The sequence below is a fragment of the Pseudomonas sp. B21-031 genome (assembly GCF_024748985.1).
GTDB lineage: Bacteria > Pseudomonadota > Gammaproteobacteria > Pseudomonadales > Pseudomonadaceae > Aquipseudomonas > Aquipseudomonas kermanshahensis.
Genome location: NZ_CP087181.1, coordinates 5,142,501 through 5,200,171 on the forward strand (window position 1 = coordinate 5,142,501; position 57,671 = coordinate 5,200,171).

Consider the following 57,671-nt stretch of genomic DNA (forward strand, 5'->3'; position numbering starts at 1 on the left):
CGTTTGCCGTACATTGGGGCTGAACAGGCCACTTGGCAGGCGCCGCTCACGCGCTTGGGTCCACCGCGGGTGATCGACCTCGGGGTTCACGTTGGCATAGAAGCCATACTCATCTGGCGCCAGCCCCTCCCAGGTCGTCTGCGGGCGCTCGGCCACCAGGCTGATCCGCACGATCGACTTGATGCTCTTGAACCCGTACTTCCATGGCACCACCAAGCGCAACGGCGCGCCATTCTGGTTGGCCAGCTCGCGGCCATACATACCCACCGCCAGAATCGCCAACGGGTGCATGGCCTCATCCAGGCGCAGCCCCTCTCTATAGGGCCAGTCGATCAAGGCGAAACCTGAGCGTTGCCCCGGCATATGCTGTGGGTCTTTCAATGTTTCGAAGCGCACGTAGCGCGCGTTGGATGTCGGTTCCACTTGCTTGAGTACTTGCGCCAGCGGGAAGCCAAGCCAGGGGATGACCATCGACCACGCCTCGACACAACGCAGCCGGTAGATGCGCTCTTCGAGTTGATAAGGTTTGACGAAGTCTTCCAGGGCATAGCGCCCGGGCTTGCCGACCTCGCCATCGATCACCACAGACCAAGGCTCGGTCTGCAAGCTGCCGCCATTGGCAGCCGGGTCACCCTTATCGGGCCCGAACTCATAGAAGTTGTTGTAGTGGGTCGCATCCTTGAAGGGGGTAATCGCCTCATCCTTGACCGTTACCGCCTGCCACCGCGTCGCCGCAAGCTTGTCACTGAACCAGGCGGGTGCAGCCCCCGCCTCGACATCGGCGTAGCGGCTGGCCTCGGCGGCATGCCCCAGCCTCGGTAGCGCGCCCAGGGCAAGGCCCGCCAGCGAGCCACCGAGCACGGTGCGACGAGAAAGATAGAGACCTTCGGGCGTGATCTCCGACGCCTTGCACTCGGATGACCTGGGAAGCTTGATGAGCATGGACGGCTCCATAGCACTGGATAACGGATGTACCAGTAAGACTATGGAGCCGGAGGGTTATTCCATCATTAAATCATTGTCACGACTTGCGACGGCGAGACCGCAGCAAGAACTGGATCGGCCCCGAAGCCGCGTAGGCAAGGAAGATCAGCAGCAGGATGCGGGGCGGGTCGCTGAATACCACCGCGAACACCAGTACCACCGCCAGGATGGCCACGAACGGCACACGCCCTTTGAGGTCGAGTTCCTTGAAGCTGTTGTACTTGATGTTGCTGACCATCAACATGCCTGCCGCCGCTACCAGCAGCGCCACCAGGAACGACAGCTTGGAGCCCTGGATACCGTAGTCACTGAAGGCCCACACGGTGCCCGCAACAACGCCAGCCGCCGCTGGGCTGGCCAGGCCGATGAAGTAACGCTTGTCAGCGGTCCCCACCTGGGTATTGAAGCGTGCCAGGCGCAGGGCAGCGCCCGCCACATAGATGAAGGCGACCATCCAGCCGACCTTGCCCATGTCGCCCAACGCCCAACCGAAGGCCAGCAACGCCGGGGCAACACCAAAGGCGACCATGTCCGACAGCGAGTCGTACTCGGCCCCGAAGGCGCTTTGGGTATTGGTCATACGGGCCACACGGCCATCCAGGCCATCGAGCACCATGGCGACGAAGATGGCGATGGCGGCAAAGGCGAAGTACTTGCTCGCTTCGCGCGGGTCGCCAGCACTCAACGCGCTCTGCGCGCTCATCGAGTTGATGATGGAGTAGAAGCCGGCGAACAGGTTGGCAGTGGTGAACAGGTTAGGAAGCAGATAGATGCCGCGATGCCGGACCTTGCGCCCTTCGGCGTCATGGCCCTCTTCAATGTGCTCATCGACAGGTAGCAGGCTTTCGGCGTCGGAGGGCTTGTTCGGCTCTTCGGGACGTTCGCTCATGTAGGGTACCTTGCAACAGGGTGGAATATGTTCGACACGGGCCTGCGAAACAGGTTCTGACGGCAGGCCACTGGTCTGCTTTATACCAGATGCCGGCTGCCTAAACGAAAAAACGCGGCCGAAGCCGCGTTTTTCATGTTGCAAGAAACTTAGTTCTTGGCTTTGTCGACGATCTTGTTCGCCGAGATCCAAGGCATCATCGAACGCAGTTGCTCGCCGATGATTTCAATGCCGTGGGCAGCGTTGTTACGACGCTTGGCGGTCATCGATGGGTAGTTGGTAGCACCTTCGGAGATGAACATCTTCGCGTACTCGCCGTCTTGGATGCGCTTCAGAGCGTTGCGCATGGCCTTGCGGGATTCTTCGTTGATGACTTCTGGGCCGGTGACGTACTCACCGTACTCGGCGTTGTTGGAGATCGAGTAGTTCATGTTGGCGATACCGCCTTCGTACATGAGGTCAACGATCAACTTCAGCTCGTGCAGGCACTCGAAGTAGGCCATTTCTGGCGCGTAGCCGGCTTCAACCAGGGTTTCGAAACCGGCTTTGACCAGCTCGACGGTACCGCCGCACAGAACAGCCTGCTCGCCGAACAGGTCGGTTTCAGTCTCGTCCTTGAAGGTGGTTTCGATGATGCCGGTACGGCCGCCACCCACGCCTGCGGCGTAGGACAGTGCAACGTTCTTGGCGTTGCCCGAAGCGTCCTGGTAGATAGCGATCAGGTCAGGGATGCCGCCGCCTTTGACGAACTCGGAGCGAACGGTGTGGCCCGGGGCTTTCGGCGCGATCATGATCACGTCGAGGTCGGCACGTGGCACGACTTGGTTGTAGTGGATCGAGAAGCCGTGGGAGAAGGCCAGGGTTGCGCCTTTCTTGATGTTCGGCTCGATCTCGTTCTTGTACAGAGCGCCTTGGAACTCGTCCGGGGTCAGGATCATGACCAGGTCGGCAGCAGCGACAGCGGTAGCCACGTCGGCCACTTTCAGGCCGTGGGCTTCTGCCTTGGCAACGGTGGCCGAGCCTTTACGCAGACCGACGGTAACGTCTACACCGGAGTCTTTCAGGTTGCACGCCTGGGCGTGGCCTTGGGAACCGTAACCGATGATGGCGACTTTCTTACCCTGGATGATGGAAAGGTCGCAGTCTTTATCGTAGAAAACTTTCATGAAAATACCCCTGGTTATATCTCGGCCCCTGCGGAGCCATCGCTAATTTTTGAATTTAGATGCTGAGCACTTTGTCGCCACGGGCAATGCCGGTGACGCCACTGCGCACGGTTTCGAGAATCGATGCGGTGCCGATGGCCTGGATGAAGCTGTCCAGTTTGTCGCTGGTGCCGCTCAGTTGCACGGTGTACACACTGGCGGTCACATCGACGATCTGGCCACGGAAAATGTCCGTGGTGCGCTTGATCTCGGCGCGCTGGGCTCCGGTGGCCTTGACCTTGACCAACATCAGTTCGCGCTCGATGTGAGCACTTTCCGACAGGTCGACAAGCTTTACCACTTCGACAAGCTTGTTCAGGTTCTTGGTGATCTGTTCGATCACTTCGTCATGGCCAACGGTGGTCAGCGTCAGACGCGACAAGGTCGGGTCCTCGGTCGGCGCCACGGTCAGGCTTTCAATGTTGTAGTTACGCTGGGAGAACAGGCCAACGACGCGAGACAAGGCACCGGGTTCGTTTTCCAGCAGCAAGGAAATGATGTGCCGCATATCAGGTACGCTCCGTCTTGCTCAGCCACATGTCACGCATCGAGCCATCCTTGATCTGCATCGGATAGACGTGCTCGGTACGGTCAACCGCGATGTCGATGAACACCAGGCGGTCTTTCATCGCGAATGCCTCTTCCAGCTTCGGCTTGAGGTCTTTCAGGCTGGTGATGCGGATACCCACATGACCATAGGCCTCGGCCAGCTTGATGAAGTCAGGCAGCGACTCGACATAGGAGTGCGAGTGACGGCCGTTGTACGCCATGTCCTGCCACTGGCGGACCATGCCCAGCACGCCGTTGTTCAGGTTGACGATTTTCACCGGCAAGCCGTACTGCATGCAGGTGGACAGTTCCTGGATGTTCATCTGGATACTGCCTTCGCCGGTCACGCACGCCACGTCCTGGTCCGGGAAGTTGAGCTTGACGCCCATCGCCGCCGGGAAACCGAAGCCCATGGTGCCCAGGCCACCGGAGTTGATCCAGCGGTTCGGCTTGTTGAAGCGGTAGTACTGCGCCGCGAACATCTGGTGCTGGCCCACGTCGGAGGTAACAAAGGCATCGCCTTTGGTCACTTCGCACAGGGTTTCGATCACGGTCTGCGGCTTGATGACGCTGCCATCACCCTTGTTGTAAGGGAACAGGTCGCCGTCGCCACGCCATTCATCGATCTGCTTCCACCAGGCTTCTGCGGCGGCCTTGTCAGGCTGCTCGCCGATTTCCTTGAGGATGCCGAGCATCTCGGTCAAGACGCTGTCGACTGGGCCAACGATAGGCACGTCGGCCTTGATCATCTTGGAAATAGACGCCGGGTCGATGTCGATGTGGATGATCTTGGCATTCGGGCAGAACTTGGCCGGGCCGTTGACCACACGGTCATCGAAGCGCGCACCGACGGCAAAGATGACGTCTGCGTTGTGCATGGCCATGTTGGCCGTGAAGCTGCCGTGCATGCCGAGCATGCCGAGGAACTGACGGTCAGTACCCGGGAAGCCACCCAGACCCATGAGCGTATTGGTAACCGGCAGGTTCAGCGATTTGGCGATTTCGGTCAGGGCTTCGGAGCCGCCACCCAAAATAACGCCGCCGCCGGCGTAAACGATCGGGCGTTTGGCAGCCAGCAGCATCTCGGCGGCCTTGCGGATCTGGCCGGAGTGGCCACGGACCGCCGGGCTGTAGGAGCGCAGCTTGACCTTCTTCGGGTAGACGTATTCGAACTTCTCGGCCGGGTTGGTCATATCTTTTGGAATGTCGACCACGACCGGGCCAGGACGGCCGGATTGCGCCAGGTAGAAGGCTTTTTTCAGAACTTCTGGGATCTCGGTGGCGTTTTTGATCATGAAGCTGTGCTTCACGATCGGCCGCGAGATGCCAATCATGTCGGTTTCCTGGAAGGCATCCGTACCCACCATGGTGCTAGGCACCTGGCCGGACAGAATGACCATCGGAATCGAATCCATGTAGGCGGTGGCAATGCCGGTAATGGCATTGGTCGCACCCGGGCCGGAGGTTACCAGCACCACACCGGCCTTGCCGGTGGCACGGGCGTAGCCGTCCGCCATATGGGTCGCAGCCTGTTCGTGACGAACCAGGATGTGTTCGACTTCCGGTTCCTTGAACAGGGCATCGTAAACATGAAGAAGAGCACCGCCAGGGTACCCGTAGATGTGCTTAACGCCTTCGTCACGCAAGAAGCGGACGACCATCTCAGCGCCAGATAAAAGCTCCACGTTGTTCACCTCTAAAACGCCAGAATACCGTCCCTAGTGGACGGGTCTTAATAGGTTTACTGCCAAGCAGAGCATGAGCGAACGTCAGCACTGACTGAGCAAGTATTGGGAGCGCCCCAGAGTGTTGCGGGGTTTTCCCACCCAGCGCGAGGTAACGCGTTGCGGGGTGTAACAGGTCGGCGCGGGTGTGCGCCTCATGATCTGCTTAGCGGGTCTGCTTCTGGCAGTCCCTCTACAGCGGAAGTTGGATTCTTGTGATTTGGCGGCTACAAGTCAAGAAAAATTATTGCCAATTTTTCCTCAAGATGAATTCCTGCCACCACTAAAAAGGATACCAGCAGCAGAATTAAGAAGATTTCCATAAAAAAGGGCCACAATCTGCGGCCCTTGAAGGAAAAAGAGAAGAAATCAGGCTCCAGAAGCGATCAATTGATCGAACTCTGCTAGCAGGCGCCGTAGCTCGCGACTCTGCTCCGGGCGATCGGTGAATACCGTTTCAGCCATCACCAGGATGCCCGAGGCATTGGGCAGCGGGTGGCCGAGCTCGATGATGATCTTCATGCGGGGCAGGAAGATCCATTGCAGCCACTGCTCCAGGGTCATCGTATCGACCGCAAAGGGCACAGTGCTTTCCAGCGCTTCATCGCTGGGCGGCTCATCGTCCCACCAGCCTTGCACCTTCAACTCACGCTCGATCAGCAGCAGGTGGTCGGCGATGTCCAGAATGCGTTGCTCGATCATCAGGAATTCACTCGGGCCTTCTGCCGCGCCAGCGCCGCACCGGCACTGTCACCTTGTTTTTCACGGCACTGGGCAATGGTGTTCCACAGTTCGGCCTGCAGGTCGGGGCGGCCATTGGCGTAGGTCAGGGCGCGGCGGGCCAACTGCTCGGCCTGCGCTGCATCGCCCTGCGACAAACGCACCTGGGCCAGGCGGAACAGCACCTGCGGCTCGCGCGGGGCGATACGCTGGGCACGCTCCAGGCTTGACGAGGCACCGTTGAAATCACCACTGACCTGCTGTTGCTGGGCAGTCGTCAACAGCGCCAGTACAGGCCCATCAAGCTGCTCGTCGGCCGACAGGCCGCCAGATGCGGCACCGCTGCGCGGGATGCCGGTCGGCGCGCTGCTGGCTTTCGGCGTGCTGTTCATCGAGGCGATATCGAACGGCTCGTCGGCGATCGGGTTAGGGTTGGTGGTCATCGGCCCGGTCGAAATCGGGCCCGGGGTAATCGGTGCGGTGCTGATCGGCGCCGCGCCATTACCGGCCGGGAACGTCTGGATGCTCGAGGCACCGGCGCCCTGCGGGATCATCACCGTCACGCCCGAGTCCTCAGGCAGCGACTGCGCTTGTGAGGTGCCGCTGTTCATGCCAGCCGCCGAGCGGTTGGCCGTTACGCGTTCACTGTTGGACACGCGGGTGCTCGAGTCGACCACCGGGATATTGCCACGCTGGACGCTGGAGCAACCCTGGAGCACAACCAACGCCGTCAAGGCAGGAAACAGCCACTTATTCACTTCACACCTCATCAATGCAGCTCGTGCTTAATTCATCCAGCCTTTGACCCAGTCCATGACCGATTCTGCCGGATTCTGCTCACCGCCACAGGCTGCGCCGGCGGGCGGTTCGCTTCCGCGAATATACGGCATCTGCACGGCTCCCGGACAGCTACCGTCAGAGCCTTGGCCGCTGTACGGGTCGATCCAGGCTTGCACGACGTTGTCCGGTTGCGGCATGTCCAGCGGCAGCGGGTCGGCCTTCTTCATGAAGCTGGTCCAGACCTGCAGGGCGCCGGTGGCACCGGTGAACGGTGTTTTGCCGTTATCGTCGCGGCCCATCCACACCACAGCCAGCAGGTCCTGGCTGAAGCCGGAGAACCAGCTGTCGCGCGAGTCGTTACTGGTGCCGGTCTTGCCGGCCAGGGTCAGCGAACGCGGCAGCACGTTGTACACCGAACGACCGGTACCTTCACGCATCACCCGCTGCATGGCGTTCTGCACCAGGTAGATGGAACCTGGGTCGAAGGTCTGCTGGATCTGGAACGGGTAGCGTTTTAGCGGCTCACCCTCGGCGGTCAACACGCTGCGGATACCGCGCATCGGCGTGTTGAAGCCACCATTGGCAATGGTCTGGTACATGGTCGCGACCTGCATCGGCGACATGCCACCTGCCCCCAGCAGCATCGCCGGGAAGGCTGGCCAGTCGACATTCACCCCCAGCCGACCGATGGTCTTGATCACGTTGGGCACGCCCACTTCCAGGCCGAGCTTGGCGGTCGACAGGTTGTAGGAATTGGCCAGGCCCTGATACAGATAAATGGTGCCATGCGGACGACGGTCGTAGTTCTGCGGACGCCAGATCTGGCCGTTGGCGCCTTTGACCGAGAATGGCTCGTCCTGCACCCAACTGGTCAGGGTGTACTTGCTCGGCTGCTCCAGCGCGGTCAGGTACACCGCCGGCTTGACCAGCGAGCCAATCGGCCGCACCGCGTCGATGGCGCGGTTGAAGCCGGCAAAGCCCGACTGGCGGCTGCCGATCAGCGCCTGCACTTCGCCGGTTTCCGGGTTGGTCACGACCATCGCCGACTCGACCTCGTCAGCGCCCTTGCGCCCGGCCAGGCGCTTGAACGTCTCGTTCATGGAGGTTTCGGCCTTCATCTGCAGGATCGGGTCGAAACTGGTGAAGATACGCAGGCCTTCTTCGGTCAAGTCTTCGTCACGGTAGTCTTGGCGCAACTGGCGTTTGACCAGGTCGAGGAAGGCGGGGAACGAGCTGTCCGCCAGGCTGCCGCGCTTGGTCACACCCAATGGCATCTTCTTTGCCGCCTCGATCACGTCCTTGCTCGCCACGCCCTGCTCGGCCAGCAGGTCGAGTACCAGGTTACGGCGGGCCAGGGCGCGGTCAGGATAACGCCGCGGGTTGTAGTAGGACGGCCCCTTGACCATGCCCACCAGCAAGGCGATCTGGTGCAGCTTGAGCTCCGACAGCGGCTGGCTGAAGAAGAACTGGCTGGCCAGGCCGAAGCCATGCACCGCGCGTTGGCCGTCCTGGCCGACGAACACCTCGTTGAGGTAGGCCTCGAGGATTTCACGCTTGTCGTAATGCAGCTCCAGCAGCACGGCCATCATGGCCTCGGTCAGCTTGCGGCTGAGGCTGCGCTCGCTGGTGAGGTAGAAGTTCTTCACCAACTGCTGGGTCAGGGTACTGCCGCCTTGGCGCATGGAGCCGGCCGAGGTGTTGACCCATACGGCACGGGCGATGGACTTGGGCGACACGCCAAAGTGGCTATAGAAGTCGCGGTCTTCGGTCGCGACCAGGGTTTCGAGCAGGTACGGTGGCACCTGATCGATTTTGATCAGGATCCGGTCCTCGAGGTTTTTCGGGTAGATACCGCCGATCATCAGCGGCTCCAGGCGCACCACGTCGAGCTTGCCGCCGTTGGCACCGGCCAGCCCAGCCACGTAATCGCCAGAGAAGCGCACGCGGACGAACTGCGCGGGCTCCATCCCCTCGTAGAACTGGAAGCCACGGGTGTTGAGGTCGACGGTATTACCGTTGACCGCGGCCGCACCCGGGCCGTTGGCCGCGCTTTCACGGCGATAGCCCAGAGCATCGAGTTCGGTGAGGAAGTCGTTCTTGCTCAGCTTCTGGCCGACGAACAGCTCCAGTGGCCGAGCGTATACCTTGGCCGGGATGGTCCAACGCTTGCCAGAGAACTTCTCTTGGACGACAGCATCGAGGTAAACCGCGAAGCCGGCGAGGATCACCAGGCCGACGAGGCTGAGCTTCAAAGCCCAGCCCAGCCAGGCGCGAGAGCGGCCGGTCGGGCGTTTCTGAGGGGTACGAGCGTTTCGAGTTCGAGTCATGGCGGCGGATTATACGCACTTTGTAAAGGCTGGGCAGGCGCCCTCGGCGGTATGCAGGGACGGCACCATTGACCATAATGGCGCATTCGAATTCCCTGCCCCCGGAAGGATTTCCCGTGAGCCAAGCTCTTATCACTGCGTTGCAGAACCCAGCCCTCTACCCTCACCCCGTGGATGGGTTCCAACTCATCGAGACGCATATCTCCTGGGTCCTGCTCACTGGCGAGTACGCCTACAAGGTCAAGAAACCGATGAACTTCGGCTTCCTCGACTTCACCCAGTTGGATCAACGCGAGCATTTCTGTAACGAAGAATTGCGCCTGAACCAGCGCCTGACCGACGGCCTGTACCTCGACGTGTTGCCGATCACCGGGAGCGCCGAAGCGCCGCAGATCGGCGGTGAGGGTGTAGCAATCGAATACGCCCTGAAAATGCGCCAGTTCCCTCAGGGGCAGATGCTCAGCACCCTGCAAGCCAACGGCGAGCTCAACGCCGAGCACATCGACCAGATGGCCCGGCAGATCGCCGAATTCCATCTGCAGACCCCCAAGGTCCCGGCAGCGCAACCTTACGGCTCGCCTGAAAGCGTGATGTCCCCGGTCGAGCAGAACTTCGAGCAGATCCGTCCGTTCCTCAGCGACAAGGCCGACCTGCTGCAACTGGACAACCTCCAGGCATGGGCACGCAGCAGTTTCGAGCGCCTCAAAGGCCTGTTCGAAGCGCGCAAGGCCAACGGTTTCACCCGCGAATGCCACGGTGACATTCACCTGGGCAACGCCACCCTGATCGACGGCAAGGTGGTGATCTTCGACTGCATCGAGTTCAACGAGCCGTTCCGCATGACCGATGTCTGGGCCGATACCGGCTTCCTGGCCATGGACCTGGAAGACCGCGGCCTGAAGTGCCTGGCGCACCGCTTCGTCAGCCAGTACCTGGAACTGACTGGCGACTACGAGGGCCTGGAAGTGCTCAACTTCTACAAGGCCTACCGCGCCCTGGTGCGCGCCAAGGTCGCCCTGTTCAGCATGCCCGCCAATGCCGATGGCGTGCAGCGCGCCACCACCCTGCGCACCTACCGCAACTATGCCAACCTGGCGGAAAGCTACAGCGCCATCCCTTCGCGCCTGCTGGCCATCACCCACGGCGTCTCGGCGGTGGGCAAGAGCCACGTGGCGATGCGCCTGGTCGAAGCCCTGGGCGCCGTGCGTGTGCGTTCGGACGTAGAGCGCAAGCGCCTGTTCGGCGAGCAGCAGGCAACGCTATCTGGGCAGCAGGATGCCGGCATCTATGACCAAGATGCCAGCGCCGCGACCTATCAGCGCCTGCACGATCTGGCCGGCACCATCCTGCGCGCCGGTTTCCCGGTGGTGCTCGATGCCACCTACCTGAAACATGCTCAACGCCAAGCGGCGGCAGAGGTCGCCAGCGCGACCGGCGTGCCGTTCCTGGTCCTCGACTGCCAAGCCCCGGAGGCGGTGATCGCCAGCTGGCTGGCGCAGCGCCAGGCAGAAAAAACCGACCCGTCGGACGCTACCCTGGAGGTGGTCAAGGCTCAGCAGGCCAGCCGTGAGCCGTTGGATGGCACAGAACTGCAGCACGCCACCCGTGTCGATACGCAGGAAAGCGCCAGCATGAACCAGGTGATCGACCAGATCCGCCAGCGCTTGCCGGGCCTGTAAGGTCAGCATTGCAGCTTATCGCCGGCAAGCCGGCTCCCACAGGAGCTCCACAAGCCTCAAGGGCAGTGGTGTCCCTGTGGGAGCTGGCTTGTCGGCGATAGGGCCGTAAAAGGCGGCTCCCCTCCCCAATCGTCGCACCCGATGGCAAAAGGCCGCGCATTTTCCAACCCCCGCTACACTCCTCTCTGACCTGCTCGCGATTTATCCCCCAAGACCCGTTCAGCCATCGCAAGGAGGCTCGATGAACGATGAATTGCAGCATCTGAAGAATCTTGGCAAGACTTCTGCGCAGTGGTTGCATGCGGCCGGCATCCACAGCGCGTCGGATTTGCGCCGGCTCGGTGCGGTGGGTGCGTATCAAGCTGTGAAAACGCGAGGGTTCCGGGCCTCCAAAGTGCTGTTGTACGCCATTGAAGGCGCCTTGCTCGACATGCACTGGAACGATTTGCCGACCGAACGCAAGGAAGCGCTCAATCAACAGCTGGACGCGAAGAACCCTGTGCAAAAAAATGCGAAATAAACCGACGAAGGGGATTGACTCCGAAATGAGAATCGTTATGATTATCACAACTGGTCGCGAGACTGGTTGGATAAACTGAAAGCCCCTGGTTCGGACTCTCAGATTATCTCCTCATCAGGCTAATCACGGTTATTGACCCGGCTCTTTGCCGGGTCTTTTTTTGCCTGACGGTTTTGCACCGCATGCGGGTGACAACGCGTTACTTGCGCAGTTGAGCGCAATAATCCTGCTCAGGCGTCGCTGCCGTGTACCACACGTAATCGGCCATGCCCGCCTCGGCTTCCTCGCCGACCTCGGCCAACAATACGACCACGCTACGGCCCTGCGCGCCCAGGTCAGCCAAGTGCAACGGTACACCCAGGTCCTTGCGCACGTGGTATGCGCCAGCCAATAGCAGGGCTGGCTGCGGCGCCTTCAGCAACTGCTCTGCCATTTGCCGGTCGCGCTGCTGTTGAACGGCAAGCATGGCCGGCAACTGGCTTTCCGGCAGCAAGCCGCAGTGCCCGGCACGCACCTGTTCAAGCAACGCGGCCTTGACCCTAGGCGCATTGGACTGTGCGCCCGGTAACGAAGCCGGGTGCCGGTAGGCGTGGCGCATTTGCCCAGGTGAAAGGTTGGCGGCCAGCAGCGGGATGCCGTGCTGCAAGGCCTGCGTGACCAACGGGCCGTACAACTGCCAGTCCCAGCCTTCTTCCCACGCTAACGCCTTGGGCAAGTCCGCGGGCAACTGTGGCTGTGTTTCAAGTTTGTCGACCAGCGGCTGCTGCTCAGGCTGCAGCATCTCCATCAACAGGCTGCCCTGAGCGCGCCGGCCCTGCAGGGCCTGCAACAACCACAGCTGCAATGCGTGATGGTCGGGGTTGTCGTGCTTCTCCCCTACCAGCACACGCGGGGCATCGGCCAGCTGCGTGACCAGTTGTTCCGGGCTGATGAGCTGGCCGCTGGCCAGATCCTTGATGTGCCCCAACTGCGCGTGTTCGCGCCCTTCAGTACTCTGCCAGCCAGGTAACGGCGGTAGGCTGGCCTGGCACCCGCCCAGCGCCAGCACCAGGTACAGCGCTAAACCGGACAGCAGTGGATGGCGCATCGGCAATGCCTCCTAGCGGGTGATGATCAGCGGGTGGCCACGCTCCGGGTGAGCCTGTACCAGCACATCGATACCGAACACCGCCTTCAATGCCCCAGGCGTCAGCACTTCGTCGGGGGAGGCCAAGGCATGGCAGCGGCCCCGCTCAAGCAACAGGATACGGTCACAGTAGCGTGCCGCCAGGTTCAGGTCATGCAGGATCACCAGCACCGCAGCGCCTCGATCGGCAAAGCGCCGCACCGCTTGCAGGGTCGTGTGCTGATGCAGTGGGTCGAGCATCGACGTCGGCTCATCAAGCAACAGCGTAGTACCCTGCTCACCTGGCCACAGCTGGGCCAGCACGCGCGCCAGGTGCACCCGCTGCCGCTCACCGCCCGACAGCGCCAGGTAGCTGCGCCCCTGCAGGTGCCAGGCATCCGCGGCACGCAAGGCTGCTTCGACGATCTCGGCGTCGCGCACCTGGCCACTGCCATGCGGCATCCGCCCCATGCCCACCACCTCCTCGACCCTGAACGAGAAGCCCAGGCTGGACACTTGCGGCAACACCGCCAGGCGCCTGGCCCGCTCCTGCCCAGCCCAATCGGCCAACGGCCGGCCCTGCAAGGTCACATGCCCCTGGTCGGGCGCCAGCTCGCCACACAGCACCCCCAGCAAGCTGCTCTTGCCCGCGCCGTTGGGGCCGAGCACGCCCACCACCTGCCCCGGGGTCAATTGCAGGTGGATGTCGTGGAGTACCTCGTTGCTTCCCCGCCGCAGGTGCAGGCCCTCGACTTGCAACATCAGCTGCGCCCTCGAATCAGCAGAAATAGGAAAAACGGCGCACCGATAAACGCAGTGACAATGCCGATCGGCAGTTCGGCTGGCGCCAGCACCAGCCGGGCCGCCAGGTCGGCGAACAGCATCAGTACGCCGCCCGCCAACAGCGAGGCCGGCAACACCACACGGTGATCAGGCCCTGCCAGCAAGCGCACCAGGTGCGGCACCACCAGCCCGATGAAGCCGATCAGCCCCGCCGCCGCCACTGCCGCGCCGACACCCAGCGCGGTACAGAACACCAATTCGCGCTTGAGCCGCTCCACCTCAATACCCAGGTGACGCGCCTCCGACTCCCCCAACAGCAAGGCATTCAGCGCCCGCGCCCGCCGCGGCAACCAAAGCGCGACGCCGGTAGCCACCATCAACAGCGGCCACAGCCGCTCGTAACTGGCACCGTTGAGGCTGCCCAGGTTCCAGAACGTCAGGGTGCGCAAGGTGGCGTCATCGGCCAGGTAGGAGAACAGCCCCACCGCCGCGCCGCCCAGGGCGGTCATGGCCACGCCGGCCAACAGCATCGTGGCGACATTGGTCTGGCCATCGCGCCGCCCCAGGCGATAGACCAGCGCGGTCACCCCAAGCCCGCCAATGAAGGCGCACAGCGACAGCAGATAAGGCGCCAGCACCTCCGGCATTCCGCCAAACCAGCTGCCGCCGACAATGGCCACTGCAGCGCCCATGGCCGCCCCGGCGGCGACGCCTACCAACCCTGGGTCGGCCAACGGGTTGCGGAACAGCCCCTGCATGGCCACGCCGGACAGCGCCAGCACCGCCCCCACCGCCAGCCCCAGCAAGGTGCGCGGCAGGCGAATCTGGCCGAGGATCATTTCTGCCTGCTGCAGGCCATCACCGGCGATCGGCAGCCCCAACAAGCGCAGCCCAGCGCGCAAGGTATCGAACAGTGGCAGGCTGACCGGCCCCAGGGCCAGGGACAGCCACACCGCCAACAGGCACAGCAAGCTCAGGCAGATGATCAATGTGCGTGGCTGAACGCGTTGTCTCATTGAGCGAAACTGCCCTTGGCTGCCGGGTAGAAGGTGGCAGCCAGCGAGCGCAGGGTCGCTGGCAGGCGTGGCCCCAGGCCGCCAACCAGCAATGTCGGGTCAAGCGACACCAGGCGCTGTTCACGCACGGCGCGGGAGGCCGCCAGCGCCGGGTTTTCCTTCAGCAGCGCTTGCAGGGCCTGCTCGTCGGCCAACGCACGGTCGGAGAACACCACTACATCCGGGTCCAGCGCCGCCAGTGCCTCATTGGAGAAGTTCTTGTAGCCCTGATGCTCGGCCAGGTTGTGCGCTCCGGCCTGGCGTAGCAGCCAATCACCGGCAGTGCCTTGCCCAGCAATCAGCGGCTTGGCACCGGCATGGCCTACCAGCAGCAACACCCCGGGCGCCTTCTGGCCTGCCTGGGCGTGTTTGACCTGAGCCTGCAACGCGTCCAACTGCTGACGATAGCCCGCCGCCAACGCGGTGGCTTGTGGCTCGGCACCCAGCAACTGGCCCAGGTGCTTGAGGTTCTGATCGACCGCATCAAGTTCGGCCTTGCTGGAGAACAACTCTACCCGCACACCCGCCTTGCGAATCTGCGCCAACACCGGCGGCGGGCCCATTTCTTCGGTGCCCACCAACACGTCTGGGCGCAGGCTGAGAATACCTTCGGCAGACAACTGGCGCTGATAGCCGACGCTCGGCAGCGCCTTCAGCGATGCGGGGTGCTGGCTGGTGGTATCGACGCCGACCAGGCGTGATTCGCCGCCCAGCGCAGTGACCCACTCGCTCAGCGCACCACCGGCACTGACCCATCGCTGCGGCAGTTCGGCAGCCAGGGCTTGGGTGGACAGCACAAGGCCTGCGCACAGGGCGATCAGGGCAGCGGGACGGCGCATCATCGGATTTCCTTCTGAAGGCGGGCCGCGCGCCTTGTGGCGGGCGGCGGAACTGCGCACCATAGACAGCCGGGCGCATCGAATGCGGGCAATTTGATAATTATTCGCATTGAAGCGTCAAGCCATCACGTGTTTCACGAGTCGTCCTTGCCATGCACTTCCTTTGTACCTCCAGCTCATTGGCCGAGGGCCACAGCCGCGCCTTCAGCGTAGACGGCGTCGACCTGTTCGGCGTGCGCCGCCAGGGCCAGGTGTACCTCTATCGCAACCGCTGCCCACATCGCAGCATTCCACTGAACTGGGCTGCAGATGCCTTTCTCGATGACAGCGCCAGCCTGATTCACTGCGCCCATCATGGCGCTTTGTTCCTGATAGAAAGCGGCGAATGCGTGGCCGGGCCGTGCGAGGGCGACAGCCTGCAGGCCCTGGGCTGCCATGAAGACAGCCAGGGCATCTGGCTCAAGGGTTGAGCAGTACCGGCAAGGGGCGGTCGATGACGATGCGTTCGGCATCCAGGTAGGTGCCGTACGCCAGCACTTGCACACCTTCAGCCACGGCGGCGCGCAAGGCCTGGGCGTAGCCCGCGTCGATTTCCTCGGCCGGGCGCACGGCGTCGACGCCAGTCAGGTTCACGCAGTACAACTGCACCGCACGCACACCTTGACGAGCCAGCGTCGCCAGCTCACGCAGGTGCTTGGCACCGCGCTGGGTAACAGCGTCGGGGAAGGCCGCGACGGCGGTGTCGGGGTAGCCCAGGGTCACGCTCTTGACTTCGACATAGGCCGGGCCGGTGTCGAACTCCAGGCGAAAGTCGATGCGGCTGCCCTCTTCGCCATACGCCACTTCACGCCTGAGCGCCGTGAAACCGGCCAGCTCGCTGATAACCCCGGCACGCAGCGCCTCTTCAACCAATGCGTTGGCGCGCCCGGTGTTCACGCAGGCCAGGCGGCCTTGGGGTGTTTCACTGATCTCCCAGGTGCCTGGCAGCTTGCGCTTGGGGTCGTTGGAGCGGCTGAACCACACCTGCCCGCCTTCGCGCATGCAATTGAGCATGGACCCGGTGTTCGGGCAATGGATGGTCATTTGCTCGCCATTGGCCAGCTCGATGTCCGCCAAAAACCGTTTGTAGCGCCGCAGTAGGCGCCCCTGCTCGAGTGGAGGAAAAAACGCCATCAGCCTTGCCAGCTCCGTAGGCCGCGGGCAATACGCTGCACGGCCTGTTCCAGGCGCGGCAGGCTCTGGGTGTAGGCAAAACGCACATGATGCCCCGCCAGGTGGCGGCCAAAATCCAGGCCGGGGGTAAAGGCCACGTGCTCGGTTTCAAGGAAGTGCCGGCAGAACGCAAAGGCATCGCCGCCGAAGGCGCTGATGTCGGCGTACAAGTAGAAAGCCCCCTCGGGCTCGACGGCGATGCCAAAGCCCAGCTCGCGCAGGGCTGGCAACAGGTAGTCGCGGCGACGGGCGAATTCGGCGCGGCGCTCTTCCAGAATCGCCAGGGTTTGCGGCTGGAAGCACGCCAGCGCAGCATGCTGGGCCATGCTGGGGGCGCTGATGTACAGGTTCTGTGCAAGCTTTTCCAGGTCTGCCACCGCGCCGGGCGGCGCCACCAGCCAGCCCAGGCGCCAGCCGGTCATGCCGAAATACTTCGAAAAACTATTCAGGACAAACGCCCCATCGTCCACTTCCAGCACGCTGGGCGCGTCCATACCGTAGGTCAGCCCGTGGTAAATCTCGTCCACCACCAGGTGGCCATGGCGTTCACGGGTAGCGCGCGACAGGCTGGCCAGCTCGTCACGGTTCAGCACCGTGCCGGTCGGGTTGGCTGGCGAGGCGACCAGGGCCCCGACCGTGTCTTTGTCCCAATAGCGGTCAACCAGGTCGGCGGTGAGTTGGTAGTTGACCTCGGGGCCCACCGGCACCAGCTGCGCGCCGCCTTCGACCAGGCGCAGGAAGTGGCGATTGCAGGGGTAGCCCGGGTCGGCCAGCAGCCAGTGCTTGCCTGGGTCTACCAGCAGGCTGCTGGCCAACAACAGTGCGCCAGAACCGCCCGGCGTGATCAGAATGCGCTCAGGATCGACACTGACGCCGTACCGCTGCCCATAGAAGCCGGCGATCGCCTCGCGCAGCGCCGGCAGGCCACGGGCGGCGGTATAGCGGGTGTGGCCCGCGGCCAATGCGGCCTGGCCGGCCTCGACGATCGGCGCGGCCGTGGTGAAGTCCGGTTCGCCGATTTCCAGGTGGATCACATCATGGCCGGCCGCCTGCAGCTCATTGGCCCGCGCCAGCAACGCCATGACGTGAAAGGGTTCGATGGCGCGGCTGCGCGCACTGTAAGGGTGGGCCATGACCTTCTCTCAATTGGGTCTAAACTGGAGATTCTACCTCTGCACGCTACCGAACGTGTGGCTCGCGCCGCTGTCAATTAGCAGGATCGGGCGGGGTAGCGCACCCCCGATCTATCTGGTAAGTTCGGCGGCTCGCAGTCGCAGGGCCGGCGGGTGCCGGAGATGGAGCATCCTGCGCATTGGATCAGATGAGTGAGAGGCGGTCTATTCATGTCCACCGTAGAAAAGCAAAAAACCAGTCAGTCCATGTACGGTGTAGAGCCCTATAAAGAAAGCAAGGGCGAGGAGTACATGGGGGAGCCCATGCGCAAGCATTTCACCAAACTTCTGGGTGCCTGGAAGCTTGAGTTGATGACGAGCGTGGATCAGACCGTGACCCACATGAAGGACGAAGCGGCCAACTTCCCAGACCCGGCCGACCGTGCCAGCCAGGAAGAAGAATTCGCCCTGGAGCTGCGTAACCGCGATCGCGAGCGCAAGCTGATCAAGAAGATCGACAAGACCCTGCAGAAGATCCAGGACGAAGAGTACGGCTGGTGTGAGTCCTGCGGCATCGAGATCGGCCTGCGTCGCCTCGAAGCCCGCCCAACCGCCGACCTGTGCTTCGACTGCAAGGAAATCGCGGAGAAAAAGGAAAAAACAGTCGGCAAAGGCTGATCCTTTTCCTACCCAAACGGGGCGCATCTTGCGCCCCGTTTCATTTTCAGACGCACGACCGCCATGAACGACTCCAGCTACATCGGGCGCTTCGCCCCTACCCCCAGCGGCTTTTTGCATTTCGGCTCGCTGGTCGCCGCCCTCGCCTCCTGGCTCGACGCACGCGCCGTCAACGGCCGTTGGCTGCTGCGCATGGAAGACACCGACCCGCCCCGGGAAATGCCCGGCGCCCGCGACGCTATCTTGCAGACCCTGGAGCGTTACGGCCTGGAGTGGGATGGCGAGGTGGTGTTCCAGAGCCAGCGCCATGAGGCTTATGCAGCAGTGGTCGACCGCCTGTTCAACATGGGCCTGGCCTACGCTTGCACCTGCTCGCGCAAACAGCTGGAAGGGCACAACGGCATTTACCCAGGCTTGTGCCGCAACGCCGGGCATGCACGCGAGGGCGCGGCGATCCGTCTGCGGGTGCCAGAGTTGATCTACCGGTTCACCGACCGGGTCCAGGGTGAATTCCAGCAACACCTGGGGCGCGAGGTGGGTGATTTCGTCATCCAGCGCCGTGACGGGCTGTATGCGTATCAGCTGGCGGTGGTGCTGGATGATGCCTGGCAAGGGGTTACCGATATCGTGCGCGGGGCCGACCTGCTCGACAACACACCGCGCCAGCTGTACCTGCAAGAGCTACTGGGGTTCTCACAGCCGCGTTACCTGCATATTCCGCTGATCGTGCAGCCAGATGGGCACAAGCTGGGCAAGTCGTACCGCTCGCCGCCCTTACAGGCGGAGCATGCTACCCCCCTGCTGTTGCGGGCATTGCGGGCGCTGGGGCAAGAAGCAAACCCCGATTTGCTGCTGGCAACGCCGGCTGAAGTGTTGGCGGTAGCTCGCAAGCAGTGGCGGCCTGAGGCGATTGCGCAGCGGACTACCGTGCCAGAGGCTGATTTGCACTGAGCCCTCAACGGCCTCTTCACGGGCAAGCCCGCGAAGAGGCCCGCACAGGCAACCTACCGCTCAAAAACAAAAGCCCAATAATTTCAAACCCTTGGCTAACCCTACCGATTCCCGCTAGCATCCCCCCACTCTTTTGCGCCAATAATAAGTCCAAGCCCGCAGCGCCCAACCATCGAGGCCAGCATGTACATCTATCGTTTGGTCCTGCTTCTGGTCGTGGGGATCTACCTGTTCTCCCCGGCCATCATGGACTGGTGGATCGAACCGACCGGAGCCTGGTACCGCCCCTACCTGCTCTGGCTGATCCTGATCGTCGTCACCTTCATCCTGCAGAGCCAACGAGATGCCGATGAGCTTTAGCCTGACCCAGATGATCCTGATCAGCGCCGCGTACCTCATGGTGCTGTTCGGCGTGGCCTGGATCAGCGAGCGTGGGCTGATACCCCGCTCGATCATTCGCCACCCGCTGACCTACACCCTGTCGCTGGGCGTGTATGCCAGTGCCTGGGCCTTTTATGGCTCGGTCGGCCTGGCCTACCAGTACGGCTATGGCTTCCTGGCCTGCTACCTGGGGGTGTCCGGGGCCTTCCTGCTGGCGCCGGTGCTGCTTTACCCGATCCTCAAGATCACCCGCACCTATCAGCTGTCGTCCCTGGCCGACCTGCTGGCGTTCCGTTTCCGCAGCACTTGGGCCGGCGCGCTGACCACCCTGATCATGTTGATCGGGGTGCTGCCGTTGCTGGCCCTGCAGATCCAGGCGGTGGCCGACTCGATCAGCATCCTGACCGGCGAGCCGGTCAAGGCCAGGGTGGCATTCGCCTTCTGTGCGCTGATCATTCTGTTCACCATTTTCTTCGGCTCGCGGCACATCGCCACGCGCGAGAAGCATGAAGGGCTGGTGTTCGCCATTGCCTTCGAATCGGTGATCAAGCTGCTGGCGCTGGGCGGCATCGGCCTGTACGCCTTGTACGGTGTGTTTGGCGGCCCGCATGGGCTGGAAGTGTGGCTGCTGCAGAACCAGACAGCCCTGGCGGCGCTGCACACACCGCTGCAGGAAGGGCCATGGCGCACCCTGCTGCTGGTGTTCTTCGCCTCGGCCATCGTCATGCCGCACATGTACCACATGGCCTTCACCGAAAACCTCAACCCACGCTCGCTGGTCAGCGCCAGCTGGGGCCTGCCGCTGTTCCTGCTGCTGATGAGCCTGGCCGTGCCGCTGGTGCTGTGGGCCGGCCTGCGCCTGGGCGCCAGCACCAACCCCGAATACTTCACGCTGGGGCTGGGCATCGCTGCCAATAACAAAGCGCTGGCGCTGCTGGCTTATATCGGCGGGTTGTCTGCGGCCAGCGGGTTGATCATCGTCACCACCCTGGCGCTGTCAGGCATGGCCCTCAACCACCTGGTGCTGCCGCTGTACCAGCCGCCGGCCGAAGGCAACATCTACCGCTGGCTGAAATGGACCCGCCGCGCGCTGATCGTCGCCATCATCACCGCCGGCTTCATGTTCTACCTGACCCAGAACAACCACCAGAGCCTGGCCAACCTGGGCATCGTCGCCTTCGTCGCCACCTTGCAGTTCCTGCCGGGCGTGTTGTCGGTGCTGTACTGGCCTACCGCCAATCGCCGCGGTTTCATCGCGGGCCTGCTGGCCGGCACCCTGGTGTGGCTGGTGACCATGCTGCTGCCGCTGCTGGGCAACCTGCAGGGCTTCTACATTCCGTTGCTGGACATGATCTACGTCCTCGACGACACCAGCTGGCACATGGCGGCCATCGCCTCGCTGGCGGCAAACGTCTTGCTGTTCACCCTGATTTCGCTGTTCACCAATGCCAGCAGTGAAGAAGCCAGCGCCGCCGAAGCGTGCGCGGTGGACAACGTGCGCCGCCCGCAGCGCCGCGAGCTGCACGCGGCCTCGCCACAGGAATTTGCCACCCAGCTGGCCAAGCCACTGGGCGCCAAGGCTGCGCAGAAAGAAGTCGAACAGGCCCTGCGCGACCTCTACCTGCCCTTCGACGAGCGCCGCCCCTATGCATTGCGCCGCCTGCGCGACCGCATCGAGGCCAACCTGTCGGGCCTGATGGGGCCGAGCGTGGCCCAGGACATGGTCGAGACCTTCCTGCCCTACAAATCCGGCAACGAAAACTATGTCACTGAAGACATCCACTTCATTGAAAGCCGCCTGGAAGACTATCACTCGCGCCTGACCGGCCTTGCCGCCGAACTCGACGCGCTGCGCCGCTACCACCGCCAGACCCTGCAGGAACTGCCCATGGGCGTCTGCTCCCTGGCCAAGGACCAAGAGATCCTGATGTGGAACAAGGCCATGGAAGAGCTGACCGGCATCGCCGCCAAGCACGTGGTCGGCTCGCGCCTGGTGACCATCGGCGAACCTTGGCGCGGCCTGCTGCAGGGCTTCATCGACGTGCCCGACGAACACCTGCACAAGCAACGCCTGGCCCTCGACGGGCAGCCTCGCTGGCTGAACCTGCACAAGGCCGCCATCGACGAGCCCTTGGCGCCGGGTAACAGTGGCCTGGTGCTGCTGGTCGAGGACCTGACCGAAACCCAGGCCCTGGAAGACAAGCTGGTGCACTCCGAGCGCCTGGCCAGCATTGGCCGCCTGGCGGCCGGCGTGGCCCACGAAATCGGCAACCCGATCACCGGCATCGCCTGCCTGGCGCAGAACCTGCGCGAGGAACGCGAGGGCGATGGCGAGATCACCGAGCTGTCGAGCCAGATTCTTGAACAGACCAAACGGGTGTCGCGCATCGTCCAGTCGTTGATGAGCTTCGCCCATGCCGGTGGCAGCCATCAGAACAGCGAAGAGCCGGTGTGCCTGGCCGAAGTGGCGCAGGATGCCATTGGGCTGCTGGCGCTGAACCGGCGCAATTTCGAAGTCCAGTTCTTCAACCTCTGCGACCCGGAACATTGGGCCGAAGGGGACCCGCAGCGCCTGGCCCAGGTGCTGATCAACCTGCTCTCCAACGCCCGCGACGCCTCACCGCCCGGCAGTGCCGTGCGTGTGCGCAGCTCCGTCTTCGAGCACACCGTCGACTTGATTGTCGAAGACGAAGGCAGCGGGATCCCGAAGAGCATCATGGACCGCCTGTTCGAGCCCTTCTTCACCACCAAAGACCCGGGCGAAGGAACCGGACTGGGGCTCGCTCTGGTCTATTCCATCGTGGAAGAGCATTATGGGCAAATCACCATCGACAGCCCTGCCGACATCGAACGGCAACGTGGCACCCGGATCCGCGTGACCCTGCCCCGGCATGTCGTAGCGACGTCCCCTGAAATTCGAGACCGTCGAGAGAATTGAATCAATGCCGCATATTCTGATCGTCGAAGACGAAACCATCATCCGCTCGGCCCTGCGTCGCCTGCTCGAGCGGAACCAGTACCAGGTCAGCGAAGCCGGCTCGGTGCAGGAAGCCCAGGAACGCTTCAGCATTGCCACCTTCGACCTGATCGTCAGCGACCTGCGCCTGCCGGGCGCGCCTGGCACCGAGCTGATCAAACTCGGCCAGGGCACACCGGTGCTGATCATGACCAGCTACGCCAGCCTGCGCTCGGCGGTGGACTCGATGAAAATGGGCGCGGTGGACTACATCGCCAAGCCCTTCGACCACGACGAGATGCTCCAGGCCGTGGCGCGCATCCTGCGCGACCGGCAAAACGCGCCTGCTGCCGCACCGGCGGCAGAACCGCGGGGCAACGGCAAGGCGGCAGCGGCCGACAAAGGCAATAGCGCGTCTGCCAATGGCGAGATCGGCATCATCGGCTCGTGCCCGCCCATGCAGGACATGTACAGCAAGATCCGCAAAGTCGCACCGACCGATTCCAATGTCCTGATCCAGGGCGAATCGGGTACCGGTAAAGAGCTGGTCGCCCGAGCCCTGCACAACCTGTCACGCCGGGCCAAGGCACCGATGATCTCGGTGAACTGCGCGGCCATCCCCGAGACCCTGATCGAGTCCGAGCTGTTTGGCCACGAAAAAGGTGCCTTCACCGGCGCCAGTGCAGGGCGCGCCGGGCTGGTCGAAGCGGCAGACGGCGGCACCTTGTTCCTCGACGAAATCGGCGAATTGCCCCTCGAAGCCCAGGCGCGCCTGCTGCGCGTGTTGCAGGAAGGCGAAATCCGCCGGGTAGGCTCGGTGCAGTCGCAGAAGGTCGATGTGCGCCTGATCGCAGCCACCCACCGCGACCTGAAGAACCTGGCCAAGGCTGGCCAGTTCCGTGAAGACCTTTATTACCGCCTGCACGTGATCGCCCTGAAGTTGCCTGCCCTGCGCGAGCGCGGCAGCGACGTCAACGAAATCGCCAGTGCCTTCCTGGCCCGCCAGAGCGCACGTATTGGCCGGGATGACCTGCATTTTTCCGCCGATGCCGAGCAAGCGATTCGTCATTACAGCTGGCCGGGTAACGTGCGCGAGCTGGAAAACGCCGTGGAGCGTGCGGTGATTCTGAGCGAGAGCGCAGAAATTTCCGCCGACCTGCTGGGCATCGACATCGAGCTGAGCGACCTGGAAGACGACGACATACTCGACAACGCCCTGGCCGTGGCCAGTGCGGGCAATGCCAGCCATGAGCCTACCGAGGACTTGTCGCTGGAGGATTACTTCCAGCACTTCGTGCTCGAGCACCAGGACCACATGACCGAGACCGAGCTTGCCCGCAAGCTTGGCGTCAGCCGCAAATGCCTGTGGGAACGCCGCCAGCGCCTGGGTATCCCGCGGCGCAAGAGCAACGCCACCAGCGAGTAAAAGATCGCGTGGCCAGGCGGGTCTTGCCTGCCTTGATATTTCTTTTTCGGCCTGCCGGCCTCTTCGCGGGTGAACCCGCTCCCACAAGGATCTCACTGCCCGCAAGGGCAATGCGGTACCTGTGGGAGCGGGTTCACCCGCGAAAGGGCCGGCAAAAAACGCAACGCACACCCCAGGTAACACATCAGTTCCCGCGAAAATCTGTTACCCAAGCTTTCAGGCGTAACAGTTCCCGAGGTGTACGGTAACGAAACCCCGCCATTTTCAGCCTGCAAAAATCCTGCGAAAACCTCCAAGCCCTTGATTTCATTGGGTTTCGAAAAGTTGGCACGGCACCTGCTATATGCTTAGTACAAAAACAATAACAAGCACTGCAACTCAGAATAAGAACAAGACGAAACGGCTCACGCACAATAAAAACAAGACGGCGGAGGCGCAGCTAACTGATTCTTTTGGAGAGGATGCGTGTTTGGGGCTTGCCCCACGACCAGGCAGAGAACAACAAAAACTGCACTAAAAAGCAGCGCCTGAACTGGTTGGATCGACAGATCAACGTGACATCAGCGGCCAAAGCAATCCGTTTGCTCTTTACCCCTGGATTAGGGGTCGTCCACAAGCTTTGCGATTTGTGGACAGGGCACTCAACAAAAACAAGAAGCCCAGCAAAAAAATAATAAGAGCACGCAACGACTTCTTGGGGAGCTTAGGCTCCCCTTGTCGTTTCTCCCTTCTGGCAGGCATCCTGCTACCCGCCTACACCATTCCTTGAGTAAATGCTAGAATCCCCGCCCATCATGCGGCCATTCTCCTATTCTTGGCCGAACATTCCTTCAAACAGTGCATCCCATGCTGAAGAAGCTGTTCCAGTCGTTCCGCCCTCCCGTACCGGGCCAGCACCACAGGCGCACCACGCCTGAGGTGATCAACAAGAGCCAACACTCGCTGCAACGCCACCAGTTCAGCCGCCACGCGGTGAACATCGTAGAGCGCCTGCAGAGTGCGGGCTACCAGGCTTACCTGGTCGGTGGCTGTGTCCGCGACCTGATGCTTGGCATCACCCCAAAAGACTTCGACGTCGCCACCAGCGCCACCCCTGAACAGGTCCGTGCCGAGTTCCGTAACGCGCGTATCATTGGTCGCCGCTTCAAGTTGGTCCACGTGCACTTCGGCCGTGAGATCATCGAAGTCGCCACCTTCCGCGCCCACCACTCGGAAGACGATCAAGGTGATACCCACCGTTCGTCGCACAATGCCAGTGGTCGCATCCTGCGTGACAACGTGTACGGCACCTTGGAAGAAGACGCGCAACGCCGCGACTTCACCATCAATGCCCTCTACTACGATCCGGTCAGCGAACGCATCCTCGATTACGCCAACGGCGTGCACGATGTGCGTAACCGCCTGCTGCGCCTGATCGGTGACCCGACCCATCGCTACCAGGAAGACCCGGTGCGCATGCTGCGTGCCGTGCGTTTCGCTGCCAAGCTCGACTTCGGCATCGAAAAGCACACGGTCCAGCCGATCCGCGAACTGGCCCCGATGCTGCGCGAAATCCCCCCGGCACGCCTGTTCGAGGAAAGCCTCAAGCTGTTCCTCTCCGGCCAAGGTGCGATGGCCTTCGAAATGCTGGTCGACCTGCAGCTGTTCGAGCCGTTGTTCCCGGCCAGCGCGCATGCCCTGGACGAGCGCCCCACCTACACCCACACCTTGATCAGCCAGGCGCTGAACAACACCGATCTGCGAGTGAAGCAGGGCAAACCGGTCACCCCGGCCTTCCTCTTCGCTGCGCTGCTCTGGCCCGCCCTGCCGGCCCGTGTGCTGCACCTGCAAAACCAAGGTGTGCCTCCGATCCCGGCCATGAACGGCGCGGCTCACGACCTGATCGCCGAACAGTGCGCACGCATTGCCATCCCGAAGCGTTTCACCCTGCCGATCCGCGAAATCTGGGACATGCAGGAACGCCTGCCACGCCGCAGCGGCAAACGTGCCGACCAGTTGCTCGACAACCCGCGCTTCCGTGCCGGTTACGACTTCCTGCTGCTGCGTGAAAGCGCGGGTGAAGAAACCGACGACCTCGGCCAATGGTGGACTGACTACCAGGATGCCAATGACAGCGAGCGCCGCGAGATGATTCGCGAGCTGGGCAGCCGTGACGAAGGCACCGGCGCTGGCCCACGCAAGCGCAAACGTAGCGCCAGCAAGCGTAAGCGTGGTGGCGAAGAGGCGTTCGAGTGACCACGCGCGCTTACATCGGCCTGGGCAGCAACCTGGACGAGCCTGCAGAACAACTGCAGAACGCTTTCCAGGCGCTCGACCAGGCCACCGGCACCCGCCTGGTGGCCACTTCGAGCCTGTTCACCAGTGACTCGCTGCTGCCTGGCCAGCCGCGCTACACCAATGCCGTGGCTGCGCTCGACACCTCGCTCGAGCCGCTGGCGCTGCTCGATGCCCTGCAGGCCATCGAAAATGACCAGGGCCGTGTGCGCAAAGAGCGTTGGGGCCCGCGCACGCTCGACCTGGATATCCTGCTGTTCGGCGACCACCTGATCGACGTGCCGCGCCTGCAGGTGCCGCACTACCATATGCACGCCCGCGCCTTCGTGCTCTACCCATTGGCCGAACTGGTGCCCGCAGGCTTCTGCCTGCCCGATGGCCGCGACCTCGCCCAACTCATCAGCGCCTGCCCGTTCGTCGGCCTCGAGCGCCTGTAGTTCGGGCGCTGCAGACGGCGGTAACGCCAGTAACACCCTGATCGTAACAATGCGGTAACAGGGTGATTGACTTCCCCCACCTCGCTCACGACTATAGGCGTCCCGTGTGGCACCCAAGTGCCGCATACCCGTATTTAGGCCCGGACGGACCTGTGCCCGAACATCACGCGCGATGATGTGCCGCTCCGGAAGATGACTACACGCGTTGTATGCAGTCGTTTTAACAGCGCCTGAACGAGGATTTTCCTACATGCCTGAAGTAACCCTGACCACCCTGCATGGCCTGAAGGCCAAGGGTGAAAAAATCACCATGCTGACCTGCTACGACGCGACCTTCGCCAAGGTTGCCAGCCAGGCCGGTGTCGAAGTGTTGCTGGTGGGCGACTCGCTGGGGATGGTCCTGCAGGGCCATGACAGCACGCTGCCTGTCACCACCCAGGAAATGGCCTACCACACTGCCTGCGTCAAACGTGGTAACGATGGCGCGCTGATTCTTGCCGACCTGCCGTTCATGGCCCATGCCACCCCCGAACAGGCCTTTGCCAACTGCGCCACGCTGATGCAGGCCGGCGCACACATGATCAAGCTCGAAGGCGCTGCCTGGCTGGCGGAGACCATTCGCCTGCTGGCTGAACGTGGCGTGCCGGTGTGCGCGCACATGGGCCTGACCCCACAAACCGTCAATGTGCTGGGCGGTTACAAGGTGCAGGGCCGTCAGGAAGCCCAGGCGCGGCAGATGCGTGCCGACGCCATTGCCCTGGAACAGGCCGGCGCGGCCATGCTGCTGCTGGAGTGCGTACCGAGCGAACTGGCGGCGGAAATCACCCAGGCCGTGAGCATTCCGGTCATCGGCATTGGCGCCGGTAGCGCCACCGACGGCCAGGTGCTGGTCCTGCACGACATGCTCGGCCTGTCGCTGAGCGGCCGGGTGCCGAAGTTCGTGAAAAACTTCATGGTCGGCCAGCCGGACATCGAAAGCGCCCTCGCCGCCTACGTGACGGCGGTCAAGGACATAAGCTTCCCTGCCAGCGAACACGGGTTCAGCGCATGAACACAGTCAAGACTGTCCGCGAACTGCGCGCCGCCGTTGGCCGCGCGCGTGGCGAAGGCAAGCGCATCGCGTTCGTGCCGACCATGGGCAACCTGCACAGCGGCCATGCCGCGCTGGTGACCAAGGCCGCCCAGCGGGCCGACTTTGTCGTTGCCAGTATCTTCGTCAACCCGCTGCAGTTCGGCGCCAACGAAGACCTCGCCACCTACCCACGCACCCTGGCAGCCGACCAGGAACGCTTGCTCCAGGCCGGCTGCAACCTGCTGTTCGCGCCAACCGTCGAAGAGATGTACCCCGACGGCATGAGCGTGCAAACCCGGGTCAGCGTCCCCCACCTTTCCGAAGGCCTGTGCGGCGCCAGCCGGCCAGGGCATTTCGAGGGTGTGGCGACAGTGGTCAGCAAGCTGTTCAACATGGTCCAGCCAGACCTGGCCGTGTTCGGCGAAAAAGACTTCCAGCAGCTGGCGGTGATCCGCGCCATGGTGCGCGACCTGAACATGCCTATCCAGATCATCGGTGAGCCGACCGTGCGCGCCGACGATGGCCTGGCGCTGTCGTCACGCAATGGTTACCTCACCCCCGAGCAGCGTGTTACCGCACCTGCGCTGTACCGCACCCTGCAGCACATCGGGGCGGCCATTGGCCGTGGCCAGCGTGATTTTGCCGCGCTGGTGGCCGACGGCCAGGCGCAACTGACCGCCGCCGGGTTCCGCCCGGACTACCTGGAAGTGCGCCATGCCGTGAGCCTGCGCCCGGCCATGATCGATGATCGCGACCTGGTGGTGATTGCCGCCGCTTACCTGGGTAACACCCGCTTGATCGACAACCTGTACCTGCACGTGGAAGACAAGACCGCGTAAACCTTCGGGGGCTGCCTCGCGGCCCCTTCATAACCGCTCACGCCCCCATTCCCCCCGCGCCGCCAATGCCTATAATGACTGCCTGCAACTGACAGCCGTGGCCAATGTCCAAGGCCTCACAACGCACCAAGGAACCCTGAGCAATGGCGTATTACCGTACTCCCCATGATGTGACGGCCCTGCCCGCCTGGCAGGCGCTCCAGCAACACCGCGACGCCATGCAAGACTTCAGCATGCGTGAAGCCTTCGCCGCCGATGCCAAGCGTTTTGATCAGTTCTCCCTGAGCAGCTGCGGCCTGTTCCTCGACTACTCGAAAAACCTGATCACCGAGCAAAGCCGTGACCTGCTGGTGAACCTGGCCAATGAAGTCGGCCTGCAGGATGCGATCAAGTCGATGTTCAGCGGCGAGATCATCAACGCTTCCGAAGGCCGTCCGGTGCTGCACACCGCCCTGCGCCGCCCGGTGGGCGACAAGCTCAGCGTCAACGGCGTCAACGTGATGCCGGACGTGCACAAGGTGCTCAACCAGATCACCGAGCTGGTCGGGCGCATCCACGATGGCCTGTGGCGCGGTTACAGCGAAAAGCCGATCACCGACGTGGTCAACATCGGCATCGGCGGCTCGTTCCTCGGCCCGGAACTGGTCTCCGAAGCACTGCTGCCCTACGCACAACGCGGCGTACGCTGCCATTACCTGGCGAACATCGACGGCAGTGAGTTCCACGAACTGTCGGCCAACCTGCGCGCCGAAACCACCCTGTTCATTGTTTCGTCGAAGTCGTTCAACACCCTCGAAACACTGAAGAATGCCATGGCTGCGCGCACCTGGTACCTGGCCCAAGGCGGCTCGGAAGCAGAGCTGTATCGCCACTTCATCGCCGTTTCAAGCAACAAGGCCGCCGCGGTCGCCTTCGGTATCCGTGAAGAGAACATCTTCCCGATGTGGGACTGGGTGGGTGGGCGTTATTCGCTGTGGTCAGCCATCGGCCTGCCGATCGCCCTGGCCATCGGCACCGCCAACTTCAAGGAGCTGTTGTCTGGCGCCTACACCATGGACCAGCACTTCCAGACCGCGCCGTTCGACAAGAACATGCCGGTGCTGCTGGCCCTGCTGGGCGTCTGGTATGGCAACTTCTGGGGCGCCCGCAGCCACGCGATCCTGCCGTACGACCACTACCTGCGCAACATCACCAAGCACTTGCAACAGCTGGACATGGAGTCGAACGGCAAGAGCGTGCTGCAGGACGGCACGCCGGTGCATACCGAAACTGGCCCGGTGATCTGGGGTGGCGTGGGCTGTAACGGCCAGCACGCCTACCACCAGTTGCTGCACCAGGGTACCCACCTTATTCCTGCTGACTTCATCGTGCCGGTGGTGAGCTTCAACCCGGTGGCCGACCACCATCAGTGGCTGTACGCCAACTGCCTGTCGCAGAGCCAGGCGCTGATGCTCGGCAAAACCCGCGATGAAGCCGAGACCGAGTTGCGCGCCAAAGGCCTGAACGAAGCCGACATCGAGAAGCTGGCCCCGCACAAGGTGATCCCGGGCAACCGCCCGAGCAACACCCTGGTGGTCGAACGCATCAGCCCACGCCGCTTGGGAGCGCTGGTGGCGATGTATGAGCACAAGGTCTTCGTGCAGAGCGTGATCTGGGGCATCAACGCCTTCGACCAATGGGGTGTGGAGCTGGGCAAAGAGCTGGGCAAAGGTGTCTACCAGCGCCTTGTCGGCAGCCAGGAAGACAGCGCCGAAGATGGCTCTACCCAGGGCCTGATCAACTACTTCCGCGGCCGTCACCGCGGTTGATGACACAGGGGCCGCTCAGCGGCCCTTACCCCACAGAAACCCATCACGCCTTCTCATTCACGGCCTGGCACATACGGTTACATCTTGCTAAGGTGCGCCACTTCAACAAATCCGAGTATGAGAGGGATCTTATGGACAGGCTGAAGGCCACGATCTTTGGCAGCATGAAATCAGGCTATTACTTCCGTCAACTGGTGTTCGGCGCCATCATCGGCGCGATTTTCATCAGCGGCAAAGTCAACGCCTCGCCCGATCTGCCCGTTGGCGAAATCAGCATGGCGGTGATCAGCACGCTGCTGTATCCCTTCGCGCGCTTCGTTTACGAAAGCATCGTCGGCTTCATCATGGGCAACAACCTGTTCGTCGTGCCCGCGCTGCTTATGCTGCTGGTCAAGGTCATCACCATGTTCATGTGCTGGTTCTTGGCCATCTTCATCGCGCCAATCGGGCTCGGTTACATTTATTGGAAGGTCGGTCGCCCGTCCGCCAACTGACCCCCACAAAGGGCTCACCGTCATGGTGAGCCCTTTGTCTTTCTCATCCAGACGAACCCCGCCTGACTACACTTGTCCATCGAATAGCCGTTGCAGTCCATCGCCCCCGACAAGCGCAAGGACCACCCGCCATGTTCGATATCCGCGACTACCCCCAGGCCCTGGCCGTCAGCCAGTCCGCCGCCCTCACTGACGACGATTACCGCCGCCTCTACCGCCAATCGGTGGAAGACCCCGACACCTTCTGGGCCGAACAGGCCAAACGCCTGGACTGGATCAAACCCTGGTCGAGCGTACAACAGTGCGACCTGAAAACCGGCCAGGCACGCTGGTTCGACGGTGGCCAGTTGAACGTGAGCTACAACTGCATCGATCGCCATCTGGCCACGCGCGGTGAACAGACCGCCCTGCTCTGGGAGGGCGACGACCCGCAAGACGCCAAAGCCATCACCTACCGCGAACTGCACCGCCAGGTCTGCCGCTTGGCCAACGCCCTGAAGGCACGCGGCGTGAAAAAAGGCGACCGGGTGTGTATCTACATGCCGATGATTCCCGAGGCCGCCTTCGCCATGCTCGCCTGCACCCGGCTGGGCGCCGTGCACTCGGTGGTGTTCGGCGGCTTCTCGCCCGATGCCCTGCGTGACCGCATCCTCGATGCCGACTGCCGTACCGTGATCACCGCCGATGAAGGCATCCGCGGTGGCAAGCGTATTCCACTGAAGGTGAACGTCGACAAGGCCCTGGCCAATTGCCCGAATGTCAGCAGCGTATTCGTCGTCCGGCGGACGGGGGGTGATGTGGCCTGGAGCGAGGGCCGCGACCTCTGGTATCACCAGGTGACGGAACACGCTGGCGACGACTGCCCACCTGAACCGATGGCGGCCGAAGACCCACTGTTCATCCTCTACACCTCCGGCAGCACCGGCAAACCCAAGGGCGTCCTGCACACCACTGCCGGCTACCTGCTGCAGGCCACCATGACCTTCAAGGTGGTGTTCGATTACCGCGAGGGCGAAGTGTTCTGGTGCACCGCCGATGTAGGCTGGGTCACCGGCCACAGCTACATCGTCTATGGCCCGCTGGCCAATGGCGCGATTTCGCTGATGTTTGAAGGGGTACCCAATTACCCCGACACCTCGCGCTTCTGGCAGGTGGTCGACAAGCATCAGGTCAACATCTTCTACACCGCGCCAACGGCCTTGCGCGCCCTGATGCGCGAAGGCTCCGGGCCGCTCCAGAGCACCTCGCGCAAAAGCCTGCGCCTGCTCGGCAGCGTCGGCGAACCGATCAACCCGGAAGCGTGGGAATGGTACTTCGAGGAAGTCGGCCAGAAGCGTTGCCCGATCGTCGATACCTGGTGGCAGACCGAAACCGGCGGCATCATGCTCACGCCCCTGCCCAGCACGCAACGGCTCAAACCAGGCTGCGCGACCCAACCCATGTTCGGCGTACAGCCGGTGTTGCTGGACGAAAAAGGCACCCCCATTGAAGGCCCTGGGGCTGGCGTGCTGGCCATCAAAGCCAGCTGGCCCGGGCAGATTCGCAGCGTTTATGGTGACCACCAGCGCATGGTCGAAACCTACTTCAAACCCATGCCCGGCTACTACTTCACCGGCGACGGCGCACGCCGCGATGCCGACGGCGACTACTGGATCACCGGGCGCATCGACGACGTGATCAACGTCTCCGGCCACCGCATCGGCACCGCCGAAGTGGAAAGCGCGCTGGTGTTGCACGACAGCGTCGCCGAGGCCGCAGTGGTCGGCTACCCCCATGACCTCAAGGGCCAGGGCGTGTATGCCTTTGTCACTCCCATGAACGGCGTCGACCCAAGCGACGCGCTCAAGGCCGAACTGCTGGCCTTGGTCAGCAAGGAAATCGGCAGCTTCGCCAAACCGGAACTGATCCAGTGGGCACCGGCGCTGCCCAAAACCCGCTCGGGCAAGATCATGCGGCGTATACTGCGCAAAATCGCCTGCAACGAGCTGGAAAACCTGGGCGATACCTCAACCCTGGCCGACCCAAGTGTGGTTCAGGGCTTGATCGACAAACGCCTCAACCACTAGCTGGCGGCCCCTTTCATGGCCGCCCTGAACGACAGGTCGCCATGGAAGCCCTTCGCCGCCGCATCGAAACCCAGGTCATGAGCCTTACCGGGCTGGCCCTCGGCCAGCTCGACCTGGAGTCGCCCAAGGGCGACCCTGGGCTGTTTGGCCCGCAGAGCATCAGCTGGCAGGTGCACGGCGACTTCCCGAGCATGCTGGTCGGCGGTATCAGTGCCCTCATGCTGCAACTGCTGCACCCGCTGGCGTTGGCCGGCGTGTGGGACCATTCGAACTTTCGCCAAGACCTGCTCGGCCGCTTGCGTCGCACCAGCCAGTTCATCTCCGGCACCACCTTTGGCTCGACCCGCGATGCCGAATGGCTGATCGAAAAAGTCCGCACCATCCACCTGCAAGTCACCGGCACCGCCGCCGATGGCCGCCCGTATGCCGCCAGTGATCCTGGCTTGCTGACCTGGGTGCATGTGGCCGAAGTCAGCAGCTTTCTCGCGGCCCACCTGCGTTACCGCAACCCGCACCTGCCCCGTGCCGAGCAGGATGCCTACTACAACGAGATTGCCCTGATCGCCGAACGCCTGGGGGCGCGCGATGTGCCGCGCTCCTGTCAGCAGGTCGAGGACTACCTCAGGCACATGCGCCCGCAGTTGCAGTGCGATGCCCGCAGCCATGAGGTGGTCGACATTCTGCTTGCCGCCCCGGCGCCCAGCCGCCTGGCACAACCTGTCGGCAAGCTCATGCTGAACGCCGGCATCGACCTGTTGCCCGACTGGGCCCAGGCCATGCTCGGGCTGCAGCACGGGCCATTGCAGCGGCGCCTGATCCGCCTCGGCCTGCAACGCACTGCGCCGGTTTTGCGCTGGGCCATGCGCGATGGCTCGGCGCACCGGGCGAAACGGCGCATGGGCATTGAATGAGGCGAATCGGTCGCCTCAGCGGAACTGATTTAACCTGCCATACTCCAAGCACTCCTGCTTAGACAGACGAAGCGACACATGTACAAAGGATTGATTCGCGCCCTCGGCGCCATGGTGGCTCTCGTAGCCCTCTACAGCCTGCTCGGCTTCCTCATTCTTCCCGGTGTCGCACTGCGCATTGCCAATCAGCAATTGGCGCAATATGCCACCGTGCCTGCTCACCTGCAGCGCATCGAGCTCAACCCCTTCAGCCTCGAACTGACGCTGTGGGGCCTGCAAATTGGCGAACCTGGCAAGGAACAGGTCGGCTTCGAGCGGCTCTATGCCAACCTTGCGCTCGACAGCGTGTGGAATGGCGCCTTGCACCTGACGGCGGTAGAGCTCGACAAACCGCGCAGCGAAGTGCTGTTCGCCAAGGGCGGGCAGCTCAACCTGACCCAGTTGTTCAAGCTGCCCCCCAGCGAAGCCAAGCATGAGCAGCCGCCCAGCGACCCATTCCCGCTGCGCATCGGCAGCATCAAGCTCAAGGAAGGTTACCTGCACTTCCAGGACGAGCGCCCGAGCGAGCCGATCGAGTTCCTGTATGACAACATGAACCTGGAGCTGAAAAACCTCAGCACGCTCCCGGACGACAATGCCGACATGACCCTGGTAGCGAAGGGCCCCTACGGCGGGCAGATCGACTGGAGTGGCACCCTCAGCCTGTCGCCCATTGCTTCCGAAGGCACCCTGAAGGTCACCGACGGCAAGATGAAGGCGTTCTGGCCGTATGTGCGTGACGCCGTACCCCTGGTGCTGGAAGAAGGCGTCATCAGCCTCGATACCCACTACACCTTCAACCTGTCCAAAGAGACCGAGCTGCTGCTGGACAACACCTCGGTAAAAGTGGCGCCATTCGCCATCAAGGCACCGGATGGTCGCAAACTGGTTCGCCTGGCCAACCTGGAGGTCAGCGACACCACTATCGACCTGGCCAAGCAAAAAGTCATCGTCGGCAAGGTTCGCAGCGACAAGCTCGAAACCTGGGCCGCGTTGGAAAAAGACGGCCAGCTCGACTGGCAGAAGCTGTTCGCCAGCCAACCGGCCAAGGCCACGCCGAAAGAAAAAGCCGAGCCCGCCGCCGCCGAACCTACGCCAGCAGAAAAAGCCGCCCAAGCGCCGAGCAAGCCGTGGCAAGTGCTGCTCAAGGACGTCCAGCTGCGCAACTACAACGTGCACCTGGCAGACCGTAGCCAGAAAGAACCGGTGGCACTGGATGTCGGCCCGCTCAATGTCGATCTACAAGGCTTCGACAGCCTCAACCAGTCGCCTTTCACGCTCAAACTCGACACCGGTGTGGGCAAACAAGGCAAATTGCAGGCTGCCGGCCAAGTGAATCTGGCGCCTGTCTGGGCCAAGCTGGATGTCAGCACACGTGACATCGACCTGCGTGTGGCCCAGGCCTACATCAGCCCGTTCATTCTGCTGGAGCTTCGCAGCGGCATGCTTGCCAGCGACCTCAAGGTCGACCTGAAAAGCACCGAACCACTGGCCTTCAACGTCACCGGCAAGGCCCAGGTCAACCAGTTGCATACCCTCGACACGATCAAGAGCCGCGACTTCGTGAAATGGCAGCAGGTGAACGTCGATGGCCTGTCCTATGTGCACGGTGATGCCCTGTCGATCGACAAGGTGACCTTGCTGCAGCCCTATGCCCGCTTCATCATCAACGAAGACCGCACCACCAACGTCAACGACCTGCTAATCCCGCAGCCCGCCGATGCGCCGGCTGCCAAAGCCGCGAAACCGGCCAGCAGCGACAAGCCGTTGGGCATCCATATTGGCCAGATCGACATCAATGATGGCTCGGCCAACTTCGCCGACCTGTCCCTTACGCCCAACTTCGCCACCGCCGTGCAACAGCTCAACGGCCAGATCGGCACCATCGACAACCGCAAGCCGAACCCGGCCAAGGTGGACATCAAGGGCAAGGTCGACCGCTATGCGCCGGTCACCATCAAAGGCGCGCTCAACCCATTCAACCCGCTGGCCAGCCTGGATATCGCCACCAGCTTCAAGCGGGTCGAGCTGACCACCCTGACGCCCTACTCCGGCAAGTTCGCGGGCTTCCGTATTCGCAAGGGGCGGCTCAACCTCGACCTGCATTACTTGATCACCAACGGCCAGCTCAAGGCCGAGAACAAAGTGGTGGTCGAGCAACTGCAGTTGGGCGAGAAGGTCGACAGCCCAGATGCCGTGGACCTGCCGATCCGCCTGGCGGTCGCGCTGCTCAAGGACACCGAGGGCAAGATTTCCATCGAGTTGCCGGTGACCGGTGACCTCAACAACCCGCAGTTCAGCGTCATGCCGATCGTCTGGCAAACCCTGCGCAACCTGGTGCTGCGCGCGGCCCAGGCACCCTTCAAGTTTATCGGCGGGTTGATTGCTGGCGGAGGTTCCGAAGACCTTGGCACTGTCGCGTTTGCCCCGGGCTCGAGTGAGCTGACGGGCGATGCCCAGTCCTCCCTGGACAAACTGGCCTCGGCGCTCAAAGAGCGCCCGGAACTGCGTCTGGAAATCGAAGGCACCAGTGCACAGAGCAGCGACGGCCCCCTGATCGCCCAGCAGCGCCTGGACCGCGAATACCAGGCCACCTGGTACAAGATCCTGCAACGTCGTGGCGACAAAGTGCCTGCCAATGCTTCGATGCTGGTGGTCGACGACAGCGACAAGCCGGCGATGCTCGAAGGCATCTACCGCACCCGCCTGAAGCAGCAACCACCGGCCGAGTGGGAACAGCTTGGCCGCGACGAGCGTACTGCCAAGCTGCGCGAGGCGGTGATCAAGTCCTGGGCCGAAAGTGCCGCGTTGCTACGCACGCTGGGCCAGGAGCGGGCCAGCAGCATCAAGGACTACCTGGTGGACAAAGGCAAGCTGGAAGATGACCGGGTGTACTTCATCGACACGACCCTGGGCAAGGCCGAGAGTGATGGCCGGGTAATTACACCGATGCACCTGGATGCCGAATGAGCCAGTGCTCGCCCCTTCGCGGGTAAACCCGCTCCCACAGGTGCAGCGCTATATTTGGAGGCTACACAGTTCGGATGGGAGCGGGTTCACCCGCGAAGAGGCCAGTACAGTCACCGCAAGGCCATGCATTCAAACCAGCCGCTGACCCGACACTGCCGGGTGATACAGCGGTTGCACCTTGTTCCCCGCCGGGTCCAGCAAATGGAAGCTGCGCGCCCCGTCACCGTGGTTGAACGGGCGGTCCAGCAGGGTCACCCCGTGCGCCTTGAAGTACTGGTACCAAGCCTCCAGCTCCTCCACGCTGTCAACGATGAAGCCGTAGTGATCGAGCGTCTGCAAGCCATTGGCAGCCCCTGCGCCGCGCCCCAATGACAGGTTGTCGTTACCGCAGGTCAGGTAGACCAGGTCTTCATTGGCGCGGTTGAGCACCTCCATGCCCAGCACGTCGACGTAAAAGCGCTCGCACTCCTCAAGGTTGGGTACCAACAAGGCAATGTGGCGCAAGCCGTTCAAGCGACCAGGGCGTTCAGGCAATTCAGACATTGGCGCGACTCCATTTTTGTATACAATTCAAAACGGAATGTAAAACAAAAGGAGTGCCATGTGTATAGCCTGTTTATCAAGACACGCGTGAAGCCCGGTTGCGCCGAGGCTTTTCTGACGGCCATCAAGGTCAATGCCGCTGCATCAGTGGCCAACGAGCCAGGGTGCCTGGTGTTCGACGTCTCCCAGGACCGCCTAGACCCCGAGGTCATTTACCTCTACGAGATCTACCAGGACGACGCCGCCTATGAAGCACACACCCAGACGGCACACTTTCGCGACAGCCGCCCACTGGTTGAGCCGCTGATCGCCGAGCAGGACTGCTTCGAAAGCGATGTAATCGCCCGCAACCCGGGCTTTTGAAGCAGCCAAAGAAAAGCCCCGGCAGGTTGCCGGGGCTTTTTGTGTTGGTGGCCAAATCCTTTTGGCCGACGGGACGTCCCTTATTCGGACTTCAGGCCATCAGCCGAAACGGCCTGAACACCTTTGATCTTCTTGGCGATGGCAACTGCCATCTCTTTCTGCGCGTCAGTCACTGCCACATCAGAGGACAGCGAAACGACACCTTTGTTGGTTTCAACCTTGATGTCGCTGCCAGGTACACCTTTCTCGGTCATCAGGTCAGCCTTCACCTTGGTGGTGATCCAAGTATCGGAAGTAGCTTCCTTGGCTTTGGTCACCTCACCGGCCGCCAGCGTCATAGGGGCCTGGGTGGACTGTTGGGCAAATGCCGCATTAGCCATGGTCAGGGTCAGAGCGGTAGCAGTAGCGGCAGCAATGGCGAACTTCTTCATGTGAGTCACTCCTGTTTTTCGAAAGGTCTGCGCCGTTGTTCCTGGCTGCAGGTATGAAGGTAGTTGCATGTGCTGTGCCAGCTTTTCCGCTTCGCTTAAACGCTTATAAATCAATGACTTAGCATTTTAATCCAACTGCATGAGTCGTGCATTTTGCAACCTGCGAGGTAAACCTGCGTGCAAGATGCAACTGTACAAAAGGTTCCCGTCAGGCGAAAAAAAAGAGCCCCGAAGGGCTCTTTTTTCTATTGCGCGTCAGTCGCTTAGACGCCGGAGGCCTTGGCCGCGGCAACGTCTTTGATCGACAGCTTGATACGGCCGCGGTTGTCCACGTCCAGTACCAGCACTTCGACTTCCTGACCTTCTTTCAGAATGTCGGTGACTTTCTCGACGCGAGCATCGCTCAGCATGGAGATGTGCACCAGGCCATCCTTGCCAGGCAGGATGTTGACGAAGGCACCGAAGTCAACGATGCGCTCGACCTTACCCACATAGATCTTGCCGATTTCGGCCTCGGCAGTGATGCCCAGGATGCGCTGACGGGCTGCTTCAGCTGCTTCCTTGGTTTCGCCGAAGATCTTGATCGAGCCGTCGTCTTCGATGTCGATCGAAGCCTTGGTCTCTTCGCAGATGGCACGAATGGTGGCGCCGCCTTTGCCGATGACGTCACGGATCTTGTCGGTGTCGATCTTCATCGCGATCATGGTCGGAGCGTTGGCCGACAGCTCGGTACGCGACTGGCCGATGATCTGGTTCATCTGACCGAGGATGTTCAGGCGCGCTTCCAGGGCTTGGCCCAGGGCGATTTCCATGATCTCTTCGGTGATGCCGTTGATCTTGATGTCCATCTGCAGTGCAGTAACGCCTTTGGCGGTACCGGCAACCTTGAAGTCCATGTCGCCCAGGTGATCTTCGTCACCCAGGATGTCGGTCAGGACCGCGAATTTCTCGCCTTCCTTGACCAGGCCCATGGCGATACCGGCAACCGGCGCCTTCATCGGCACACCCGCGTCCATCAGTGCCAGGGAAGCACCGCAGACCGAAGCCATCGAGCTGGAACCGTTGGACTCGGTGATTTCCGAAACCACACGGATGGTGTACGGGAACACGTCAGCGGCAGGCAGCATGGCCTGGACCGAGCGACGGGCCAGACGGCCGTGGCCAATTTCGCGACGGCCAGCACCGCCCATACGACCACACTCGCCAACCGAGAACGGCGGGAAGTTGTAGTGCAGCATGAAGGGGTCTTTCTTCTCGCCTTCGAGGGTGTCCAGCAGCTGGGCGTCACGGGCAGTACCCAGGGTCGCAACGACCAGGGCCTGGGTTTCGCCACGGGTGAACAGCGCCGAACCGTGAGTCTTCGGCAGGACGCCGACTTCGATGTTCAGCGGGCGAACGGTCTTGGTGTCACGGCCATCGATACGCGGCTTGCCGTTGACGATGTTCTCGCGAACGGTGCGGTATTCGATTTCACCGAAGATTTCTTTGACTTCGGAAGCCGATGGCTGGCCTTCTTCACCGGAGAACTTGGCGATCGCCTGATCGCGCAGCTCGCCCAGGCGCGCGTAGCGGTCGGCCTTGACGGTGATGGTGTAGCCCTGCGAAACAGCCTCGCCGAATTCAGCGCGGATGGCGTTGAACAGCTCGGTGTTGGCAACGGCAGGTTTCCAGTCCCAGGTCGGCTTGGCAGCTTCGGCGGCCAGCTCTTTGACAGCCTGGATAACAGCCTGGAATTCGTCGTGGGCGAACAGAACAGCGCCCAACATCTGGTCTTCGGTCAGCTCTTGGGCTTCCGATTCAACCATCAGAACGGCGTCGGAGGTACCGGCAACGACCATGTCCAGGCTCGAGGCAGCCAGTTGCTCGTAGGTCGGGTTCAGCAGGTAGCCGGTGCTTTCGTGGAAAGCAACGCGGGCGGCGCCGATCGGGCCTTCGAACGGAATGCCGGAGATTGCCAGGGCAGCCGAGGTACCGATCATCGCAGCGATGTCCGGGTCGGTCTTCTTGCTGGTGGAAACCACGGTGCAGACCACCTGGACTTCGTTCATGAAGCCTTCAGGGAACAGCGGACGGATCGGACGGTCGATCAGGCGCGAGGTCAGGGTCTCTTTCTCGGAAGGACGGCCTTCACGCTTGAAGAAACCACCTGGGATCTTGCCGGCGGCGTAGGTCTTTTCCTGGTAGTGGACCGACAGAGGGAAGAAACCCTTGCCTGGATCGGCTTGCTTGGCACCGACCACGGTCACCAGCACGGTAACGTCGTTGTCTACAGTGACCAGTACTGCGCCGGTGGCCTGACGGGCAATACGGCCCGTTTCGAGAGTAACGGTCGATTGACCGAACTGGAATGTCTTGATTACCGGGTTCACGGTTTCCTACCTTTTCAGTGGCTCTTGGGGGAACTGGTTTCTTGCGAATTCTTGGGCAGAACGGGGAATCGGCCCCATTGACCGTCCAGATACAACACGAGGCTGGGAGCCTGGCCGAAGCGCGGAAAACCGCACAACGTAACCAGGCTGCCAGCCTCGGAGATACGCATGGCGCGCCCAAAGACAACGCTGCCAGGCAGCGTTGCCAATGCATGAGACGCCATGCACACCACTGACCAGGCCGCTATTAGCGACGCAGGCCCAGGCGACCGATCAGGGCGCTGTAACGAGTGGTGTCTTTGCCCTTCAGGTAGTCCAGCAGCTTACGACGCTGGTTAACCATACGGATCAGGCCACGACGCGAGTGGTGGTCTTTACCGTTGGCCTTGAAGTGGCCTTGCAGCTTGTTGATGTTCGCGGTCAGCAGAGCAACCTGAACTTCCGGGCTACCAGTGTCGCCAGCTGCTTGCTGGAAGTCGGTAACGATTTGAGCTTTTTCTTCAACGCTGAGGGCCATTTGGCTTCTCCTGATAACGGATCCCGCGAACGGGGTCCAATAGGCCAGGGACAAATCCCTGTATTAATAAGAAAGGTGTGACCGTGCCTACTGACAGCCACCCTTGATTCCGTAGGGTTCGGCCGAAGCCTCGCCCTGCGGTTTCGGTCATTCCGACCGAATCAACCGACGTGGCGCAATGCGCCCGTCTTCACTCACTTCACCGATACCGATGAAGCGCGCGTTGTGATCTTGTACCCGGACCATGCCAAACTGCGGCGCATCCGGCGCGCGTACTGCCTGCCCATGCAGCCAGTAGAACGCACTGTGTTCAGACAGGCTGACCATTGGCCAGTCCTGCAACCCGCTGTCGGAAGGCATCAGGAAGCGATCAAGCGCTTCGTTGCCGCCTTCGGCATGGGCTTGTTCGAGTGCTTCGAGGGTCACCGTCTGTGCCAGTGCGAAGGGCCCGGCCTGGGTCCTACGCAACTCTGCGACATAGGCGCCACAGCCAAGGGCTTCGCCGATATCCTCAACCAAGGTGCGGATATAGGTGCCTTTGCTGCATCCTACACTGAGCCGTGCACGGGTGCCTTCGCACTCGAGCAACTCCAAGCGGTTAATAGTAACAGAACGCGCCTCGCGCTCCACTACCTCTCCAGCACGTGCCAGTTTGTACAGCGGCTGGCCATCGCGCTTGAGTGCCGAGTACATCGGCGGTATCTGGCTGATCGGGCCGCGAAAACGTGGCAGCAGGGCCTCGATGTCGGCACGACCAACGGTCACCTCACGGGTCTGCAAAACCTCGCCTTCAGCATCGGCAGTGTTGGTAGTCTGCCCCATCTGCATGACGGTTTCGTAGCCCTTGTCGGAATCGAGCAAGTACTGCGAAAACTTGGTCGCTTCGCCGAAGCACAGTGGCAGCACGCCGGTGGCCAACGGATCGAGGCTGCCAGTGTGGCCAGCCTTCTCCGCATTGAGCAACCAGCGGACCTTCTGCAATGCCGCGTTGGAGGTAAAGCCGAGCGGCTTGTCGAGCAGGATGATGCCGCTGACGTTGCGGCGAATACGTTTGACCTGGGCCACCGCTTACTCCTTGGTGTCCAGCTCGTCGGTATCCTTGTGCAAGCGGTCTTCGGCCACTGCACGCTCGATCAGCGCCGACAGGTGTACACCGCGGCTGACGCTTTCATCGAAGTGGAAATGCAGCTGGGGGACGCTGCGCAGCTGCATCGAACGCCCCAGGTGCAGACGCAGGAAGCTGGCAGCGCTGTTCAGCGCCTTCAGCGACTGCTTCACGGCGTCTGGCGTTTCCTCGCCCATGACGGTGATGTACACCTTGGCATGGCCCAGGTCGCGGCTGACGTCCACGGCAGTGATGGTCACCAGACCCACACGTGGGTCCTTGACTTCGCGGCGGATCAGTTCAGCCAGCTCGCGCTGCATCTGATCGCCGATACGTTGGGTACGGCTATATTCTTTGGCCATTCTTGCTACCTGTAACTTAAAGCGGCAAACGCCCGGTCAGGCTGATGCCTGACCGGGCGCTACCTATAAAGGCGCCGCCAACCGCCCTGTAGCGGGGGCTTGCGGCAAGCTCGCCCTTAGAGGGTACGAGCCACCTGGACTTTCTCGAAGACTTCGATCTTGTCGCCGACCTTGACGTCGTTGTAGCTCTTGACGCCAATACCGCACTCCATGCCCGAACGTACTTCGGCAGCGTCGTCCTTGAAGCGACGCAGCGATTCCAGCTCGCCTTCGAAGATCACAACGTCTTCGCGCAGTACGCGGATCGGACGGTTGCGGTACACGGTACCTTCGATGACCATACAGCCAGCGATGGCGCCGAACTTCGGCGAACGGAACACGTCACGTACTTCGGCGACACCCAGGATGTTCTCGCGAACATCGCTGCCGAGCATGCCGGTCAGGGCTTTCTTGACGTCTTCGATGATGTCGTAGATCACGTTGTAGTAACGCATATCCAGACCTTCCTGCTCGACGATCTTGCGCGCACCGGCATCGGCACGCACGTTGAAGCCGAACAGCACCGCGTTGGACGCCAGCGCCAGGTTGGCGTCGCTCTCGGTGATACCACCTACGCCGCCACCGATCACGCGAACCTGAACTTCGTCGTTGCCCAGGCCGCCGAGCGAACCCTGCAGTGCTTCCAGGGAACCACGTACGTCGGTCTTGAGGACGATGTTAAGGGTCTTCTTCTCTTCTTGACCCATGGTCTCGAAGATGTTTTCCAGCTTGCCGGCGTGAGCACGGGCCAGCTTGACCTCGCGGTACTTGCCTTGACGGAACAGGGCAACTTCGCGGGCTTTCTTCTCGTCAGCCACCACCGACAGCTCGTCACCGGCTTCCGGGGTACCGTCCAGGCCAAGGATCTCGACCGGGATCGACGGGCCAGCTTCCTTCACAGGCTTGCCGTTCTCGTCGAGCATGGCACGTACGCGGCCATAGTTGGAGCCGCACAGGACCATGTCGCCCTGACGCAGCGTACCGTCCTGAACCAGGATGGTCGCCACTGGGCCACGACCCTTGTCCAGGCGCGATTCGACGACGACACCACGACCTGGAGCGGTCGGGGTAGCGGTCAGTTCGAGGATCTCGGCCTGCAGCAGAACGGCTTCGAGCAGTTCGTCAACACCGGTACCCATCTTGGCCGAAACCTTGACGAACGGCGTGTCACCACCCCAGTCCTCAGAGGTTACGCCTTCGACGGACAGCTCGTTGCGAATGCGGTCGAGGTCAGCACCTGGCTTGTCGATTTTGTTCACTGCGACAACCAGTGGGACGCCAGCAGCCTTGGCATGCTGAACGGCTTCACGGGTTTGCGGCATCACGCCGTCGTCCGCCGCCACCACCAGGATGACGATGTCGGTCGCCTTGGCACCACGAGCACGCATCTGAGTGAACGCAGCGTGGCCCGGGGTATCGAGGAAGGTGACCATGCCGCGGTCGGTTTCCACGTGGTAGGCGCCGATGTGCTGGGTGATACCGCCGGCTTCGCCAGCAGCAACCTTGGCACGACGGATGTAGTCGAGCAGCGAGGTCTTACCGTGGTCAACGTGGCCCATGACGGTCACGACCGGGGCACGCGATTCGGTTTGGCCTTCGAACTTCAGCGATTCGGCCAGGGAGTCTTCCAGGGCGGTATCGCTGACCAGGGTCACCTTGTGGCCCAGCTCTTCTGCGATCAGCTGAGCGGTTTCCTGGTCGAGCACCTGGTTGATGGTAACCGGGGTGCCCATCTTGAACATGAACTTGACCACTTCAGCGCCCTTGACGGACATCTGGTTGGCCAGTTCCGAGACCGTGATGGTCTCGCCGATGGTCACGTCACGGATGACGGGGCCGGTCGGGTTCTGGAAGCCGTGAGCATTACGCTTCTTCAGCTTGCCCTTGCCACCACGACCACGACGAGCGCCATCGCTCTCTTCGTCGGTGGTACGCGGAGCAGCACGCGGAGTCGGCGCCTTTTCCTTTTCTTTGACCTTGACCTTGATCGACACACGAGGCGCTTCGCCACGACGACGGTCGTCATCGCGAGTGCGGCTTTCGTTGCGACGGGTCTCGTCTTTTTTGCGTTCGGCGGCACGTGCGGCGGCATCTTCCGATGCAGGCGCGTCAGCGACTACAGGTGCCGGGGCAGGTGCAGCAGCGCTAGCAGCGGCAGCCGGTTTGGCAGCTGGGGCCGCAGGGGCGGCATCAGCGTGACGACGGGCCTGCTCTTCGTTGCGCTGGCGAACTTCGGCGTCAACCTTGTCGCGCGCAGCGTTTTCGGCCGCACGGCGCTCTTCTTGCTCGCGCTTTTGCTCAGCCTGGATTTCTTCCGGGCTGCGCTGAACGAATACTTTCTTCTTGCGTACTTCTACGCTGATGCTTTTGCTACCGGCGACACGCAGCGTGCTGGTGGTCTTGCGCTGCAAGGTAATCTTGCGCGGCTCTTCCGCCTTGCTCTTGTGGCTGCTTTTCAAATGAGTCAGCAGGGTCTGCTTCTCATTGTCGGTCACTACCTGACCGGCGTCGGTGTGCGGCAGACCTGCCTCACGCATCTGCTGCAGCAGGCGCTCTACCGGTGCCTCGACCTCTTGGGCCAGTTCTTTCACCGTGACTTGCGTCATGCACTTCTCTCCTCAGGCCGCGCCTAATTACTCGAACCAGTGGGCTCGGGCGGCCATGATCAACTTGCCGGCACGCTCTTCGTCGATGCCGTCGATGTCGAGCAGGTCGTCAATCGACTGCTCGGCCAGGTCTTCGCGGTTAACCACGCCGCGCACCGCCAGTTCCGCCGCCAGGTCCTTGTCCATGCCCTCAAGGGAGAGCAGGTCTTCGGCCGGATGGGCGTCTGCCAGTTTTTCTTCGGTAGCGATGGCCTTGGTCAACAAACGGTCCTTGGCTCGAGCGCGGAGCTCATTGACGATATCTTCGTCAAAGCCATCGATGTTGAGCATTTCTTCCAACGGTACGTAGGCAATTTCTTCGAGGCTGGTAAAGCCTTCGTCGACCAGCACTTGGGCCAGCTCCTCGTCGACTTCCAGTTCATCGATGAAATTACGCAGGATGTCACCGGTTTCTGCTTGCTGCTTGGCCTGGATGTCCTTTTCGGTCATCACGTTCAAGGTCCAGCCGGTCAATTGACTGGCCAAACGAACGTTCTGACCGCCACGACCAATGGCCTGGGCAAGGTTGTCTTCGGCGACGGCGATGTCCATGGCATGGGCATCCTCGTCAACGATAATCGCCGCGACTTCAGCCGGCGACATAGCGTTGATGACGAACTGCGCCGGGTTATCGTCCCAGAGGACGATATCCACACGCTCACCACCCAACTCTCCGGATACGGCTTGGACGCGCGAACCGCGCATGCCGATACAGGCACCTTGCGGGTCGATACGCTTGTCCTTGGAGCGGACGGCGATCTTGGCTCGCGACCCCGGATCACGGGATGCAGCCATGACTTCAATGAGACCCTCGGCAATTTCCGGCACTTCGATGCGGAACAGCTCGATCAGCATCTGTGGCGCAGTGCGCGACAGGATCAGCTGAGGGCCACGGTTTTCAGTGCGGATTTCCTTGAGCAGTGCACGCAGGCGCACACCCACACGGAAAGTCTCGCGGGGAATGATGTCTTCGCGAGCCAACAAGGCCTCGGCGTTGTTGCCCAGGTCAACGATGACGTTGTCGCGGGTAACTTTTTTGACGGTACCGGAGATGATCTCACCCACGCGTTCGCGGTAGGCATCGACCACCTGGGCGCGCTCGGCCTCACGGACCTTCTGCACGATGACCTGCTTGGCGGTCTGGGCGGCGATACGACCGAACTCGATAGACTCGATCTTCTCCTCGATCACGTCACCGACCTTGGCTTCAGGGTGGGTCTCGTGAATCTTGCTCAACCAGGTCTCGATCGCCGGATCATCAAGATCGGCTTCATCGACCACGGTCCAGCGACGGAAGGTCTCGTAGCTACCGGTGTGGCGGTTGATTTCCACACGCAGGTCGACTTCGTCCTCAAAACGTTTTTTGGTTGCAGTGGCCAGGGCCACTTCCAGCGCTTCGAAAATGACGCCGGGCGGTACACCTTTTTCGTTGGATACCGATTCAACAACCAGCAGTACTTCTTTGCTCATCGTACGCCTCGCCTTGCGCAAGCCATTGGGCCCGGATAGTCCGCCGGGCCCGGCACGTCTCAGTCAAAACTGGGAATAATATTGGCCTTGTCGATCGAGTCGATCGGCAACAGGAACTCTTGATTGTCCACCTGGACCACCACATCCTGCTCCTCCACACCGCGGAGAAGGCCCTGGAAGTTACGACGACCCTCGAAGGGTGAGCGCAGCTTGATCTTCACTTGTTCGCCGGCATGCGAGGCAAACTGTTCCAGAGTGAACAGCGGGCGATCCATGCCTGGAGACGACACTTCAAGGGTATATTCACTGCTGATCGGATCTTCCACATCAAGAATGGCGCTGGCCTGACGGCTGACTGCTTCGCAGTCGTCAACCAGGATCCCGTCTTCCTTATCGATGTAGATGCGCAGTACCGAATGCTTACCCTGGGAAACGTACTCGATCCCCCAGCACTGATAGCCCAGACCCTCGACAACCGGGGCCAACAAGGCCTGCAACTGTTCTAGCTTGCTCGACACCTGAACCCCCTCGTGCATGCTGTGCAAATAAAAAATGGGCGAAGCGCCCATCCCTGAAAGCGCCGTTGGACAACGACGCCGAAAACTGTTCGGCTAGCAAAAAGCCCCTGAAAAGGGGCTCCGCTGAAGCTGGTTGCGGGGGCTGGATTTGAACCAACGACCTTCGGGTTATGAGCCCGACGAGCTACCAAGCTGCTCCACCCCGCGACAAAGCTGGGGCGAAAGTATAAGACTGAACCCAGTGCTGGGTCAATCCGACCTCCACCTACAAGAAAGCCCGCATAAAGCGGGCTCTCTTGCTTCAATTGGTACCGAGAAGGGGACTCGAACCCCTACACCCTATGGGCACAACCACCTCAAGGTTGCGTGTCTACCAATTCCACCACCTCGGCAATACTACATTTGAAACCCGTTACTTCTGCTCTTCTGCCGGAGGAGGTACATCACCCGTTGTAGGGGCGGTTTCGCTCTTCTGCTGTTGGAGCACCGGTACATCATCATTTACTGCCGGCTTCTGCTCTTTCACTTCCAATACTGCTGGATCTGGAAGGCCCGCCTGGGTCAGCTTGTGAGCTTGTTCCTTGGCGAAGTATCCTAACCCAAGTGCTGTCAAAAAGAAAGTGGCAGCGAGTATTGCAGTGAATTTACTTAGGAAGGTTGCAGAACCTTGGCTTCCGAACACAGTGTTTGAGGCCCCTGCGCCGAAAGATGCACCTGCTTCCGCACCTTTACCCTGTTGTAACAGTACCAGCACTACTAGCGACAGCGCTGCCAACAGATGAAAAACAACGATGACTGTTTCCAGCATTTGTTCAGTTTCCTGCGGCGCGACAAATTGCACCGAATTCGTCTGCGTTCAGGGACGCTCCACCAATGAGCCCCCCATCGATATCCGGCATGCCGAACAGTTCGGCCGCATTGGCCGCCTTCACGCTGCCGCCGTAGAGCAGCTGCACCTTCGCAGCCACTTCAGCATCTTCTGCCGCCAGCTGACTACGGATGGCGGCGTGCACATCCTGAGCCTGCTGTGGCGTGGCCGTTAAGCCAGTGCCGATGGCCCATACAGGCTCATAAGCAATTACTGCATTGGCAAAAGCCTTAACACCGAACGCTTCGATGATACTGCTTAGTTGACGCCCGACAACTTCGAGTGTCTTGCCAGCCTCGCGCTCTTCAAGGGTTTCCCCTATGCACAGCACCGGCTTCAAACCTTTAGCCTGTGCGGCTGCAAACTTGCGGTTAAGCACTTCGTCGGTTTCACCAATGATCTGGCGACGCTCCGAATGCCCAACCAACACCAACTTGCAGCCCACTTCGGCCAGCTGTTCCGGACAAACTTCGCCGGTCAGCGCACCCTGTTCGGGTTGTACAGCAGAATTCTGTGCGCCGACAGTTATTTCTTTACCTGCCAAGCCATCAATCACTTGATTGATGAACAAGGCCGGCGGAAACACCGCGACTTCCACTCCGCTCGGCAGGGCGAGATTGCTCAAGCCCTCGGTCAGCTCAGCGACGCTGGCGCGGGTACCGTGCATCTTCCAGTTACCAGCTACCATAGGGCGACGCATGCTTTACCTCGTCGGTCAAAGTGGGCGCAGATCTTACCCAACCAGATCTGCGCTGGCAAGCGCCTTCAGACACAAACTTCGCCGACCAGTTTCGCCAGCGCTTCGGCATGGGCGCGAACCTGACTTTCGTCATCGCCTTCGACCATGACGCGCACCAACGGCTCGGTACCGGACTTGCGCAGCAACACACGCCCGCGACCGGCCATCGCCTCGGTCACCTTGGCACTGGCTTCCTTGACTGCCGGGTGCTCCAGCGGGTCGACCTTACTTGCCCCGTAGCGCACGTTGATCAGCACCTGAGGGCACTTGCGCAGGGCCTGACGGGCCTGGGCCAGGGTCTCGCCGCGACGCTTGAGCGCCATCAGCACCTGCAGCGCGGCAATGATCGCATCACCGGTGGTGGTGTGGTTGCAGCACACGACATGCCCGGAGTTTTCGCCACCGATCAGCCACTCGCGCTCGAGCAGCTCGGCCATGACGTAACGGTCGCCGACCTTGGCCCGCACAAACGGGATGTCCAGATCCTTGAGCGCGAGCTCAAGGCCCAGGTTGCTCATCAGCGTACCCACAACCCCGCCCTGCAGCTTGCCGCGGTCGTGCAGATCACGCGCGATGATGAACAGCAGTTCGTCACCGTCGATGATGGCACCGGTGTGGTCGACCATCAGCACCCGATCGCCGTCGCCGTCAAAGGCGATGCCCAGGTCAGCATGACCGACCAGCACGGCCGCCTGCAGCGACTCGATATGGGTCGAACCGCACCCTTCGTTGATGTTCAGGCCATCTGGCTGAGCATGCAGAATGGTCACGTCAGCACCCAGCTCGCGGAACACGCTCGGCGCGACCTTGTAGGTGGCACCATGGGCACAATCGACCACCAGCTTGAGGCCTTCGAAGCTGGTGCTCGAGGGCACGCTGCTCTTGCAGAACTCGATGTAGCGGCCTGCTGCGTCGTTGATGCGCGAAACCTTGCCCAGCTTGCTCGACTCGACCACCGTCATGGGCTGATCGAGCAATTCCTCGATCATCAGCTCGACTTCGTCAGGCAGCTTGGTGCCTTGCCCGGAGAAGAATTTGATGCCGTTGTCGTCGTGCGGGTTGTGCGAGGCACTGATGACGATACCGGCTTCGGCGTGGAACGTACGCGTGAGGTAGGCGATGGCCGGCGTCGGCATCGGCCCGAGCAGCATCACGTCGGCACCCGCTGCAGACAGCCCCGCCTCGAGCGCGGACTCGAACATGTAACCGGAAATACGCGTGTCCTTGCCCACCAGCACACGGCAATGGCCCTGCTTGCGGAAGGCCATGCCGGCGGCCCAGCCAAGTTTCAGCATGAAGTCCGGCGTGATCGGGTATTCGCCGACGCGGCCACGAATGCCGTCGGTACCAAAGTATTTTCTGCTCATAGCGGCTCCAATGTTCTTATTCGGCGTTTTGTACCGCAGCGATCATGCGCACTACATCGACAGTTTCGGCCACATCATGGACGCGAAGGATGCTCGCGCCCTTGGTCATGGCCAACGCTGCCAGCGCCAGGCTGCCGTACAGACGCTCGCCGACCGGACGATCCAGCGTCAGGCCGATCATGCTCTTTCGTGAAACGCCCACCAGCAGTGGGCGCCCAAGGCGATAGAGCGCTTCCATGTGTTTGAACAGGCTTAGGTTATGCGCCAATGTCTTGGCGAAACCGAAGCCCGGGTCAAGAATGATTTTGTCTGCAGGGATACCCACCGCAGCACAGGCGGCCATCCGCTGCTCAAGATATCGCGTTACGTCGGCCGTCACATCATCGTAATGCGGGTCGTCCTGCATATTGCCCGGCTCACCGCGCATATGCATCAGGCACACCGGCAGGCCGGTGTCCGCCGCCGCATCCAGGGCGCCATCACGCTCCAGGGCACGAACGTCGTTGATCAGGCCAGCCCCCAGCCGTGCGGATTCACGAATGACCGCAGGCGTGGAGGTATCGACCGAAATGACTACGTCCAGACGACTGTTAATCGCCTCGACCATCGGTGCCACGCGTTCGATTTCTTCGATCACGGACACCGCACGCGCGCCAGGGCGCGTCGATTCGCCACCGATGTCGATCAGCGTGGCGCCGGCGGCAACCATGGCTTCGGCATGGCGCAACGCAGCGTCGCGCTGGCTGAAGCGCCCGCCATCGGAGAAGGAGTCGGGGGTGATGTTGAGAATACCCATGACATGGGTACGCGACAAATCAAGAACCCGGTTGCCGCAAGGTAACCGGGTTGGGTACTGCACTGAACTCATAGATGCCCTTAGTGTTGAGCCGCTGGGCCGCCGATTGGCGATTCCGGGCGGTCACCCTGAGCTGCAGGGTTGCCCGAAGCCGAGTCACCATCCCAATCCCGCGGTTCGCGAGGGGTGCGACCCGACATGATGTCGTCGATCTGGTCGGCGTCGATGGTCTCGTACTTCATCAGCGCTTCGGCCATGGCATCGAGCTTGTCGCGGTTGTCGGTGAGCAGCTGCTTGGCCGTGGCGTAGCACTGGTCGATGATGCTGCGCACTTCCGAGTCGATCAGTTTGGCGGTTTCACCCGAGACGCTGGCGTGCTGGCTGCCGGCGCTACGGCCGAGGAATACCTCGCCCTCTTCTTCGGCATACATCAGCGGGCCGAGTTTCTCGGAAAGGCCCCATTTGGTGACCATGTTCCGGGCAATCTGGCTGGCGCGCATAATGTCGTTGGAGGCACCGGTGGTGACGCCATCGAAGCCCAGGGTCATTTCTTCGGCGATACGGCCGCCGTACAACGAGCAGATCTGGCTGATCAGCGCGCGCTTGGACAGGCTGTAACGGTCTTCCTCAGGCAGGAACATGGTGACACCCAGAGCACGACCACGCGGGATGATCGACACCTTGTAGACCGGGTCATGCTCAGGCACCAGACGACCGACGATGGCGTGACCAGCTTCGTGGTAGGCGGTGTTCTGTTTTTCTTTCTCGGACATGACCATGGTCTTGCGCTCGGCGCCCATCATGATCTTGTCTTTGGCCAGCTCGAACTCTTTCATTTCGACCAGGCGCTTGTTGGAGCGCGCGGCAAACAGCGAAGCTTCGTTGACCAGGTTGGCCAGGTCGGCACCGGAGAAGCCTGGGGTACCACGGGCAATGACCGCCGGGTTGACGTTCTCGCCAATCGGCACCTTGCGCATGTGTACTTTAAGAATCTGCTCACGGCCACGGATGTCCGGCAGGCCCACAACAACCTGACGGTCGAAGCGACCAGGACGCAGCAGCGCAGGGTCCAGCACGTCCGGACGGTTGGTGGCGGCAATGACGATGATGCCATCGTTCATTTCGAAGCCGTCCATCTCTACCAGCAACTGGTTGAGGGTTTGCTCACGCTCATCGTGACCACCGCCCATGCCGGCGCCACGGTGGCGACCAACGGCGTCGATTTCGTCGATGAAGATGATGCACGGGGCGTGCTTCTTGGCCTGTTCGAACATGTCACGCACACGGCTGGCACCGACACCGACGAACATTTCGACGAAGTCCGAACCGGAAATGGTGAAGAACGGCACTTTCGCCTCACCTGCAATGGCCTTGGCCAACAGGGTCTTACCGGTACCGGGTGGGCCAACCATCAGCACGCCGCGCGGAATACGACCGCCGAGGCGCTGGAACTTGCCCGGGTCGCGCAGGAATTCGACCAGTTCGCCGACTTCTTCCTTGGCTTCGTCGCAACCGGCGACGTCAGCCAGGGTGGTCTTGACCTGGTCTTCGGACAGCAGGCGCGCCTTGCTCTTGCCGAAACTCATCGGCCCGCCCTTGCCGCCCGCGCCACCTTGCATCTGGCGCATGAAGAACATGAACACGGCAATGATCACCAGGATCGGGAAGCTGGCGACCAGCAACTGCGTCCAGATGCTCTGCTGCTCAGGCTGCTTGCCTTCGACGACCACGTGGTTGTCGACCAGGTCGCCGATCAGGCCGTTGTCGGTAATGGCCGGGCGCACGGTTTTGAAGTTGTCGCCGTCGGCACGCTTGCCGGTAATGATGTAGCCGTCGACGGTCACGCGCTCGACTTTCCCGTCTTTAACCTGCTGGATGAAGTCGGAATAGTTGAGGGTCTGCGGCTCGTTAGGGCTGGAGAAGTTGTTCATCACTGTCACCAGGACAGCTGCGATGATCAACCACAGGATCAGATTCTTTGCCATGTCGTTCAATTCGCTACCCTCTGAGGCCGGCGCACGACGCAGCCGTGCCTCGCATGATATTCATCGCCCTAACTTACTACATTACCTACGCATCCGCAGGCACCGTCTGTAACCCTTTGTGAAACCTAGACTACACGAAGTTCGGACGATACAGACGGGGCGGCCGATTGGAATTAACTATCGACCACCCCGTGGCACGCCTTTCACACGCCTTTGAAACCTTTACCCAGCAGGTACTGCTCACGCGAACGATCCCGTGAAGACGATGGCTTACGCATCTGTACCTTGTCGAACTTGGTGCGCACGTCCTTCAGGTACATGTCGAAGCCTTCGCCCTGGAAAATCTTGATGAGGAAGTCGCCACCAGGCTTGAGCACACGGGTTGCCAGGTCCAATGCCAATTCGCACAGGAACATGGCGCGCGGCATATCCACTTCAGGCGTACCACTCATATTGGGGGCCATGTCGGAAATCACAAGGTCTACGTGAGAATCACCGACTGCGTCGAGAATCTGCTGCAGGACTTCATCCTGGGTGAAGTCGCCTTGAATGAAGGTAACGTCAGGGATCGAGTCCATTTCCAGGATGTCGGAGGCGATCAGGCGCCCTTGGCCACCAATCAGACGACTGGTCACCTGCGACCAGCCACCCGGGGCTGCGCCGAGGTCGATCACACTCATGCCAGGACGGATCAAACGGTCCTTTTCCTGGATCTCAAGCAGTTTGTAGCTCGCACGCGAGCGGTAGCCATCCTTCTGCGCTTGCTTCACAAAAGGGTCGTTAAAATGCTCTCGCAGCCAGTTAGCGCTGCTTTTGGAACGTTGTACCACGGGGCACCTCGATGATATGCGTCGTGATTGACTGGGCGGAGCCAGGGGCCCTCGGGTAAAATGCCTGTCAATTTTACAGAATCAGACGGAAAGGGTCAGATTATGCCGCTCAATAACGAGCAGAAGAAGCAATACAAGTCCATTGGTCATGACCTGAAGCCGGTCCTGATCGTTGCTGGCAACGGTGTTAACGAAGGCGTTGCCGCCGAACTGGAACGCGCACTCGCCGATCATGAACTGATCAAAGTCGAGATTCGCTCCGAAGATCGTGAAGAACGTGCCGCCGCCATTGCCGAATTGTGCAAGGTTGGCCGCGCCGAACTGGTGCAGACCATCGGCAAGAAAGCGCTGATCTACCGGAAGAACCCACAGCCGAACAAACAGCTGTCCAACATCCACCGCTTCAAATAATAGCGGCTCCGATCAGTGGCGCGCCTGGCGCGCCCTGACCGGTACGGGTTGGGCCACCAGCACGATGCCGGAAAAGCCCAGTACCAGGAAACAAAACATCTGCCAGCGCTCGCCCACTGAAATGCCGTAGCGCAAGGTGTAATACCCCACGCAAGCACCGAAGCCGAGCAACAGCATCTGGCCACGGAACTGCCGCCACCAGGCAGACAGGCCCTCTACCCTCGCCAATACCGCCAGCTGGGTCAATAAGCCTAGCAAGGCCACGCCAATCAACCAGCGGTCGATCTGCCCAGCAACATCCTGCACCAGCAGGGGCGCCAGGCCTGTGACCTTGAGCGCGGGCACCAGCCCCACATGAAACACCCACAAGCCGCCGACCCAGAATACCTGGGCCAGCTGCCAGAGGATCCCTTCAAGGGATGGCGCCCGCAGGCGCCGATCAGATGTGTTTGACTTCGACAATCTCGTACTCGACCGTGCCACTTGGCGTCTTGACGACGACGGTATCACCTTCTTCCTTGCCGATGATGGCACGGGCAATGGGTGCGCCGCTCGAAAGCTTGCCCTGTTTCACGTCGGCTTCATCCTCGCCGACGATCTGGTAGGTCACTTCATCATCGGTTTCGGTGTTGGCCAGCACCACCGTGGTGCCGAAAATCACCTTGCCGGTGTGAGGGATCGTGGTCACGTCGATCACGACCGAGTTCTGCAGGCGGCCTTCGATGTCGCGGATACGCGCCTCGACCATGCCCTGCTCCTCACGGGCGGCATGGTATTCGGCGTTTTCCTTAAGATCGCCCAGCTCGCGCGCCTCACCAATCGCCTGACTCAGGCGCGGGCGCTCGGTCTTGCTCAGGAACAGGTGCTCTTCTTCCAGGGCGCGAGCGCCCTGGACGGTCATCGGGTACTTGGTAATGCTCATGCTTTAAGTCCTGCATGCAGATCTTGCAAGCGACGAACGGTCTTCTCAGGACCAAACTTCAACGCTTCGCAGATGGCTTCACCGGCCGCAATGGTGGTGGTGCAGTAAATCTTGTGCTGCAGCGCATTGCGACGAATCGAGTAGGAATCAGCGATCGACTGACGGCCTTCGGTGGTGTTGATGATCAGCGACACTTCGTCGTTCTTGATCATGTCGACCACGTGCGGGCGACCTTCGGTCACTTTGTTCACACGGCGCACTTTCAGGCCAGCCGCCTCGATAACCTTGGCGGTGCCGGCAGTGGCAACCACTTCGAAGCCCAGGGCGATCAGGTCGCGGGCAACGCCAGCCACTTGTGGCTTGTCGTCGTCACGCACGCTGATGAACGCAGTACCGCCGGTCGGCAGCACTTCGCTGGCACCCATCTGGGCCTTGGCGAAGGCTTCACCGAAGCTGTCACCGACGCCCATGACTTCACCGGTCGATTTCATCTCAGGGCCGAGGATCGGGTCAACCCCTGGGAACTTGGCGAACGGGAAGACGGCTTCCTTGACGCTGTAGAAGTTCGGGATGATTTCTTTGGTGAAACCGATCTCTTTCAGGGTTTTGCCAGCCATGACGCGGGCCGCGATCATCGCCAGCGAAGTGCCGATGCACTTGGAGACGAACGGTACGGTACGCGAGGCGCGCGGGTTGACTTCGATCACGTAGATCTTGTCGCCCTGCAGGGCCAGCTGCACGTTCATCAGGCCGACCACACCCAGCTCCAGGGCCATTTTCTTGACCTGTTCGCGGACTTCGTCCTGCACGTGCGCCGGCAGCGAGTACGGTGGCAGCGAGCACGCCGAGTCACCGGAGTGAACACCCGCCTGTTCGATGTGCTGCATGATCGCGCCGATCACCACGTCGGTGCCGTCGCAGACCGCATCCACGTCCATCTCGATGGCGCAGTTGAGGAAGTGGTCAAGCAGCACCGGGCTGTCGTTCGACACTTGTACCGCTTCACGCAGGTAGCGCTTGAGCTCGTCCAGCTCGTAGACGATTTCCATGGCGCGACCACCCAGTACGTACGACGGGCGCACGACCAGTGGGTAACCGATACCGCCCGCAGCGCGGATCGCTTCTTCTTCGCTGCGCACGGTAGCGTTTGGCGGCTGCAGCAGGTTCAGGCGCTGAACCATCTGCTGGAAACGCTCACGGTCTTCGGCACGGTCGATGGCGTCCGGGCTGGTACCGATGATCGGTACGCCGGCTTCTTCCAGGGCGCGGGCCAGTTTCAGCGGGGTCTGGCCGCCGTAGTGCACGATGACGCCTTTCGGCTTCTCGACGCGGCAGACTTCCAGCACGTCTTCCAGGGTCAGCGGCTCGAAGTACAGGCGGTCGGAGGTGTCGTAGTCGGTGGAGACGGTTTCTGGGTTGCAGTTGACCATGATGGTCTCGTAACCGTCTTCACGCAGGGCCAGCGCCGCGTGTACGCAGCAATAGTCGAACTCGATGCCTTGGCCGATACGGTTAGGGCCGCCACCCAGGATCATGATCTTGTCGCGGGTCGACGGGTTGGCCTCGCACTCTTCCTCGTAGGTCGAATACAGGTAGGCGGTGTCGGTGGCGAACTCGGCGGCGCAGGTGTCGACGCGCTTGTAGACCGGGAACACTTCCAGCTTGTGACGGTGGCGACGCAGGTTCTTGTCGGTGATGCCGAGCAGTACAGCCAGGCGCTGGTCCGAGAAGCCTTTGCGCTTGAGGCGCAGCATCAGGTTCTTGTCGATGGCCGACAGGGCCAAGGTCTTGACCTTCTCTTCTTCCTTGATCAGGTCTTCCATCTGAACCAGGAACCACATGTCGATGCCGGTCAGGGCAAAGATTTCTTCGCAGGTCATGCCCGAACGCATGGCGTCAGCGACATACCAGATACGCTCTGCACCCGGCACGGTCAGTTCGCGCTTGAGGATGCTGGCAGCTTCTGGGCTGGCCAGGTCGACTTTCGGGTCCAGTCCGCAGGCACCGACTTCCAGGCCGCGCAGGGCTTTCTGCAGGGATTCCTGGAAGGTACGGCCGATGGCCATGACTTCACCCACAGATTTCATCTGGGTGGTCAGGCGGGCGTCGGCTTTCGGGAATTTCTCGAAGGCGAAGCGTGGCAGCTTGGTGACGACGTAGTCGATCGACGGCTCGAACGACGCCGGGGTACGGCCGCCGGTGATGTCGTTTTGCAGCTCGTCGAGGGTGTAGCCGACGGCCAGCTTGGCGGCGATCTTGGCGATCGGGAAGCCGGTAGCCTTGGAAGCCAGGGCCGACGAACGCGATACGCGCGGGTTCATCTCGATCACGACCATGCGGCCGGTGTCCGGGCAGATACCAAACTGCACGTTGGAACCGCCGGTTTCGACACCGATTTCACGCAGCACCGCCAGCGAGGCGTTGCGCATGATCTGGTATTCCTTGTCGGTCAGGGTCTGCGCTGGCGCAACGGTGATCGAGTCACCGGTGTGCACGCCCATCGGGTCGAAGTTTTCGATCGAGCAGACGATGATGCAGTTGTCCTTCTTGTCACGGACCACCTCCATCTCGTATTCCTTCCAGCCGATCAGCGATTCGTCGATCAG

Annotated in this window: 51 protein-coding genes and 2 tRNA genes (2 of these 53 cut by a window edge); 19 read left to right on the plus strand and 34 right to left on the minus strand. The window is 61.6% G+C overall.

Translation table 11 applies throughout. From position 1 onward, the window contains the following. The 8 genes from msrP to mrcB all read right to left on the minus strand — a co-directional run. Positions 1-942: the 5' portion of a protein-methionine-sulfoxide reductase catalytic subunit MsrP gene (gene msrP / locus LOY53_RS22995; protein WP_099455327.1), read on the minus strand. The gene continues 72 nt to the left of window position 1, outside the view; 942 of the gene's 1,014 nt are visible here — the first part of the coding sequence; it begins with the start codon at positions 940-942; its stop codon lies off the left edge, out of view. A 79-nt stretch (positions 943-1,021) separates the two neighbouring features. Further along, positions 1,022-1,873, minus strand: a complete 852-nt coding sequence (pssA, locus tag LOY53_RS23000) for a CDP-diacylglycerol--serine O-phosphatidyltransferase (protein WP_027594991.1) — start codon at positions 1,871-1,873, stop codon at positions 1,022-1,024. A gap of 149 nt (positions 1,874-2,022) precedes the next feature. Next, positions 2,023-3,039: a ketol-acid reductoisomerase gene (gene ilvC / locus LOY53_RS23005; RefSeq protein ID WP_027594992.1), complete on the minus strand. Its 1,017-nt coding sequence runs from the start codon at positions 3,037-3,039 to the stop codon at positions 2,023-2,025. Between the two features lie 55 nt (positions 3,040-3,094). Further along, on the minus strand, positions 3,095-3,586 hold the full coding sequence (gene ilvN / locus LOY53_RS23010; protein ID WP_003250040.1) for an acetolactate synthase small subunit: 492 nt from the start codon (positions 3,584-3,586) through the stop codon (positions 3,095-3,097). Position 3,587: 1 nt separating this feature from the next. Further along, the gene (locus LOY53_RS23015) at positions 3,588-5,312 is read right to left on the minus strand and encodes an acetolactate synthase 3 large subunit (RefSeq protein WP_027594993.1); all 1,725 of its coding nucleotides are present in this window, start codon (positions 5,310-5,312) and stop codon (positions 3,588-3,590) included. A 408-nt stretch (positions 5,313-5,720) separates the two neighbouring features. Continuing rightward, entirely contained in the window at positions 5,721-6,053 is a 333-nt protein-coding gene (locus LOY53_RS23020; RefSeq protein ID WP_252825879.1) for a YqcC family protein, read from the minus strand. Beyond that, positions 6,053-6,841 (minus strand): tetratricopeptide repeat protein, encoded by a 789-nt coding sequence (locus LOY53_RS23025; protein WP_099455329.1) that lies wholly within the window; start codon positions 6,839-6,841, stop codon positions 6,053-6,055. Before LOY53_RS23025 ends, LOY53_RS23020 begins: the two co-directional genes overlap by 1 nt. 15 nt (positions 6,842-6,856) lie before the next feature. Then, the gene (gene mrcB, locus LOY53_RS23030) at positions 6,857-9,178 is read right to left on the minus strand and encodes a penicillin-binding protein 1B (RefSeq protein ID WP_027594996.1); all 2,322 of its coding nucleotides are present in this window, start codon (positions 9,176-9,178) and stop codon (positions 6,857-6,859) included. Positions 9,179-9,294: 116 nt separating this feature from the next. Here mrcB and LOY53_RS23035 point away from each other — a divergent pair, with 116 nt between their 5' ends. Beyond that, positions 9,295-10,857, plus strand: coding sequence for a bifunctional aminoglycoside phosphotransferase/ATP-binding protein (locus LOY53_RS23035; protein ID WP_258703326.1), 1,563 nt, complete (start codon positions 9,295-9,297; stop codon positions 10,855-10,857). Positions 10,858-11,098: 241 nt separating this feature from the next. Continuing rightward, positions 11,099-11,377 carry a TfoX/Sxy family protein gene (locus LOY53_RS23040; protein ID WP_099455331.1) on the plus strand — a complete coding sequence of 93 codons (279 nt, stop codon included), beginning with the start codon at positions 11,099-11,101 and terminating at the stop codon, positions 11,375-11,377. Between the two features lie 199 nt (positions 11,378-11,576). Here the strand turns inward: LOY53_RS23040 and LOY53_RS23045 are convergent, their stop codons facing one another. Genes LOY53_RS23045 through LOY53_RS23060 form a run of 4 tightly spaced genes read right to left on the minus strand, consistent with a single transcriptional unit; the run spans position 11,577 to position 15,162 of the window. Next, on the minus strand, positions 11,577-12,464 hold the full coding sequence (locus LOY53_RS23045; RefSeq protein ID WP_258703327.1) for a ChaN family lipoprotein: 888 nt from the start codon (positions 12,462-12,464) through the stop codon (positions 11,577-11,579). Positions 12,465-12,476: 12 nt separating this feature from the next. Further along, positions 12,477-13,244, minus strand: a complete 768-nt coding sequence (locus LOY53_RS23050; protein WP_252825883.1) for a heme ABC transporter ATP-binding protein — start codon at positions 13,242-13,244, stop codon at positions 12,477-12,479. After that, positions 13,244-14,227 carry an iron ABC transporter permease gene (locus LOY53_RS23055; RefSeq protein WP_252827361.1) on the minus strand — a complete coding sequence of 328 codons (984 nt, stop codon included), beginning with the start codon at positions 14,225-14,227 and terminating at the stop codon, positions 13,244-13,246. Before LOY53_RS23055 ends, LOY53_RS23050 begins: the two co-directional genes overlap by 1 nt. Before the next feature lie 50 nt (positions 14,228-14,277). Beyond that, complete coding sequence (locus tag LOY53_RS23060; RefSeq protein ID WP_085274230.1) at positions 14,278-15,162, minus strand: hemin ABC transporter substrate-binding protein; 885 nt, start codon at positions 15,160-15,162, stop codon at positions 14,278-14,280. Positions 15,163-15,311: 149 nt separating this feature from the next. Between LOY53_RS23060 and LOY53_RS23065 the strand changes: the two genes are divergently transcribed. Beyond that, a complete protein-coding gene (locus LOY53_RS23065; RefSeq protein ID WP_186683304.1) occupies positions 15,312-15,629 on the plus strand; it encodes a Rieske (2Fe-2S) protein in 318 nt (105 codons plus the stop codon). Here LOY53_RS23065 and sfsA read toward each other — a convergent pair. Together sfsA and LOY53_RS23075 are read right to left on the minus strand one after the other, a co-directional pair. Further along, complete coding sequence (gene sfsA, locus LOY53_RS23070; RefSeq protein ID WP_252825885.1) at positions 15,619-16,332, minus strand: DNA/RNA nuclease SfsA; 714 nt, start codon at positions 16,330-16,332, stop codon at positions 15,619-15,621. The genes LOY53_RS23065 and sfsA overlap by 11 nt on opposite strands. Further along, positions 16,332-17,504, minus strand: a complete 1,173-nt coding sequence (locus tag LOY53_RS23075; RefSeq protein ID WP_252825887.1) for a pyridoxal phosphate-dependent aminotransferase — start codon at positions 17,502-17,504, stop codon at positions 16,332-16,334. The genes sfsA and LOY53_RS23075 overlap by 1 nt, the downstream gene beginning before the upstream one ends. A 210-nt stretch (positions 17,505-17,714) precedes the next feature. Here LOY53_RS23075 and dksA point away from each other — a divergent pair, with 210 nt between their 5' ends. From dksA to LOY53_RS23145, 14 genes are all read left to right on the plus strand, one after another. Next, positions 17,715-18,161, plus strand: a complete 447-nt coding sequence (gene dksA, locus LOY53_RS23080; protein WP_027595006.1) for an RNA polymerase-binding protein DksA — start codon at positions 17,715-17,717, stop codon at positions 18,159-18,161. 63 nt (positions 18,162-18,224) lie between these two features. Next, positions 18,225-19,112 (plus strand): tRNA glutamyl-Q(34) synthetase GluQRS, encoded by an 888-nt coding sequence (gluQRS, locus tag LOY53_RS23085; RefSeq protein ID WP_252825888.1) that lies wholly within the window; start codon positions 18,225-18,227, stop codon positions 19,110-19,112. A 183-nt stretch (positions 19,113-19,295) separates the two neighbouring features. Then, positions 19,296-19,472 carry a hypothetical protein gene (locus LOY53_RS23090; RefSeq protein WP_003250005.1) on the plus strand — a complete coding sequence of 59 codons (177 nt, stop codon included), beginning with the start codon at positions 19,296-19,298 and terminating at the stop codon, positions 19,470-19,472. Continuing rightward, the gene (locus LOY53_RS23095; RefSeq protein WP_027595008.1) at positions 19,456-22,431 is read left to right on the plus strand and encodes a sensor histidine kinase; all 2,976 of its coding nucleotides are present in this window, start codon (positions 19,456-19,458) and stop codon (positions 22,429-22,431) included. Before LOY53_RS23090 ends, LOY53_RS23095 begins: the two co-directional genes overlap by 17 nt. 4 nt (positions 22,432-22,435) lie before the next feature. Continuing rightward, positions 22,436-23,875, plus strand: a complete 1,440-nt coding sequence (locus LOY53_RS23100) for a sigma-54 dependent transcriptional regulator (RefSeq protein WP_027595009.1) — start codon at positions 22,436-22,438, stop codon at positions 23,873-23,875. Between the two features lie 846 nt (positions 23,876-24,721). Then, on the plus strand, positions 24,722-26,110 hold the full coding sequence (locus LOY53_RS23105) for a polynucleotide adenylyltransferase PcnB (protein WP_027595010.1): 1,389 nt from the start codon (positions 24,722-24,724) through the stop codon (positions 26,108-26,110). After that, positions 26,107-26,586 carry a 2-amino-4-hydroxy-6-hydroxymethyldihydropteridine diphosphokinase gene (gene folK / locus LOY53_RS23110; protein ID WP_027595011.1) on the plus strand — a complete coding sequence of 160 codons (480 nt, stop codon included), beginning with the start codon at positions 26,107-26,109 and terminating at the stop codon, positions 26,584-26,586. Before LOY53_RS23105 ends, folK begins: the two co-directional genes overlap by 4 nt. Before the next feature lie 250 nt (positions 26,587-26,836). Continuing rightward, positions 26,837-27,637: a 3-methyl-2-oxobutanoate hydroxymethyltransferase gene (panB, locus tag LOY53_RS23115; RefSeq protein WP_252825890.1), complete on the plus strand. Its 801-nt coding sequence runs from the start codon at positions 26,837-26,839 to the stop codon at positions 27,635-27,637. Further along, positions 27,634-28,497 carry a pantoate--beta-alanine ligase gene (panC, locus tag LOY53_RS23120; RefSeq protein WP_027595013.1) on the plus strand — a complete coding sequence of 288 codons (864 nt, stop codon included), beginning with the start codon at positions 27,634-27,636 and terminating at the stop codon, positions 28,495-28,497. The genes panB and panC overlap by 4 nt, the downstream gene beginning before the upstream one ends. A 143-nt stretch (positions 28,498-28,640) precedes the next feature. Continuing rightward, positions 28,641-30,305: a glucose-6-phosphate isomerase gene (gene pgi / locus LOY53_RS23125; RefSeq protein WP_252825892.1), complete on the plus strand. Its 1,665-nt coding sequence runs from the start codon at positions 28,641-28,643 to the stop codon at positions 30,303-30,305. A 131-nt stretch (positions 30,306-30,436) separates the two neighbouring features. Next, positions 30,437-30,799, plus strand: coding sequence for a hypothetical protein (locus LOY53_RS23130; RefSeq protein ID WP_252825893.1), 363 nt, complete (start codon positions 30,437-30,439; stop codon positions 30,797-30,799). Between the two features lie 131 nt (positions 30,800-30,930). Beyond that, positions 30,931-32,865: an acetate--CoA ligase gene (gene acs, locus LOY53_RS23135; RefSeq protein WP_252825894.1), complete on the plus strand. Its 1,935-nt coding sequence runs from the start codon at positions 30,931-30,933 to the stop codon at positions 32,863-32,865. A gap of 41 nt (positions 32,866-32,906) precedes the next feature. Further along, entirely contained in the window at positions 32,907-33,776 is an 870-nt protein-coding gene (locus tag LOY53_RS23140; RefSeq protein ID WP_099455344.1) for an oxygenase MpaB family protein, read from the plus strand. Between the two features lie 78 nt (positions 33,777-33,854). Further along, the gene (locus LOY53_RS23145) at positions 33,855-36,785 is read left to right on the plus strand and encodes a DUF748 domain-containing protein (protein ID WP_252825895.1); all 2,931 of its coding nucleotides are present in this window, start codon (positions 33,855-33,857) and stop codon (positions 36,783-36,785) included. A gap of 129 nt (positions 36,786-36,914) precedes the next feature. Here LOY53_RS23145 and LOY53_RS23150 read toward each other — a convergent pair whose 3' ends face one another. Further along, positions 36,915-37,328, minus strand: a complete 414-nt coding sequence (locus tag LOY53_RS23150; RefSeq protein WP_027595018.1) for a VOC family protein — start codon at positions 37,326-37,328, stop codon at positions 36,915-36,917. Between the two features lie 60 nt (positions 37,329-37,388). On the opposite strand from LOY53_RS23150, the gene LOY53_RS23155 reads away from it, so the two are divergent. Next, the gene (locus LOY53_RS23155; RefSeq protein WP_027595019.1) at positions 37,389-37,691 is read left to right on the plus strand and encodes a putative quinol monooxygenase; all 303 of its coding nucleotides are present in this window, start codon (positions 37,389-37,391) and stop codon (positions 37,689-37,691) included. A gap of 80 nt (positions 37,692-37,771) precedes the next feature. On the opposite strand, the gene LOY53_RS23160 is transcribed toward LOY53_RS23155, so the two are convergent. The 16 genes from LOY53_RS23160 to rlmE all read right to left on the minus strand — a co-directional run bounded on the left by LOY53_RS23160 (position 37,772) and on the right by rlmE (position 53,732). Continuing rightward, positions 37,772-38,122: a BON domain-containing protein gene (locus LOY53_RS23160; RefSeq protein ID WP_012274238.1), complete on the minus strand. Its 351-nt coding sequence runs from the start codon at positions 38,120-38,122 to the stop codon at positions 37,772-37,774. Between the two features lie 263 nt (positions 38,123-38,385). Continuing rightward, the gene (gene pnp / locus LOY53_RS23165; protein ID WP_027595020.1) at positions 38,386-40,491 is read right to left on the minus strand and encodes a polyribonucleotide nucleotidyltransferase; all 2,106 of its coding nucleotides are present in this window, start codon (positions 40,489-40,491) and stop codon (positions 38,386-38,388) included. Positions 40,492-40,738: 247 nt separating this feature from the next. Next, a complete protein-coding gene (gene rpsO, locus LOY53_RS23170) occupies positions 40,739-41,008 on the minus strand; it encodes a 30S ribosomal protein S15 (protein WP_012274241.1) in 270 nt (89 codons plus the stop codon). A gap of 147 nt (positions 41,009-41,155) precedes the next feature. After that, positions 41,156-42,073 (minus strand): tRNA pseudouridine(55) synthase TruB, encoded by a 918-nt coding sequence (truB, locus tag LOY53_RS23175; protein ID WP_027595021.1) that lies wholly within the window; start codon positions 42,071-42,073, stop codon positions 41,156-41,158. Between the two features lie 3 nt (positions 42,074-42,076). After that, positions 42,077-42,475, minus strand: a complete 399-nt coding sequence (gene rbfA, locus LOY53_RS23180; protein ID WP_027595022.1) for a 30S ribosome-binding factor RbfA — start codon at positions 42,473-42,475, stop codon at positions 42,077-42,079. Between the two features lie 116 nt (positions 42,476-42,591). Continuing rightward, positions 42,592-45,120: a translation initiation factor IF-2 gene (gene infB, locus LOY53_RS23185; protein WP_027595023.1), complete on the minus strand. Its 2,529-nt coding sequence runs from the start codon at positions 45,118-45,120 to the stop codon at positions 42,592-42,594. 27 nt (positions 45,121-45,147) lie between these two features. Continuing rightward, entirely contained in the window at positions 45,148-46,629 is a 1,482-nt protein-coding gene (gene nusA, locus LOY53_RS23190; protein WP_027595024.1) for a transcription termination factor NusA, read from the minus strand. Between the two features lie 59 nt (positions 46,630-46,688). Next, the gene (gene rimP / locus LOY53_RS23195; protein ID WP_033694237.1) at positions 46,689-47,147 is read right to left on the minus strand and encodes a ribosome maturation factor RimP; all 459 of its coding nucleotides are present in this window, start codon (positions 47,145-47,147) and stop codon (positions 46,689-46,691) included. 130 nt (positions 47,148-47,277) lie between these two features. Next, a tRNA-Met gene (locus LOY53_RS23200) sits at positions 47,278-47,354 on the minus strand. Between the two features lie 99 nt (positions 47,355-47,453). Then, positions 47,454-47,539 (minus strand) — tRNA-Leu (locus LOY53_RS23205). Positions 47,540-47,559: 20 nt separating this feature from the next. Then, complete coding sequence (secG, locus tag LOY53_RS23210) at positions 47,560-47,955, minus strand: preprotein translocase subunit SecG (RefSeq protein ID WP_027595026.1); 396 nt, start codon at positions 47,953-47,955, stop codon at positions 47,560-47,562. 4 nt (positions 47,956-47,959) lie between these two features. Beyond that, complete coding sequence (gene tpiA, locus LOY53_RS23215; protein ID WP_027595027.1) at positions 47,960-48,715, minus strand: triose-phosphate isomerase; 756 nt, start codon at positions 48,713-48,715, stop codon at positions 47,960-47,962. Positions 48,716-48,780: 65 nt separating this feature from the next. Next, on the minus strand, positions 48,781-50,121 hold the full coding sequence (glmM, locus tag LOY53_RS23220) for a phosphoglucosamine mutase (protein ID WP_027595028.1): 1,341 nt from the start codon (positions 50,119-50,121) through the stop codon (positions 48,781-48,783). A 16-nt stretch (positions 50,122-50,137) separates the two neighbouring features. Continuing rightward, a complete protein-coding gene (folP, locus tag LOY53_RS23225; RefSeq protein WP_252825897.1) occupies positions 50,138-50,989 on the minus strand; it encodes a dihydropteroate synthase in 852 nt (283 codons plus the stop codon). An 8-nt stretch (positions 50,990-50,997) separates the two neighbouring features. Beyond that, on the minus strand, positions 50,998-52,902 hold the full coding sequence (gene ftsH / locus LOY53_RS23230; protein ID WP_027595030.1) for an ATP-dependent zinc metalloprotease FtsH: 1,905 nt from the start codon (positions 52,900-52,902) through the stop codon (positions 50,998-51,000). Between the two features lie 203 nt (positions 52,903-53,105). Next, complete coding sequence (gene rlmE, locus LOY53_RS23235) at positions 53,106-53,732, minus strand: 23S rRNA (uridine(2552)-2'-O)-methyltransferase RlmE (RefSeq protein ID WP_258703328.1); 627 nt, start codon at positions 53,730-53,732, stop codon at positions 53,106-53,108. A 102-nt stretch (positions 53,733-53,834) separates the two neighbouring features. Between rlmE and LOY53_RS23240 the strand changes: the two genes are divergently transcribed. Next, positions 53,835-54,143 (plus strand): YhbY family RNA-binding protein, encoded by a 309-nt coding sequence (locus LOY53_RS23240; RefSeq protein ID WP_027595032.1) that lies wholly within the window; start codon positions 53,835-53,837, stop codon positions 54,141-54,143. 12 nt (positions 54,144-54,155) lie between these two features. Here LOY53_RS23240 and LOY53_RS23245 read toward each other — a convergent pair whose 3' ends face one another. The 3 genes in view from LOY53_RS23245 to carB are tightly spaced (each overlapping or abutting the next) and all read right to left on the minus strand, a layout consistent with a single transcriptional unit that may run on beyond the window. Next, positions 54,156-54,605 (minus strand): MFS transporter, encoded by a 450-nt coding sequence (locus LOY53_RS23245; protein ID WP_081717511.1) that lies wholly within the window; start codon positions 54,603-54,605, stop codon positions 54,156-54,158. Beyond that, the gene (gene greA / locus LOY53_RS23250; protein WP_008098898.1) at positions 54,583-55,065 is read right to left on the minus strand and encodes a transcription elongation factor GreA; all 483 of its coding nucleotides are present in this window, start codon (positions 55,063-55,065) and stop codon (positions 54,583-54,585) included. The genes LOY53_RS23245 and greA overlap by 23 nt, the downstream gene beginning before the upstream one ends. After that, on the minus strand, positions 55,062-57,671 hold the 3' portion of the coding sequence (carB, locus tag LOY53_RS23255) for a carbamoyl-phosphate synthase large subunit (protein ID WP_099430479.1). The gene runs 612 nt beyond the window's last position; the window shows 2,610 of its 3,222 coding nt (coding positions 613-3,222); its start codon lies beyond the right edge, outside the window; its stop codon occupies positions 55,062-55,064. Before carB ends, greA begins: the two co-directional genes overlap by 4 nt.

Coding starts and splice junctions, on each gene's coding strand:
- pssA (WP_027594991.1), bottom strand. CDS start 1,873: ATGAGCGAACGTCCCGAAGAGCCGAACAAGCCCTCCGACGCCGAAAGC.
- ilvC (WP_027594992.1), bottom strand. CDS start 3,039: ATGAAAGTTTTCTACGATAAAGACTGCGACCTTTCCATCATCCAGGGT.
- ilvN (WP_003250040.1), bottom strand. CDS start 3,586: ATGCGGCACATCATTTCCTTGCTGCTGGAAAACGAACCCGGTGCCTTG.
- LOY53_RS23020 (WP_252825879.1), bottom strand. CDS start 6,053: ATGATCGAGCAACGCATTCTGGACATCGCCGACCACCTGCTGCTGATC.
- LOY53_RS23025 (WP_099455329.1), bottom strand. CDS start 6,841: ATGAGGTGTGAAGTGAATAAGTGGCTGTTTCCTGCCTTGACGGCGTTG.
- mrcB (WP_027594996.1), bottom strand. CDS start 9,178: ATGACTCGAACTCGAAACGCTCGTACCCCTCAGAAACGCCCGACCGGC.
- LOY53_RS23040 (WP_099455331.1), top strand. CDS start 11,099: ATGAACGATGAATTGCAGCATCTGAAGAATCTTGGCAAGACTTCTGCG.
- LOY53_RS23045 (WP_258703327.1), bottom strand. CDS start 12,464: ATGCGCCATCCACTGCTGTCCGGTTTAGCGCTGTACCTGGTGCTGGCG.
- LOY53_RS23050 (WP_252825883.1), bottom strand. CDS start 13,244: ATGTTGCAAGTCGAGGGCCTGCACCTGCGGCGGGGAAGCAACGAGGTA.
- LOY53_RS23060 (WP_085274230.1), bottom strand. CDS start 15,162: ATGATGCGCCGTCCCGCTGCCCTGATCGCCCTGTGCGCAGGCCTTGTG.
- LOY53_RS23065 (WP_186683304.1), top strand. CDS start 15,312: ATGCACTTCCTTTGTACCTCCAGCTCATTGGCCGAGGGCCACAGCCGC.
- sfsA (WP_252825885.1), bottom strand. CDS start 16,332: ATGGCGTTTTTTCCTCCACTCGAGCAGGGGCGCCTACTGCGGCGCTAC.
- LOY53_RS23075 (WP_252825887.1), bottom strand. CDS start 17,504: ATGGCCCACCCTTACAGTGCGCGCAGCCGCGCCATCGAACCCTTTCAC.
- dksA (WP_027595006.1), top strand. CDS start 17,715: ATGTCCACCGTAGAAAAGCAAAAAACCAGTCAGTCCATGTACGGTGTA.
- gluQRS (WP_252825888.1), top strand. CDS start 18,225: ATGAACGACTCCAGCTACATCGGGCGCTTCGCCCCTACCCCCAGCGGC.
- LOY53_RS23090 (WP_003250005.1), top strand. CDS start 19,296: ATGTACATCTATCGTTTGGTCCTGCTTCTGGTCGTGGGGATCTACCTG.
- LOY53_RS23095 (WP_027595008.1), top strand. CDS start 19,456: ATGCCGATGAGCTTTAGCCTGACCCAGATGATCCTGATCAGCGCCGCG.
- LOY53_RS23100 (WP_027595009.1), top strand. CDS start 22,436: ATGCCGCATATTCTGATCGTCGAAGACGAAACCATCATCCGCTCGGCC.
- LOY53_RS23105 (WP_027595010.1), top strand. CDS start 24,722: ATGCTGAAGAAGCTGTTCCAGTCGTTCCGCCCTCCCGTACCGGGCCAG.
- panB (WP_252825890.1), top strand. CDS start 26,837: ATGCCTGAAGTAACCCTGACCACCCTGCATGGCCTGAAGGCCAAGGGT.
- panC (WP_027595013.1), top strand. CDS start 27,634: ATGAACACAGTCAAGACTGTCCGCGAACTGCGCGCCGCCGTTGGCCGC.
- pgi (WP_252825892.1), top strand. CDS start 28,641: ATGGCGTATTACCGTACTCCCCATGATGTGACGGCCCTGCCCGCCTGG.
- LOY53_RS23130 (WP_252825893.1), top strand. CDS start 30,437: ATGGACAGGCTGAAGGCCACGATCTTTGGCAGCATGAAATCAGGCTAT.
- acs (WP_252825894.1), top strand. CDS start 30,931: ATGTTCGATATCCGCGACTACCCCCAGGCCCTGGCCGTCAGCCAGTCC.
- LOY53_RS23140 (WP_099455344.1), top strand. CDS start 32,907: ATGGAAGCCCTTCGCCGCCGCATCGAAACCCAGGTCATGAGCCTTACC.
- LOY53_RS23145 (WP_252825895.1), top strand. CDS start 33,855: ATGTACAAAGGATTGATTCGCGCCCTCGGCGCCATGGTGGCTCTCGTA.
- LOY53_RS23150 (WP_027595018.1), bottom strand. CDS start 37,328: ATGTCTGAATTGCCTGAACGCCCTGGTCGCTTGAACGGCTTGCGCCAC.
- LOY53_RS23160 (WP_012274238.1), bottom strand. CDS start 38,122: ATGAAGAAGTTCGCCATTGCTGCCGCTACTGCTACCGCTCTGACCCTG.
- rpsO (WP_012274241.1), bottom strand. CDS start 41,008: ATGGCCCTCAGCGTTGAAGAAAAAGCTCAAATCGTTACCGACTTCCAG.
- rbfA (WP_027595022.1), bottom strand. CDS start 42,475: ATGGCCAAAGAATATAGCCGTACCCAACGTATCGGCGATCAGATGCAG.
- infB (WP_027595023.1), bottom strand. CDS start 45,120: ATGACGCAAGTCACGGTGAAAGAACTGGCCCAAGAGGTCGAGGCACCG.
- nusA (WP_027595024.1), bottom strand. CDS start 46,629: ATGAGCAAAGAAGTACTGCTGGTTGTTGAATCGGTATCCAACGAAAAA.
- secG (WP_027595026.1), bottom strand. CDS start 47,955: ATGCTGGAAACAGTCATCGTTGTTTTTCATCTGTTGGCAGCGCTGTCG.
- tpiA (WP_027595027.1), bottom strand. CDS start 48,715: ATGCGTCGCCCTATGGTAGCTGGTAACTGGAAGATGCACGGTACCCGC.
- glmM (WP_027595028.1), bottom strand. CDS start 50,121: ATGAGCAGAAAATACTTTGGTACCGACGGCATTCGTGGCCGCGTCGGC.
- folP (WP_252825897.1), bottom strand. CDS start 50,989: ATGAGTTCAGTGCAGTACCCAACCCGGTTACCTTGCGGCAACCGGGTT.
- ftsH (WP_027595030.1), bottom strand. CDS start 52,902: ATGGCAAAGAATCTGATCCTGTGGTTGATCATCGCAGCTGTCCTGGTG.
- LOY53_RS23240 (WP_027595032.1), top strand. CDS start 53,835: ATGCCGCTCAATAACGAGCAGAAGAAGCAATACAAGTCCATTGGTCAT.
- greA (WP_008098898.1), bottom strand. CDS start 55,065: ATGAGCATTACCAAGTACCCGATGACCGTCCAGGGCGCTCGCGCCCTG.